We start from the raw sequence: 56,211 nt of genomic DNA on the forward strand, positions 1-56,211 counted from the left end.
ATTCGGCAGCGGCGGGAAGTCGCAGCTCATCACGGGCCCCCGTCACTGCTGGACCTTGACGCTCTGGGACAGCAGCGGCGGTCCGGCGGCCATCGGGGGGACCGGCGGGCCGCTCGGGCCCTGCGCGGTGGGGTGGACGTGGGTGTTGAACAGGGTGACCAGCGCCTCGCCGAGCACCGCCGACATGGTCGCCTGCCCGCCGAGCCCGATCGACCCTCCGGCCAGGGAGATCTTGTCGGAGAGCAGCTGCACGCCGTCCTTGCCGGAGATCTTGACCTTCCCCCCGGCGACCTCCACCCGGGTGCCGTCCTGGTGCAGGACCGTGACCCCCGCCTCGGTGATGGTGATCATGTGTCCCTGGACGCCGCCCGCGGTGAGCTCGCCCTTGTCCGCGTTGAAGTAGAGGTAGGCCCCCTTCGCGTCGGACAGCAGCGCCCCGCCCTTGTCGTCGAACGACAGGAACGACTCGCTCTTGTGGCTGACCAGGACGGTCTCCGTGGTGTCGTCGTGCACGACCTTGACCAGGTGGTCCGGCACGGCGGGCGGGACCGATCCCCGGGGGTACCAGACGCCCGTCCAGAGCGGGGAGGCGACGTCCCCGGCCTCGAACTCCACCCACACCTTCGCGCCCTTCGGCGGCACCAGGAAGTGCCCGTACGGCAGGCACGGCCGCGCCCAGACCGGCGTGCCGCCGGGGAACACCGCCGGGACCGTCACCCGGAGCCGTCCGAGCCCGTCGGGGTCGGCGTTGTCGGCGACCTCCCCGCTGTACTTGCCGTATCGCGGAGTCATGTCTCCCCCTATCTGGTCGCGGTGAACTCGACTTCGTACGAGGCGCCGGGGCGTCCCGGGACGGAGGTGTCCTTCCAGACGTGCGTGGCCCGGCTGACGTACCAGTCGCCCTCCGCCCAGGGGGCGATGCCGTGGATGGTGACCTTCCCCTTGGCGCGCAGCATGACGGTGCCCACCGCCCGGCCGGTGCCGCGCAGTCCGAGCAGCCGGGTCGGGTCGGGCGCGGTCGCCTGCTCGGCGGCGGCGGGGTCGGAGGCCACCGCGACCACCGTGTCCGTCACGGCGGGCGCGGGCGTGACCGCGCCGGCGCCGACGGCGGACTCGTACACCGCGCGGGCCGCCGGGTCGACCCGCCCGATCTCGGCCGCGCGCCCGGAGTCGACGGCGAGCGCGGGAGGCTCCGGCGGCCCGGCGCCCTCGGCCGTGCGGACCTCGCCGGTCAGCGGGTCGTGCACGCTGACACTCGCCTTGCGCGCCGCCCGCGCGGCGACGGTCTCGTAGGTGAAGGCGATGAGCTTCCCCCGGCCCCGGCAGTACGGCAGGACGCCGAGGGGCTTCGCGGCGGCGATCTTCTTGTCGGAGACGAAGTAGAGCTTGGAGGAGCCCTCGTTGTACTCGACGAAGAAGCGCGCGCCGTACCGCTGGGCGAGGGTGAGCAGGAACTCGTAGTCGGTCTGGTCGTGCTGGCGCAGCGGTCTGTCCTCGGGGAAGGAGGGGTCGGGGTCGCAGGCCACCTGCCCGACCGGGATCTCCGGGTGGCGCGCCGCGACCGCGCGCACCACGGAGGCGAGCGTGCCGTGGTAGTCCTCGTGCGGGCGGCGCTCGCGCTGCATGAGCTGGGACAGGTCGCGGGCGACGACCGTGACGAGCTGCGGGCCGCCCTGGGGCGCCTGGGCCCGGGCCTCGGCGACCAGTCCCTCGAAGATCACCGCGTGTTCGGCGTCCCAGCCCAGGTCGATCGTGAGGCGCTGGCCCGGCCGGATCGTGGCCGCCCCGGTCCCGGCCGGGTCGGAGAAGGTGAGCGTGGCCTGATCGATCAGCCGGTCGTGGTCCTCGACCCGGACCTCGCGGGCGGAGGCGGACAGGTTCCTGTCCCCCTGCCAGGTGACGTTGAGGTACGGCGTGCCCATGTCAGAACGCCCGGGTCCGCTCGATCCGGCCGGTGGGCAGGCTCGCGGGGATGACCAGCACCGTGCCGGGGACCAGTTCCGCGGGGAAGACCGCGGGGAACACGGCCGGGTTGGCGTCGGCGAGCTGCCACCACGCCTCGCTGGAGCCCAGGTAGCGGGCGGCCAGCCGGTCGATCGTGTCCCCGGCGGCCACGGTGTGGAGCAGGTCGCCCGGCCCCGGGACGGGGGCCGGGGCGAGCCGCGCGGGGACGGCCGGGCGGCGGGATCCGTCCCGGGCGGGGGCCTCGACCGGGGTCAGCCCGTGGTAGCGGGACGTGGCGGGAACGGGCACGGCGCTGTCAATCCCTTCAGATTTCCGGCTTCAGATGAAATTTCCGACGATGGGGGTGTTGGCCAGGAAGTCGGTGCCGATGCCCTTCCTGCCGTAACTCCGGGCCACGTCCACGTGGCGGGTGACGAACTCCACGATCGGCGCGTGCGAGAACGTCTGCTCCTTCAGGGTCGTCGTCACCTCGGCGCGGAGCGGGTCGCCGTTGTCCTTGAACGCCACCATCTTGATCGTCAGGTCCGTCATGACGCAGGTGGCGGAGAGCCCGGCGTAGTTGAGCGTCAGCTCCGGCGGCCTGGCGAAGCAGGGCACGTTCCCCGAGAAGATCTTGACGGTGTCGAGCAGGTCGTAGGAGGGGTTCACGAACGAGCGCAGCAGCGCGAGGTCCGGGGCGATGCTCCCGCCGTAGTGGTCGTCCCCGTCCAGCGGGCCGGGCACCGAGGCGTCCAGCTTGAACTCCAGCTCGAACGAGCGCAGCTCGCCCTCGATCGCCTCCAGGGGCTTGGTCGCCACCAGCAGCGAGCCGATCTCCTTGATGTCCTTGTACAGCCCCGCCGCCGTCGCCAGCAGGCCCTTGGCCGCGGAGGCCTGGTCGAATCCCCACTGCCCGAACGCGTTGGCCTGCTGGTACTTGTAGCTCTTCTTCTCCGCGAGGATCTCCGGGTTGAACTGGAAACGGAAGATCAGCGGCGGGACGTTCAGGATGTTGGCCAAATAGCCCGTCTTGCGTTCCACGGCTCATCTCCCCGCCAGCGCGCGGGCGCCTCTGTCGTCGAGGCCGCGCCGCCAGTCCTGGTACGCCTCCGGGTCGAAGGCCGCGCCGGAGGGCTCCGCCGGCTCCGGCCGCTCCGGGGCGGCGGGCGCGAGGTCGACGACCAGCTCGCCGATCTCCACCACGACCTCGGCCCCCGCGGGCGTCACCGCCGTGCCGGTGACGACCCGGCCGGGGATCGTGCGCGCCCCGGCCGCCGGGTCGGCGGCGCTCACCGGCGTCCGCTCGAAGTGCACGGTGATCTTCTCCAGCAGCCCGGCCAGGCCGCCGCCGCGCAGCCATCCCTCGTACGCCGCGGCGATCACCTCCAGCCCGGTCGCCGGGCGCTCGCGGGCCACCTCCTCGGCCGCCCGCAGCGAGTCGGCCAGCGCGACGGCGTGTCCCCCGGCCGTGCCCAGCCGGTCGGTCAGCCTCTTGCCGAAGTCGGCGTCGAGGGTGTCGGCCGTCTCCCGCGCGGTGGCGGCCAGCCCCCGCGCCCCGCCGGAGACGGCGCCCAGCGCGGTGCCGGTCTCCCGGCGGAGCGTCTTGCCGAGCTCGGTCACCTGGGCGACCAGCTCGCGGCGCGCGTCCTTCGGCAGGAGCTTCTCGGCCAGGTCGGGGAAGGCCGCGACGGCCACCGGAGGGCTCGTGCCCGCCGGGGGCGCGCTCGGCGGGATGAGGGTGCCGGCCTTCGTCAGCGCCTTGGTCTCGCTCTCGCTGAGCTCGACTTTCTGGATCCTGGCGATCGCGGGCAGGACCAGCGGGAGGACCTGCGCGAGATGCGCGACCAGCCGGAAGACCCGCAGGTTCCCGATGAAGACCAGGAGAGCGCCGACGCCGTCGCGCAGGAAGAGCATGAGCGCGTCGACCGTGTTCTTGATCCCGGTGGAGGCGATCCGGACCGCCGTGAGGGCGGTCTCCAGGGCGGTGCGGATCACGGCGAGCACCGAGGCGAGCACGGTGTCCACCGCGGCGGCCACGATGCCCACCACCGCGACGGCGAGCCGGGCGGCCAGCGAGACCGTGTCGAGCACCGTGGCGAGCACCGCGGCGCGCAGCAGCAGCACGTTGCGCAGGCCGAACCGGAGCAGGTCCACGATGACGAGCTTGATGTCGTCCAGCCGGATCAGCAGCGAGGCGAGCGCCCCGGTGAGGATCGGGACGAGCAGGATCAGCCCGTTGACCGCGTGGGTGAGCGCCTGGATCATCCGCAGGTACAGCTCGGCAGGGCTGCCGGGGGCCGGGGCGGGCGGGCTCTTGTCCGGGGGCGCGCCCCCGGCCTGGGGCGAGGCGGTCAGGTCCACCACGGCCCGCAGTTCCCGCAGGACCTTCAGCAGCGCGTCGAGCTGCTCCAGCACGCCGGGACCGAGGGTGTTCCTCTCGGGGCTCCTCGGAGCGCCGCGCACCCCCAGCCGGTTCACGATCCGCTCGACCGTGTCGGCGATCTGCGCCGTCTTGAACAGCAGGTAGGGCAGGGTCACCCCGCCGACCACACCGCCGAGGAAGCCTCCGGCCAGTCCCCCGGCGAACCGGCCCGCCCCGCCGATCAGCCCGCCCAGCACGTCCCCCGGGCCGCCTCCGCCCGAGGTGAGCTCGTTCAGGTTGACCACGTAGACCTTGAGCGCCCCCTCGAACATGGGGGGCGCGCCGAACACGGCCGCGCCTGCGGCTCCGGCGCCGGCCGCGGCGGGGGCGGTGAGGGCGAGCCCGGCGTAACGGGCCGTGGAGCGCTCCACGTTCTCCAGTGCCATCCGGGTGTACCTGACCTGGGTCAGCAGGAGGCCGAGCTGGGTGATCACCTCATCGTCCACGGCGGCCTCCCCCCGGCGCGTGCCCGCCCAGCCTCCGGAACTCCTTCAGCCCGGACAGGTAGGCCGCGGCGACGTTCTCCCGGAAGCGCTCCGCCACCTCCGCGGCCAGCGCGCCGTCCGGGGCGCGCCCGGCCGCGCGCACGGTCAGGCGCGGCAGCCGCACGGCGCCGAGCCGCCCGTGCCGGGCCAGGATGTGCGGCGAGGTGGGGTGCGTCACCGGCGCCCGATCCGGCGCCCAGAACCGCCGCATCTCCCCGATGTAGACGTCGACGGCCGCACCCGCCAGGGCGAACCCGCCGGAGACCTGCCATCGCTCGAAAGGCGTCAGCGCGCGGGACCGGGCGGACGCCTCCGCGGCCCGGTCGGCCTCCGCGCCGAAGACCTGCTCGGCGAAGCCCGCCGCGCGCCCCGCCGCCCGGCGCAGCGCGGCCGGGTCCCCGGCGAGCTCCGCGGGGGCGGAGGCCGTACGGCCCAGCTCGGCCGCGAGCGCGGAACCGGCGGTGAAGACGCCGCGCACCCCGGCGCGCGCCTCCGCCCCCAGCCGGTCGAACGCGGCGAGCAGTTCCTCGCGCCGCCCGCCGCCGAAGAACGCCGCGTAGACGTCGGGGAACCCGGCCAGCGGACCGGCCGGCAGGACGTCGGGCGGCATGGTGAAGCGGGCCGGGGTGAGCACGACGGCGAACAGCTCGGCGAACGCGCCGACCCTGGCGGCCTGGTCCGTCGCCCCCACCAGCCAGAGCGCCCCCTGCACCGCGCGGAGGAAGACGACCGCCTTGTCCCGGGCGCCCGTGGCCGCCTGCCCGATCACGATGCCGGTCAGCTCGTCCACGGTCAGGCTCGGCGGGTCGGGCACCTGCCCGCCGAGCCCCGGGACGGCGCGCAGGCCCTTCACGATCGGGCCGAAGACGGCCCTGCCGAGGTCGAGCCCCATCACGGCGTCGACGGCCGCCCGGACGAACTCCACCAGCTCGGTGACCCAGCGGCCCCACTGCGTCAGGGACCCGGCGAACGCGGTGACGCCCTCCAGCAGCCGCCCCAGCCACCAGGGCAGGGCGAACCTGAGGATCAGCACGTCGTGGCCGACGACGGCCCCGGCCGCGCGGAGCCACTCCCGGGCGAGGGTCAGCAGGCCCGCGCCCGTGATGAGCCCCTCCAGGGCCGCCGCCCGCAACCCGGCCACGGCCGTCTCGACCTCGCCGAGCTGGAGGAGGATCAGCCGCCTGCCGTACGCGGCGGCCTCGCGCGCCGCCACCTCGAGGACCCGGCCCGCGACGGGCAGCAGGATCAGCAGGTCGAGGACGGACATCGCCGCCGACTCCAGCGTGACCGCCAGGGCGTCCGGGCCCCCGGGCGGTCGCGGCTCGGCGGGCCGGCCGCGGAACTCCAGCAACACGACGAGCTGGGGCCTGAGCCCGCGCAGCCGCTCCCGATCCTCCAGGAGCACCGCGAAGGCCAGGTTGGCCAGGCCGAAGGCGTCCGCCAGCCGCCGGTCGCCGAACATGACGGGCGAGGCGTCCGCGAAGCGGTCGAGGGAGTCGGCGACCGGTGCCGTCACCTCGGCCAGGAGCGCGACCACGCCGGGGACGACCAGCTCCTGGGCGATCATCGCCGGAACCTGGGCGAACGGGTGCGCGGGCGGCGGCCCGGCGACGGCCCCGTCTCCCCCGCCGCCCTTCCCCGGGCCTCCCCCGGGACCGTCCAGGTCCAGGGGGCCGCCCGCGAGATGGACGGCGACCGCTCCCGCCTCGTAGCGCAGGACCGGATAGGCGCCGGTGGCCGCCTCGGCCCGCGCGCTCAGCGCGGCGAGCCGCCTGACCGTCTCGGCCAGCCGGAGCAGGACCGGGACCATCGCCCGGGTCTGCGCGGTCAGCAGCGGGTCGTACCGGGCGGCCACGGCGGCGAAGTCGATCGGCACGGCTCAGCCCCCCGGCACCGGGCAGGGGGCGGCCGACAGCTCGCGGCGGAGCAGCGGGGCCCACTCGCCGAGGGCCTCGCGGTCCGTCCCGCGCAGGCGCAGCGTGCCGATCCTCGGCCGCAGCCGGACCGGCTCCGGCGGCGTCTTGACGGGCAGGGCGGGCCGGGCGGGCCGGGCCTTCCGGTCGGCGGGCAGGGCGGGCCGGATCGTGCGGTCCAGTTCGGAGAGCACTCCCTCCAGGCGGCGCACGTACCCGGCCGCCGCCGGCGAGACGAGCCGCTCGGCGAGGCTGAGGTAGACCGCCGTCTCCAGCAGGCGCTCCCGCGACGGCTCCGGGCCGGCTCCTGTGCCCGCCCCGGCGGCGTCGCGCCTCAGGGCGCCCCATTCGAGCAGGCTCGGCACCCGTCCCGCCCGGCGGACCGCGGCGGCCCGCCCGGGGCCGAGGACCTCCGGCATGATGATGTGCCCGGCGAGCCTGCCGATCGCCGACAGCGGCACCAGCGACGGGAACGGCGGAAGCCTCGGCGGGACGGGCGCGTGGGCGGGAGGCGGATGCACGAGCTTGAAGGCCGTCCACGCGGCCGCGAGCAGACCGGCGAACGGTGAGGGCTTGGCGGGGCCCCGCGACGGCGCCGACGCGAACGCACGCGGCAGGAAGCTGATCGCCGCGCCGAGGGAGGCGGCGAAGGAGCGCAGCCACCGCACCGTGGGATGGTCCGCGGTGAGCTCCCTGACCCGCGGCTCCGCCTGCTTCCACCAGCCGGTGACCAGCCCCGTGCCGCGCTCGGACAGCGGGCCGAGGCCGAGCGTCCCGGCCGCCCGCGACAGCCGCCCGCCCAGGCCCGCCAGCAGCCGGGAGAACCCCCGCAGCACGCCGTGGGCGAGGTCGGCGGCCAGGCCGGTGAGATCCTTCAGGTAGGTCAGGGCCGACAGCGCGGCGTCGGCCGTCGCCCCGCCCAGGGCGCCGGCGATCCCGGCGACGGCCACGACGCCCGCCCGCTGGAGCGCGGCGAGCGGCAGGATCCGGGCGACCAGCACCGCCAGCAGCCCGAACGTCTGCGCCGCCAGGGTCACCGCCCGGTCGGCCAGCTCCAGCCCGGCCTTGAGCAGGGGGTGCCGGACCCGCTCGCGGGGCCCGCTCAGCTGCTCCCACAGGCGCCGGAGCGCGCCGTACAGCAGGGGGATCTCCCCGAGCAGCACGTGCACGGGCCTGCCGGAACCCAGCAGCAGCGCCGGCAGGGCCAGCAGCGTGAGCAGGCCGCCGGCGCCGATCACCCCGAGGGAGAGCGTCACGGGCAGGCCCAGGGTGATCCAGGTCAGGCCGGTGGCGAGCTGGGCCCACCACTCCGGGACGAGCCGGTTGACCAGCAGGGCGAGGGCGAGCCCGGTCGCGGGGGCGGCGAGGACGCCGGCCAGCGTCCCGGACAGACCCGCCAGGGGTTCGTACAGGTTCGGGCCCCCGCCGTTCCCGCCGCCCCTGACGCTCCGGAGCGCCGCGCACAGCTCCGCCCGGTTCACCGGCACGATCCTCAGCGCCACCCCCTCCACGGGCAGGCGCACGCCGAACCAGCGGACCAGCCACTCGCTGCGCCGGCGGTGCCAGACGAGGGCGAGCGTGTCGAAGACGCGCGCCCAGGCGGGCAGGGCCCGCACACCGCGGACGACCACGCCCAGGCGGGCCTGCAGGAGCAGCGCCAGCGGCATACGACTCACCTCGCCTCTTCCATCCGGCTGTTCTCGCGCTCGATCTGTTCGATCAGAAGGCTCACGTAGACCCGTCGCTCCGCGATGTCCAGGTCCATCAGCTCGCCCCACGACCAGTGCAGGTGGTAGGCGAGGAAGAAGATCTCCCGGCGGAGCCCGTCGAGGTCTACGCCGGCGCTAAAAAATTGGACAGGTCGATCGTGGCGGAGAACGTCTTCCCGCAGGACGGGCACTCGATCTCGCGGACCAGGTCGACCCCCGGGGCGGCCTGGGCCATCGCGCGGTCGATCAGCCGCCGGTCGGTCATGGTCAGGTCGGCGAGGATGCGCGAGCCGAGCGCGTCCAGCCGGTGCCGCGGCACGTCCCCCAGGCTCTTGATGCACCTGGCCAGCAGGGCGTTCTTGCCGAGCGAGGGGTTCTCCCGCAGTTGCGGGGCGACCGCCTCCTCGTCGGCCCCGGTGGGCAGCCGCAGCGTCAGCGCCGTGTGCAGCTGTCCCTCCTTGTCCACGTAGCCGTCCTCCAGCTCCACCGTGACCTCGGGCGACCCCTCGGGGGCGGAGCGGACCGGCAGCTCGTCCAGGTCCTCGGTGCGGCTGACCGCCTGGCCGCAGCCGGGGCAGGTGTATCCGGCCTCCAGCGCGGGGCCGAAGGTGATGGAGCGGAGTTTGAGCAGCAGGAAGTTGCGGTCCACCGAGGTCATCCCGGTGAACGGCCCGCGCCCGTCGTGCTCCAGCTCCCCGAGCCGGAGCACGCAGCTGTGCAGCAGCTCGGTGACCAGTTTGCCGCCGTTGCGCTGGTACTTGCGGTCGGCGAGGATCGCCTCCTCCCGGCCGGTCATCTTGCGCAGCACCACCTGGCGGTGGACCGTCCCCTCCTGGTCGACGTAGCCGACCGGCAGGGTCAGTTCGAACTCGCGTCTAGTCGACACGCTCCAGCCCTTCGTGCTCCAGGACGATGGTCTGCTTGAACAGCCCCGTGGAACCGGCCTCCAGGTCGGTGAACTTGGAGGACTTGATCCACGCGTTGTAGAACGCGAAGGTCATGACCTTCGCACCGTTGTGCCGCTTCTCGATCAGCCCGCTCTTGCGGATCGCCGAGCCGCCCTGCACGGTCGCGGCCAGCTTGAAGATCTCCCGGAACCACTGCTGGAACCGCTTGTCCTCCGGGCTGCCGTCCACGTTCCGCTCGATCGTCAGCGGCTCGTACTTGATCTTCGTCGCGGCGATCTTGTAGACGTGGTTGGTGCCGCCGTCGGGCTGCTCGATCGTGTCGATCTCGCCCTCGCTCAGCCCGCTCACCTTCGTGACGCCGGGGCTCACCTGGTCCCCGATGATGAGCACGAACTCGCTGGCCCGGTACGCCTCCCAGAAATCCCCCACCTGGGGCATGGGTCCCTCCTACCCTTCTGAAGCGCTGCCGCCGGAGGGCTGCTGGCCCACGACGATCACGATGGTCTCCGCCGGCTTGGAGGGGTAGAAGTACACCTCCACGGTGAAGTTGCCCTTGTCCACCTGGTCCGGCGGGTTGTTGGTCTCGTCGCAGACGATCGTGAAGACGTCGTCCGGTTCGCCCGCCCCGAACGCGCCCTGCCGCCACAGGCTCATCAGGAACGGCCGGACGGTGCCGAACTTCACGGTGTCCCAGAGCGTGTCGCGGTTGGGCTCCTGCCGCACCCAGCGCAGGCCCTGCCGCAGGCTGCTCTTGACGTAGTTGAACAGCAGCCGCACGTTGACGTACAGCCAGCGGGTGTCGGTGGACAGCGTGCGGGAGGCGTCGACGACGATCCCGGCGCCGCGGATCGCCCGGATCCCGTTGACGCCGCCCTGTTTGACCAGGTCGCTGTGGTCGGCGTCGCTCAGCGGCAGCTCCACGTCGAGCGCGCCGAGCAGGCGGGCCCCGTCGCCGGCCGGGGCCTTGTGGATGCCGCGCTCCGTCTCGACGCGGGCGTAGACGCCCATCACGTGCCCGGTCGGCGGGACCAGGCGCAGCGGGGTCGGGGCCTTGGACAGCGGGTCGCTCACCCGGATCCACGGCCCGTACAGCGCGCCGTACGCCTTGGGCTCCTGAAGGCCCGCGCCGAACTCGATCGCCCTGCTCACCGTGACGCCCTGCGGCACCGCGCCGACGAACACGCAGTCACCGCGCGCCTTGCAGTAGTCGAGCCCTTTCCTGATCACGGTGACGTCGCTGCTGTCGCAGCCCACCAGCTGCACGTCGAAGGCGTCGAAGGCGTGGAAGCCGGTGTGCTGGGCCGAGTCTCCCTGGTAGTCCGTCGTCTGGGCGGCCCGGCTGACGCCTCCCTGCAGGGTCGGGTCGGCGGCGGAGCCCGGCGGCTCCGGCCCGGCCTCGCCCGTCGCCCGCGAGTCGGTGACCGTCACGAACCGGGAGCCGCGCGCCACGTCGTTGAGGACCGGGACCGCGTATCTGGGCGAGGAGCGGTCCAGGGTCAGGCGCTCGAACGACTCCAGCGGCTGCCCGTCCCGGCCGGTGAGGGTGAGGTCGAAGTCGGTGGAGTCGATCCGGGTCTTCGCCTTGTCGTACTGGGCGATGTCGGCGACCGGCGGCTTCCAGACGGCCTTGCCGGTGGCCGGGTCCAGACTGTCGATCGTCACGGTCGCGGACTTCGCCCCGTCGGTGAGGACGACCGTGTCCCCCTTCGACAGCCCGGCCAGGCCGGCGAACTCGCCGTTGGCGTCGTTCAGCGCCTGCCCCTTGAGCTTGGTGCTGAACGACGGCGCGAGGCGGACGGCGATGCGGTTGGCCCACGCCCCGGGATCCCGCTGCCCGCGGTAGCCCGCCTCAAGCTTGAGGGTCTGGCGCTGGCCCGCCGCGAACTGGCAGGCGGCCACCGCGGGGTTCGCCCCGGAGACCCGGTTGACCCACGCGCGCCGGCCGCCGTTGTCGAAGAAGCCGCGGAGCAGGAAGGCCCCCAGGGTCTCGCTGTCCGCCCCGCCGAACACCTCCGCGAACTGGGCGAAGGAGGTGACCCGCACCGGCCGGTTCACCGGCCCGCGCTGGGTCGCCACGTTGAAGGCCGCCACCGACGTGGCGGCGCCGGAGATGGCGGGGGACGCGCTGCCGTCGACCTCGACGACGTTGAGCCCGATGTCGAATGCCACGTTCAGTCTCTCTTTCCGGTCTTTCCGGTTCTTCCGGAGCCGGTACGGCGCCGCGCCCGGCCGGAGGCCGCCCTCGCCCCGCTGTCACCTGTCGGCTCACATATCGGCATGGTGCGCCACTTCCACCTGGACGCTGCGGTGCGGGGGGACGGCCCGGCGCGGGACCGCCCTCGGGCGCGTCACGGCCGGGATGGAGATGAGCAGGCACGTCTGCTCCTCGTGGAGGGCGTGCGAGGCCCCGCCCGATCCGTCCGCGAGCCGCTCCCACGGGGCGGGCCACTCGACCGGCAGCTCCGTGCCGCCGACCGCCAGCGTCGCGCCGGGGGCCAGTTCCGCCAGCACGAACTCCAGCAGCGCCGCGGTGTCCTCCCTGCGGTCGGCCACCGCCTCGATCCGGTAGCCGAGGTCGTAGGGCACGCCCGCCGACCGGATTGCGAACCCGGTCTCGGTGAAGTCGGTTCTGATCTCCCCCGTGGAGACGCGGGTGAGCGCGTGCTCGATCGAGTGGTTGACCAGCAGGAGGTAGGGCCTGCCCTGGTCCGGCTCCGCCCGCAGGACCGCCCTGACCGGTGCGCCGCGCAGGCTCAGCCGGTTGTCGAGCCGGGCGGTCAGCGCCGCGTCGGTGTCGGCCAGCAGCTGGGGCCGGACGGCCGCCGGAGGCGTGAGCCGTACCGAGCCGGGAGCCTCCGGGAAGGTGATCCGGATCACCGAGCAGGCGGACCGGACCGGGGCGGGCAGGTCGTCCAGGCCGAACGGCACCCGCTGGGGCGGGCCCGGCCCGGCGACCGGGACGTAGCGGTGCCAGCGGTTGGCGCCGGAGCCGATCGGCGCCGCCGCCGAGCCCAGCCGCACCTCGCAGAAGAACGGCCGCCCGGCCGTCCCGTCGGCGATCCGGTCCCCCGAGGCCCAGAACTCGATGTCGTCGAAGCCCCGCAGGTCGACCGGGTCGATGGAACGTTCCAGGAAGTGACCGGCGACCGACGCCGCGACCACGGCGGTACGGCCCTGCGGGCCGGTCGGGCCCGGCACGACGGAAATCTCCGTAGACGGAGCGCCATCAGGGCCGAACCCCCGCCAGACGGATAGATCGGCGAAGTCATCAAGAACGAGGCGAGACACCCGTCCACTCTGCGACGGGGCATTCCACCTGTCAACGACCCGTGACCGGCACGTCACACACGGTGTCGGCCGCCGGGCGGGTCACAGCCGGGACATCGGGGCGACCGGCGAATCCGAAGGACGGGAGAACCGGCGCGCGCCTCCCGGCGTGTCGCGCCGCCCCCGGCCGGCGGGTCCGCCGATGCGGCGGACCCGGCAGGACGTGCGGCGCCCGGGATCAGCCCCGGGCGCGATGTCCGATCCGGACGCGGAGTCCGGATGACGTCCGATCCGGACGCGGAACCTGGACCCGGACGCGAGATCCGGGTCCAGGTTCCGCGTCCGGATCCGGGATTCAGACCTGGACGCGGCGCTCGATCGCGTCGGCGATCTCGTTGAGCGCCTGGTCCACCGGGACGCCGTTCTTCTGCTCGCCGTTGCGGAAGCGGAAGGAGATCGCGCCGTTGGCGATGTCCTCGTCGCCCGCCAGGAGCATGAACGGCACCTTGGCCTTCTGCGCGTTGCGGATCTTCTTCTGCATCCGGTCGTCGGAGGCGTCCACCTCGATCCGGATGCCCCGCTCGCGGGCCTTCTTGGCCACGTCCTGCAGGTAGGGCGCGTGGGCCTCGGCGATCGGGATGCAGACGGCCTGCACCGGGGCGAGCCACGGAGGGAAGGCGCCCGCGTAGTGCTCGACCAGCACGCCGAAGAAGCGCTCGATCGAGCCGAACAGCGCGCGGTGGATCATGACGGGCCGCTGCCGCGAGCCGTCGGCCGACTGGTACTCCAGCTCGAAGCGCTGGGGCAGGTTGAAGTCCAGCTGGATCGTGGACATCTGCCACGAGCGGCCGATCGCGTCACGCGCCTGCACCGAGATCTTCGGCCCGTAGAACGCCGCGCCGCCCGGGTCGAGGACGAGCTCCAGCTTCTCCGACTCGGCGACCTCCCGCAGCGTCTGGGTGGCCTCCTCCCAGTCCTCGTCGCTGCCGACGAACTTGACCGGGTCCTTGGTGGACAGCTCCAGGTAGAAGTCGTTCAAGCCGTAGTCGCGCAGCAGGTCGAGCACGAAGCGCAGCAGCGAGGCGAGCTCGTCGCGCATCTGCTCGCGGGTGCAGTAGATGTGCGCGTCGTCCTGGGTCAGGCCGCGCACCCGGGTCAGGCCGTGGATGACGCCGGACTTCTCGTAGCGGTAGACCGTGCCGAACTCGAACATCCGCAGCGGCAGCTCGCGGTAGGACCGCCCGCGCGCCCGGAAGATCAGGTTGTGCATCGGGCAGTTCATCGGCTTGAGGTAGTACTTGGCGCCTTCCAGCTCCATGGGCGGGAACATGCCGTCGGCGTACCAGTCGAGGTGGCCGGAGACCTTGTACAGGTGGTCCTTGGTGATGTGCGGGGTGTTGACGAAGGAGTAGCCCGCCTCCTCGTGCCGGCGCCGCGAGTAGTCCTCCATGAGCTTGCGGATCACGCCGCCCTTGGGGTGGAAGACCGGCAGGCCCGAGCCCAGCTCGTCGGGGAAGGAGAACAGGTCGAGCTCGGCGCCCAGCTTGCGGTGGTCGCGCTTCTCGGCCTCCTCCAGCAGGTGCAGGTATTCGTCCTGCTTCTCGCGCGACTCCCAGGCGGTGCCGTAGATCCGCTGCAGCTGCGGGTTCTTCTCGCTGCCCCGCCAGTAGGCGCCGCCGGAGCGCATCAGCTTGAACGCCGGGATCGACCGGGTGCTCGGCACGTGCGGGCCGCGGCACAGGTCCTTCCAGCACAGCTCGCCGGTCTTGGCGTCGAGGTTGTCGTAGATGGTCAGCTGGCCCGCGCCGACCTCGACGCTCTCCTCGTCGGCCGCGCCGCCCTTGAGCCCGATCAGCTCCAGCTTGTACGGCTCGCCCGCGAGCTCCTCACGGGCCGCCTCGTCGGAGACGGGACGGCGGGAGAACAGCTGCCCCTGCTTGACGATCTCGCGCATGCGCTTCTCGACGCGCTTGAGGTCGTCGGGGGTGAACGGGGCGGCGACGTCGAAGTCGTAGTAGAAGCCGTTCTCGACGGGCGGGCCGATGCCCAGCTTCGCCTCGGGGAAGATCTCCTGGACGGCCTGGGCCATGACGTGCGCGGTGGAGTGGCGGATGACGGCCCGGCCGTCGGCGCTGCCGGCCTCGACCGGCTCGATCACGTCGCCGTCGGACACGGGTGCCGCGAGGTCCCTCAGCTCGCCGCCGGCCCGGGCGGCGACCACGGAGCGGCCGTCTGCGTCGAGGACCTCGCCGTACGTCGTGCCCCCCGGCACCACACGCTCGGCTCCGGCGAGGGTGACACGGAGTTCTGGCACGGCAGACACGGTTGCTCCTTCATCGGGCTTCGTCGGCTTCATCGAGCTTCGAGAGTTTCGTCGAGTGCTCAGGGAACCGATGCTACCGGTGTCCGCCGTACGGAATCTCAGGTACCACCGGCCGGATGATCTGCCGGACGTCATTAGGCTTGGTGCCTGTGAACGAAGCAGCTCAGATCTCCGGCGCGCACGGCGTCGGCATCGCCACCATCACCTCTGACGGGACCGTGCTCGACACCTGGTTCCCCGCTCCCCGGCTGGGCGAGCCCGCCGCGGCCGGCACCCGCCGGCTGACCGCGCAGGAGGCCGGGGCCGCCCTCGGCTCCGCCGCCGCCGCGCTGCTCGGCCCGGACGAGGCCCGGGGCGTGGAAGTGGTCGCCGTGGAGACCGGGATCGCCAAGCTGTCGGAGCCGCCCGCCGACGCGCACGACGCCTACCTCCGCCTCCACCTGCTCTCCGCCCGCCTCGTCGCGCCGCACGGGCAGAACCTCGACGGCCTGTTCGGCCTGCTGAGCAACGTCGTGTGGACCAACCACGGCCCGTGCCCGGTCGAGGGCTTCGAGGAGACCCGGCTGCGCCTGCGCGCCCGCGGCCAGGTGACCGTCTACGGCGTCGACAAGTTCCCCAGGATGATCGACTACGTGGTGCCGTCCGGCGTGCGGATCGCCGACGCCGACCGCGTCCGGCTCGGCGCGCACCTGGCCTCCGGCACGACCGTGATGCACGAGGGCTTCGTCAACTTCAACGCCGGCACGCTGGGCGCGTCCATGGTCGAGGGCCGCATCTCGGCGGGCGTCGTCGTGGGCGACGGCTCCGACGTCGGCGGCGGCGCCTCGATCATGGGCACCCTGTCGGGCGGCGGCAAGCAGGTCATCTCCGTGGGACAGCGCTGCCTGATCGGCGCCAACGGCGGCATCGGCATCTCCCTGGGCGACGACGTCGTGGTGGAGGCCGGCCTCTACGTCACCGCCGGGACCAGGGTCACCCTCCCCGACGGCCAGGTCGTCAAGGCCGCCGCCCTCTCCGGCGCCTCCGGCCTGTTGTTCCGCCGCAACTCCACCACCGGCGCGATCGAGGTCATCCCGCGCGAGGGCACCGGCGTGGAGCTCAACAGCATCCTGCACGCCAACGACTGACGGATGGCCGAGCAGGAGGCGGCGCCGGACTTCCCGGCGGACACACCGGCGGACACACCGGCCGACTCCGGCGCGGGCGCCCGGGTCGCGCGCTGGGTGACCGGGCTGTTCGCCCCGCAGGCGCTGGTCATCGTGCTGCCGCCGGTCATCGGGCTGATGACCGGCGGCCTGCCGGGCGCGGGCTGGGGACTGGTGGCCTCGACGCTGTGCGGCGGGGTCCCGGCCGGAGTGATCATGGCAGGGGTGCGGGCCGGGCGGCTGGACTCCCACCACCTGGTGGACCGCGCGAGCCGGACCAGGCCGCTGCTGGTGGCGATGATCGCGGTGATCGCGGCGCTGGTGCTGCTGGCCGTCCTGGACGCGCCCCGGCTCCTGGTCGCCACGGTGACCGCCATGCTGGCCGCGCTCGCCCTGACGGTCCCGATCACCCTGCGCTGGAAGATCTCCTTCCACGCGGCCGTGTCGGCGGGCACGGTGGTGCTCCTGGCCCACGTGCTGCCCGCCGCGCCGACCCTGACGGCGGGCGCGCTGGTCGTGGGGGTGATCTGCTGGGCGAGGGTACGGCTCGGCCACCACACGCGCGCCCAGGTCGCCGCCGGGGCGGTCAGCGGCGCGGGCTCGGCCTGGGCGACCCTGGCGGCGTTCGGCATCTGAGATCCGCAGGTCCGGGGCGGAGGCCTCGCGGCTTGATCACGATGGTCGGCCGCTTGGTAGCCTCGGCGGATGACGACGATTGCGCAGATCTCGTTGGGCGTCACGGATGACGCGCGGGCCGGGGAGTTCTGGCGTCAGGCGCTCGGATACGTGCGGCGGCCGCCGCGTTTCGAGGGCGATGAGTGGATCGTCCTGGAACCTCCGCCGGGAACGGCCGGGGCCGCGATCGCGATGGACGTGAGCGAGAGCCCCGCCGAGGAGTTCCCCCGGATCCATCTCGATCTCAGCGCGGGCGAGCGCGACCTCGACGAGGAGGTCGACCGGCTGGTGGCGCTGGGGGCGCGGCGCGTCGACTGGCCGTACTATCCGGAGAACCCCCGGCCCGAAGAACCGGAGTACGTCGTTCTCGCCGACCCCGAGGGCAACCGGTTCTGCGTCGAGGGACGGCGGGCCGCGCCGGACCAGGCTCCCGGGTAGGCCGGGACGGGCGGCTCAGGCTCTCAGGTAGGCCAGGACAGCCAGGACCCGGCGGTGGTCGTCCGGGGCCGGGGGCAGGTCGAGCTTGGCGAGGATGCCCGCGATGTGCTTGGCGACGGCGGCCTCGGTCACCACGAGCGCGCGGGCGACCGCCGCGTTGGAGCGGCCCTCCGCGACCAGGGCGAGGACCTCGCGCTCCCGCGGGGTGAGGCGCTGGAGCGGGTCCCGGCGCCGGGCGAGGAGCTGCTTGACCACCTCGGGATCCACCACGGTGCCCCCGGCGGCCACCCGCTCCAGCGCGTCGGCGAACTCCGCCACGTGGCCGATCCGGTCCTTGAGCAGGTAGCCGATGCCCGGCCCCATGATCTCCTCGACGTATGCCTGCTGGACGTACTGGCTGAGGATCAGCACGGGGAGGGCGGGACGCGCCCGGCGCAGGGTGAGGGCCGCGCGCAGGCCCTCGTCGATGAAGCCGGGGGGCATCCGCACGTCGGTCACCACGATGTCCGGCGCGTGCTCCTCGACGGCGGCGACGAGCGCGGGGGCGTCGCCCACGGCGGCGGCCACGGTGTGGCCGAAACGCTCCAGCAGACCGACCAGCCCCTCCCGGAGCAGGACGGAGTCCTCCGCCATGACTACCCGCACGGCACACCTCTCCCGATCACGACCACCTGACGTCCTCCACCGGGATCATGATCGCCCAATCAGCCCTCCGCCGCGACCGCCCCGGCCGGGAGCCATCCGCACGGAATCTCCACCCGCAGCACGGTCGGCCCCCCGGCCGGGCTGGACACCGAAATCCTGCCGTCCACCACCGCGACCCGGTCGGCCAGCCCGGCCAGCCCGGTCCCCCGGCCCGGATCGGCCCCCCCGATCCCGTCGTCGTGGATCTCCATCAGGAACGTCTCCCCCACCATGCGGCCCCGGAGCCGGCAGCGGCTCGCCCGGCTGTGCCTGGCCACGTTGGCGAGCGCCTCGGTGATCACGAAGTAGGCCGCGGCCTCGACCGGGGCGGGCAGCCTGCCGGGCAGCGCGATGTCGACCTCGGCCGGGACGGGCGAGCGGCCGGCCACATCCGAGGCGGCGTCGGGCAGGCCCAGGTCGGTGAGGACCTTCGGGTGCACGCCGCGGATCAGCTCGCGCAGCTCGGCCAGGGCGAGCAGGGCCTGCTCCTGCGCCTCGGCGACCCGCCCGGCCGCCGGGGAACCCGGTTCCAGGTCCAGCCCGGCCATCCCCAGCGTCAGCGTGAGCGCGACCAGCCGCTGCTGCGCGCCGTCGTGCAGGTCCCGCTCGATCCGGCGCCGCTCCAGCTCGAAGGCGTCCACCAGGCGGGCCCGGGAGCGGACGACCTCGACCAGCTCGGCGTCGCGGGGGGCGAGGATCGCCCGGGTCAGCATCGCCCGCGTCCCGGCCCAGGCCGCCATGGGGTAGGCCGCGATCGGCAGGAGCGCGGCCCCGGCCACGGCCGTGCCCAGTCCCAGCCCCAGTGACGCGTCCGGCTGGAACGGCCCCGACAGGAGCATGAGGGGGAACAAGCAGGACAGGCCGAGCACCGCCAGGTCGATCCACCCCAGGACGAGCAGCGCGAGCAGCGTGTACCCGGACTCCCGCCAGGTGGCCTCCTCCCCCAGGCGGGTGCGCAGCCAGGCGCGCGCGCCCGGCCCGGGAGGCGTGCCGCGTGCGTCCGGGACGGGCACGGAATCGATCAGCCGCAGCCGCCACCGCTCGAACCGTCCGGCCACGAGCCCGCCGCACGCGACGGTGAGCAGGCCGAGCGCCAAGGCCACGGGGATGCCGAAGAGGATGGCGACTTCGACCAGGGTGAGCGCGACGATCCCGAACAGCGCGCCGGACAGCAGGTACGCCAGGGACCGCCACGGCCACGAGGAGCGCAGGAAGCCCAGCGGCCGCCGGGTGAGCGCCTCCAGCACGGTCCGGCCGGCCCGGGGCGCCGCCGCAGCGTGATTCATGATCCGACCGTAACCGCCCCGCGGGGAGGGCGCAGTAGTGCCAGGTGTAGTCCCGTTCCTCGCACCACCGCCAATGCGCCCCGGGACCGGCCCGCGGTTGGCTCGTCCCATGACGACTTCTGCTTCCGCGACGCCTCGCACGGTGACGGACGAGCCCGTCCAGCTGTGGTCGGTGCGCAAGGTGTACGGCTCCGCGGCGGGCGGGGTGACCGCGCTGGACGACATGACCGTCTCCTTCCGGGCCGGCACCTTCACCGCCGTGATGGGCCCCTCCGGTTCCGGCAAGTCCACCCTGCTGCACTGCGCGGCCGGGCTGGACCGGCCCACCGACGGCAAAGTGATCATTGACGGGACCGACCTCGGCCCGCTGGGCGAGACCGCGCTGACCCTGCTGCGCCGCAAGCGGATCGGGTTCGTCTTCCAGGCCTTCAACCTCGTGTCCGCGCTCACCGCCGAGCAGAACGTGGCCCTGCCGCTCCGGCTGGCCGGGGTCCGGCCCCGGGGTTCGGAGGTGCGGGCGGCGCTGGCGGAGGTGGGGCTGGCGGACCGGGCCCGGCACCGGCCGGGCGAGCTGTCCGGTGGGGAGCAGCAGCGGGTGGCGATCGCCCGGGCGCTGGTCACCCGGCCGTCGGTGCTCTTCGCCGACGAGCCCACGGGCGCGCTGGACCGGGCGACCTCACGGGACGTGCTCAGGTTGCTGCGCGACCTCGCCGACCGCCAGGGGCAGACGGTGGTCATGGTGACCCACGACCCGGTCGCCGCGTCCTACGCCGACCGGGTGCTCCTGCTGGCCGACGGCCGGGTGGTGGACGAGTTCACCGCCGCCGACGCCGGTCCCGGGAGTCCCGCCTCTGGTTCCGACGCCGGTCCCGGGAGTCCCGGCTCTGGTCCCGGCTCTGGCGGAGCCGGCCGCGCGCCGGCGGGAGCGGGACTGAGCCCCGAGCTGATCGCGGCGCGGATGGCCGCCCTGGAGGCGTCGTGCTGAGGACGGGTATGGCGATGGTGCGGGGCCGGTGGGCCGGTTTCGCCGGGGCGTTCGTCGCCCTCTGCCTGGGCGTGGCGCTCATCGCGACGACCACTCTCATCCAGGTGTCGGCCGCGCCGCAGGTCCCCGGCCGGTACGCGGGGACGGCCGTGCTGGTCCGCACCCCGGTCGTCGCGCAGGTCGAGGGGTTCTTCCTGCAGGACCGCCCCTGGTCCCCGGAGACCGCCGCCGCCCTGGCCGACCGCCTGCGCGGCGTCCCCGGCGTGACGGCCGTCGTCCCCGACCGCCCCTTCTACGCCCAGGCCGTCGTCGGCGGCCGTCCCGTCCCGGGAGACGTGCGGGGGTACGGCTGGTCGAGCACGGCGCTGGCGCCGTACCGGCTGGTGAGCGGGAGGGCTCCGGCCCGGGACGGCGAGGTCGTGCTGGACCGGGCGCTCGGGCTCGCCCCCGGCTCCCCGGTCACCCTGCTCACCGCCGCCGGGCCGGCGCCGTACACCGTCACCGGCGTCCTCGACGCGCCCGGGTTCCACGTGACCGACGCGGCGGCGGCCAGGCTGTCCGGCGGGGTGCGGGTCATCGGCCTGGTCACCGCGCCGGACGCGGACCCGGCGCGGGTGGAGAGCGCGGCCCGCGCGATCGTCGGCGGCTCGGGCGAGGTGCTCTCCGGGGACGCGCGGGCGGCGCTGGAGCCGAAGGCCGACGAGCGGACACGGTGGATCGGCATGCAGATCCTGGCGGCCATGGCGGCCGTCTCCGGGTTCGTGTCGGTGTTCGTGGTGGCGTCCACGTTCGCGTTCGGCGTGATCCAGCGGCGGCGCGAGTTCGGGCTGCTGCGGCTGGTCGGGGCCACGCCCCGGCAGGTGCGGCGGATGGTGTACGGCGAGGCGCTCGCGGTCGGCTCCGCCGCGGCCGCGGCCGGGGTGCTGCTCGGCGCCGCGCTGGCGCCCGCGTTCGGCGGCCTGCTGGTGGAGGCGGGGATCGAGCCGCCGGGCTTCTCGGTCCGGATCGGGGCGTGGCCGCTGGCCGCCTCGTTCGGGGCCGGTCTGGCCGTCGCGCTGCTCGGGGTCTGGTCGGCCTCCCGGCGGGCCGCGCGGGTGCGCCCGATGGAGGCGCTGCGCGAGGCGTCCGCGGACCGGCGGCCGATGACTCCGCCGCGGTGGATCGGCGGGGCGGCGTTCACCGCGATCGGGATCTGCTTCGCCGTCTCCGCGGCCGGAGCCGGGGCGAACGCCGCCACCCGCGCGCTGTACGCCGCGATGGCGCTGATCTTGGCGCTGACCCTGCTGGCCCCGGCGATCGTCCCGCCGGTCGTGCGGGCGCTGTCGTGGCCGCTGACCCGAGGCCGGGGGGCGACCGGCATGCTGGTGCGCGAGGGCATGCTGGCGGCGGTGCGCCGTACCGCGTCCACGACCGCGCCGGTGCTGGTCACCGTGGGCTTCGCCGTACTGGTCACCGGCATGGTCCAGACGACGGCGGGCGCGGTCGCGACGGGCCGGACCACGACGGTTCAGGCGCGGGCGGTGGTCGTGCCCGACGGCGCCCCCGGGCTGTCGGACGCCGCCGTCGCCGCGGTGGACGGGATCGCGCCGCTGCCGACCACGGTGTACGCCGAGGGGATGCCGCCGCTGCAGGCGCTGGGGCTCACCCCCGAGGCGCTGACCCGGTCGGCGGATCTGCTGCGGGTCGTGGAGGGCTCCCTCGTGCCGGGGAAGGACGGCGAGGGGCGGGCGGACACCGTGGCCGGCGGGGAGAACGCGGGCGGGGCAGGCGGGGGCGGGGTGATCGTGGCGCGGTGGCTGGCGGACGAGCGCGGCTGGCGGCCCGGCACGGAACTGCCGCTGACGTTCGAGGACGGCCGTGCCGAGACGCTGCCGGTGACGGCCGTCATCTCCAACGCCCCGGCCGCCGTCCTGCTCTCCCGCGAGACCGTGCGGTCCCACGACCCCTCGGCGCTGACCGAGGAGATCCTCGCCGGCGCCGCCGTGCCCGGCGAGATCCTCGGCGGCCGGGTGCTCACCGCGGACGCCTACGCCAGGAGCGAGCGGGACGAGGACGACCGGCTGGTCTGGATCTTCACGCTGATCCTCGTCGGCATGGCGGTGGGCTACACCGGCCTGGCGATCGCGAACACGATGATGATGTCCACGGTGGACCGGGCCCCCGACTTCCGGGTGCTGCGGATGTCGGGGGCCACTCCCCGGCAGGTGCTCGGGACGGTCGCCGCCGAGTCGGTCATCGTGACCGCGCTCGGCACCGCGCTCGGCGCGGCGGTCGCGCTGCCCGCGCTGCTGGGCATGCGGTCCGCGCTGGCCGCGGAGATCGGCTCGGCCGTGGAGCTGATCGTCCCGTGGCCGGTCGTGCTCGGCGTGGTCGGAGGCTGCCTGGTGCTGGCGCTGGCCGCCGCGGTGATCCCGGCGCTGGCGGCCGTCCGGCGCGCCCGCTGAACGTCCGTGGGCGGGCCGGGGGCGTCGAGCGCGCTCCCGGCCCGCGGCGTCCCGGGCGGGGACGAGGTCTGAGGCGGGGTCTGAGGCGGGGACGGGTCTCAGGCGGGGACGGTGGTGCTCCGCGCCGCGCTCCGCCGCAGGAGAACCCCGGCGGCGGCCGCGGTGAAGAACATCAGCACGCCGTAGACGGCCGCCGGGATGGCGATCTCGGTGCTGCCCAGCAGGCTGACGGCCACGGTGATGGCCAGGGTGCTGTTGTGGATGCCGATCTCCATGCAGGAGGCGATGGCCTGGCGGGGCTCCACCCCGCTCAGGCGCGGCGCCCAATAGCCGATGGTCAGGCTCAGGACGCTGAACGCCAGGGTGATCAGGCCGACCGAGGCGATGTAGCCGCCCAGGTTCGCCGCCTCCTTGACGATCGCCCCGACGATCACGGCCAGCAGGATCAGCGCGGACAGGATCTTGACGGGCTTCTCCGCCCAGCGGGCGAAGGCGGCGAAGCGGGCCCTGACCGCCATGCCGATCGCGACGGGGATCAGCACGATGAGGAAGACCTGGGCGGTCTTGTCGAACTGCAGGCCGACCTGGCCGTTCCCGGCTGCGAAGTGGGAGATGGCCAGATTGGTCACCAGCGGCAGGGTGAAGACGGCGAGGACGGAGTTGATCGCGGTCAGCGTCACGTTGAGCGCGACGTCCCCGCCGAACAGGTGACTGTAGAGGTTGGCGCTGGTGCCGCCGGGCGAGGCGGCCAGCAGCATCATGCCGACGGCGAGGCCCGGCGCCAGCCCGAAGGCGAGGACGAGCCCGAAGCAGATCAGCGGCAGCACGACGATCTGGCAGAGCAGGGCGACGAAGGCGGCCTTGGGGTAGACGACCACGCGGCGGAAATCCGCCACCGTCAACCCCAGGCCGAGCCCGAACATGATGACGGCGAGGGCGGCGGGAAGAAAGACACTGGTCAGAGCGGAATCCACGGGCGATCCTTACCGCTTGAGGGGTTGGCCGACAACAATCCCCGCCCGGGAAGCGCGCTGTCCATAGCGCCGTTCATCCGTTGCCGATCTGATGCGAACCGGCTGGTCATGACACCCTCCGGCGGGATCGCCCGCTCACCTCCCGGCCGGTCATGACACCCTCACGGGATCGTCCGCTCACCTCTCGCCGTCTCGGCGGGGTCCGAAGACGGAGCGGTCGGCCTCGGCGATGGGGACGTCGTTGATGCTCGCCTCGCGGCGGCGCATCAGGCCGTCGGCGGCGAACTCCCACAGCTCGTTGCCGTGGCTGCGCCACCACTGGCCGCTCTCGTCGTGCCATTCGTACTGGAAGCGGACCGCGATGCGGTCGCCGGTGAAGGCCCACAGCTGCTTGCGCAGGGCGTAGTCGCGTTCCTTGGCCCACTTGCGGGTCAGGAACGCGCGGATCTCCTCGCGGCCGGTCAGGAACTCGTCGCGGTTGCGCCAGACCGAGTCGGGGGTGTAGGCCAGCGCGACCCGCTCGGGATCGCGGGTGTTCCAGGCGTCCTCGGCGGCCTGGACCTTCTGCGCGGCGGTCTCGGCGGTGAAGGGCGGAAGCGGGGGACGGACGGTGGACATGCCGGTGCGCTCCTCTGGTCCCGTACGGCCGGCAGCGGCCGAACGTCATTTTCTAACGGTTATATCGCCTTTTATCCGTTAGATCAACAATGATGATCCCCAGCGCCCTGCTCGCGAAGCATCCGCGCACCGGACCCGCGCGAATGAAGAGCACTCACCTTCCCGAGCAGAGGAGACGAACGATGCGCAAGAAGCTGGCCCTGGCGGTCGCGGTCGCCTGCGCGTGCGTGGGAGCCGCGGCCCCCGCGTACGCCCAGCACTCGGCGGCGCCCAAGGTCGTCGGCCTGACCGGCGACGGCACCCTGGTCACCTTCAGAGCCGACGCCCCCGCCCAGACCTCGCGGCTGGGCAGGATCACCGGGCTGACGGGCGATACCAAGGTCGTCGGCATCGACTTCCGCGTCCAGGACCGGAAGCTGTACGCCGTGGGCGACAAGGGCGGCGTCTACACCGTCGGCGGTGACGCGAAGGCCAAGAAGGTCTCACAGCTCACCGTGGCGCTCAACGGCGCGGACTTCGGCGTCGACTTCAACCCCGCCGCCAACCGCCTCCGGGTGATCAGCGACACCGGGCAGAACCTGCGGCACAACATCGACGACCCGGCGGGCGCGCCCGCCGCGGGGACGACGGCGACCGACGGAACCCTCACCAACCCGCCGGTCCCGCCCGCCACGACCGGCGCGACCGCGACCGGGGTCTCGGGCGCGGGATACACCAACAACGACCTCAACCCCGCCACCGCGACCACGCTGTTCGACCTGGACACCACCGCCGACCAGGTGTCGGTCCAGTCCCCGGCGAACGCCGGCAACCTCGCGCCCACGGGCAAGCTCGGCGTGGACGCGACCGGCGGCGCCGGGTTCGACGTCTTCAGCACCCTGCGCGACGGCGTCACCGTCTCCAACACCGCCTACGCCACGCTGAAGGTCGGCAACGGCTACCGCTTCCACTCCGTCGACCTCCTGACCGGCGCGGCCGTCCAGATCGGCGCCTTCCCCAGGAACCGCCAGGTCGTGGACATCGCCGTCCAGCTCGCCGGCTGACCGTCACCGTACGGTTCGGCAGCCGACCAGAGCACTTCTCGCCCCCGCCCGGATCCCAGGCAGCACCCCCGGATCCGGGCGGAGGCGACCCGCGCCGGCGGCCGGGGCCGTTCATCCTGGCCATGGGACGCGGCGGGGTGTACAGCTCGTTCATGACGTCCAAGCCGTTCGCCTCCTCCGCCGACCTGACCGACAAGCAGCAGACCCTGGAGGTGCTCGCCGACGGGGTCTACGCCCTGACCGCCGAGGGCGACCCGAACGTCGGCGCGGTCGAGGGCGAGGACTTCCTCGTGTGCTTCGAGGCCCTCGCCACCCCGGTCGCCGCCCGCGCGTGGCTGGACCGGCTGCGCGAGCACACCGGCAAGCCGGTCCGCCATCTCGTCCTGTCGCACTACCACGCGGTGCGCACGCTGGGAGCCTCCGCCTTCGGCGCCGATGTGATCATCGCGCACGACGACACCCGGAAGCTGATCGCCGAGCGCGGCGAGCAGGACTGGGCGTCCGAGCTGGCCCGGATGCCCCGGCTGTTCAAGGAGCCTGACTCGATCCCCGGCCTGACCTGGCCGACCGTCACCTTCTCCGACCGGCTCACCATCGACCTGGGCGGGGACCGCGGCGAGCTGGTCCTGGCCCACTGCGGGCGGGGTCACACCGAGGGCGACCTCGTCGCCTGGCTGCCCCGGCACAAGATCCTGTTCGCCGGGGACCTGGTCGAGTCCCAGGCCGCGCTCTACACCGGCGACGCCTTCCACCGGGAGTGGGCCACCACCACCCTCGACCGGGTGGCCGCGCTGGAGGCCGAGGCGCTCGTCGGCGGGCGCGGAGCGGTCGCCCACGGCCGGGAGGCGGTGCGGGCCGCCCTCGGGCAGACCCGCGCCTTCCTGGGAACCATGCTGGAGGAGACCGGCCGGGTGCGCGCCGCGGGCGGCACGCTCAAGGAGGCGTTCGCGGCGGTGCACGCCGCCCTGGAGCCCCGCTACGGCCGCTGGCCGATCTTCGAGCACTGCCTGCCGTTCGACGTCGCGCGCCTGTGGGATGAGCTGTCCGGCGTCGAGCGCCCGGTGATCTGGACCGCCGAAAGGGACCGAGAGGTATGGAACGCGCTCCAGTCGTGATCGCCGGAGCCGGGCCGGTCGGCCTGACGCTGGCCCTGCTGCTGGCCCGCCACCGGGTGCCGAGCGTGGTGCTGGAGGCCCGGCCGCACCGGGACGCGGAGGGGTCGAGGGCGATCTGCTTCCAGCGCGACGTGCTGGACGTCCTCGACCGGGTCGGCTGCGCCGAGCAGATGGTGGCCGAGGGCGTCACCTGGACGACCGGCCGCACCTACTACCGCGAGCGGGAGCTGTTCGCCGTCACCTTCCCCGACCCGGGCCGGAGCCTCCTCCCTCCGTGGGTCAACATCTCCCAGGCCCGGGTGGAGGAGCTGCTGCTGGCCGGGGTGCGGGCCGAGCCGCTGGTCGAGCTCCGTTCCGGGCACGCGGTCACCGGCTACCGGCAGGACGGCGACGGGGTCGAGGCGGACACCGGCGCGACGGGTCGCGTACGGGGCGCCCACCTGGTCGGCGCGGACGGCGCGCGCAGCACCGTCCGGCGGCTGGCCGGGATCGGCTTCCCCGGCCGCTCCTTCGACGACCTGTTCCTCATCTGCGACATCAAGGCCGACCTGCCCTTCCCCGACGAGCGCCGCTTCCACTTCGACCCGCCCTGGAACCCCGGCCGGCAGGTGCTGGTCCATCCGTGCCCGGACTCCGTCTGGCGCATCGACTGGCAGGTGCCGCCCGCGTTCGACCCGGCCGCCGCCGACATCGACGCCATGGTGCGCCGGATCACCGGCGACCGGCCGTACGAGATCGTCTGGCGGTCGCTCTACCGCTTCCACGAACGCGTCGCCTCCCGGTTCCGGGACGGCCGGGTCTTCCTGGCCGGGGACGCCGCGCACCTGTACGCGCCCTTCGGAGCCCGCGGCCTGAACTCCGGCATCCAGGACGCCGAGAACCTGGCCTGGAAGCTCGCCCTGGGCGGCGAGGGCCTGCTGGACAGCTACCCGACGGAGCGGCGGGCCGCCGCCCTGGAGAACCTGAGGGTCACCGGGAACACGATGGCCTTCCTGGTGCCGCAGGACGAGGCCCGGCGGCGGGCCCGGCGCTCGGCGCTCACCCGGGCGCTGACCGACCCCGCAGCCCGCGCCGAGATCGACTCCGGCAAGCTGGCCGAGCCGTACTGGTACACCGACTCGCCGCTGACCACCCCCGGCGGGCCCGTGCCGACCGAGCCGGGCGCGGCGCGCCCGCCGCTGCCCGGGGTCGTCTGCCCGGACGGGCCGGTGGTCGTGGCGGGCCGGGCCACACGGCTGCGGCGGCTGTTCGGCGCCGGCTTCGTCGTGCTCACCGCGCGCGCCGACCGCGTCGAGGCGGCCCGCTCGGCCTGCGCCGGCGAGCTGCCCGTCGCGGTGTACGGCCTGGCCGACATCGACGCCGAAGGCGTGGTGACCCGCGCGCTGCGCGCCCGTGACGACAGCGTGCACCTGGTCCGGCCGGACGGCCACCTGGCCGCGGTGCTGCCCGCCTTCTCCGGTACGGCCCTGCGCCACGCCCTCGACCGCGCCGCGGGCGACGCACCCCGGTCACCGTGATTTCCCCGGATCGTCCGCCTTGTGAATTACGAGGACCTAGTCTGCATGAAAATTCATTGCACCGTATAACCTTGAGGAGAGATCTCGGAGAGGAGCGTCCGTGGAAGGACCCGGATTAAGCATGGCGGCGAGGGGGTTCACCGCTCTCGGCGTCAAGCTCAACGAGGCCAGGACGGCCCTCGAACGCCGCCGCGAAGACCTGACCGGCCTCGTCACGTTGAACCTCTGCGACTTTCTCTGGCACCGGCCGGTCAAAGCCCAGCTCGAGACGCTCGTCACGGCCAGAGTCGCCGACCTGGCGGGCTGGCTCGGAGACCACCGCGGCGTCGTCGTCGCCGAGGTGTGTGACACGCTGGAGAAGGCCGACCTGTCGGATCCCGCGGTGTTCAAGCATGATGCGGACCCCGAGCGCTTCGCGGCGGCCGTCCTGGCGGAACATCCCGCCGGCGGCGATCTCGATCCCCGGTCCCGGCACGGCTATGAGATCGTGCTCCACCATGTCGTCGCCGAATGCATCCGGGCGGCCCTGCAGACGCCCGAGTTCTCCGGCAGGGCGCTGACGGAGATCCTGTCCCGCGTTCCCGCCGCGCCGGAGGCGGATGAGGACGCGCACTTCACCAAGCGCTATCTCGAGTACGTCGAGAACAACGACGTGGTGCGGAACAGCGAGCCCGAGATCCGGCTGAGCGCGGTCTACATCCAGCCGTCGGTCGCCATGCGGCAGCCCGCCGCGCCGAGGGGCACCATCCCCGCGCTGGAAGAACCCGCCACCAAGAGCGCCCGCCTCCCGCTCCGGCAGGTGCTCGACGCCAACCGCAGAATCCTGCTCCGCGGTGAGGCGGGGATCGGCAAGAGCACCGCGCTGGACTGGCTCACCCTCAACGGGCCGGACGGGCAGGTGCCGTTTCTGGTGAGACTGTCCAGCTGCGATCCCGGGAAATTACCCACTCCCGAGCAGCTCGCCGCGGCGATGGTCCCCGGCATCGCCGATTTCCAGCCGCGTGGATGGGCCTTCCGCCGGCTCCGCTCCGGCCGGTCCATCCTGCTCGTCGACGGCGTGGACGAGGTTCCCTCCGCCTACCACGAACAGGTGCGCATCTGGCTGCGAGGCCTGCTGGCGGAATGCTTCCTGACCCGCGTCGTAGTGACGACACGCCCTTACGCCGTTTCGGCGGGATGGCTCGACGGGCTGGACTTCGTCACCGCGGATCTGCAGCCCTTGACCCGGCCGGAGGCCGCCGACCTGGCAAGGCGCTGGCATGCCGCCCCATTGAGGCACCGGCATGAGGAGCGATCGGCGGATCCCCCGGTGGCCGCTTCATGGCTGGAGCGGGACGAGCATCTCGCGGAACTCGTCACCACCCCGCTCCTGGTCACCACGCTATGCGAGCTGACCAGGCTGGACAGCGGTCCGGCTCCGGTCTGCCGGGCCGACCTCTACGAGAGGATGACGCGTGCCCTTCTCCGGGACCGGCGGGCCGGGCTGCCGGAAGAGGTGAGCGAGGATCTGCTGGAGAGCGCGCTGGAGGAACTCGCGGACCGTCTCGTGAGCACCGGCCGTTCATCCCTCGACAGGCGCGCGGCGCTGGACAGGGTGAGCCGCGCGCTGCCGGGCACGTCCCGCTCCGAGCAGGTCCTCGATTTCCTCACGCAGCGGTGCGGGCTGTTGCACGAGCCGGATTCCGGCCGGTTCGGTTTCAGGCACGGCAGCCTGAAGGAGTACTTCGCCGCCCGCGGCATCGTCCGGACCGGCGACATGAGCCTGCTCTCCCGGAACGCCCATCTCGACGGATGGCGGGAGATCATCCTCATGGCCGCGCAGATCGCCCCCAGGGCCGAGCGGGAAGTCCTGCTCAACGGGTTGCTCCGCCGCTGCGGAAGAGACAGGTCGGCCACTCTGGTGAAGAGCATCGTGCTGATGTGCTCGCCGTGGGCCTCCGACCTGTCACCCGAGGTCCGGGCGGGGATCGAGCGGATCGTGGGCGAGCTGGTCCCGCCGCGGACCACGCACGCCGCGGGCATCCTCGCCAAAGCGGGCACGGCGGTGATCGACCGGCTCCCGCCCTGGGACAGGACGCTGCCGGCGAAGACCGCCAAGGCCGTCGTGCGGACGCTCGGGAAGGTCAACAGCCCGCAGTCGCTGCTCAGGCTCGCCACGTACGCCGAGGACGAGCGCGCGCTCGTGCAGGCGGAGCTCAACTACGTCTGGAAGGGCTACGACGCGGACGCGTTCGCCGAACGGGTGCTGACGCGCCGCCCGCACGACAGGCTTCCCGCCCTCGTCGTACGGACTCCCGAGCAGTTCGCCGCGCTCACCCGGCTCACCGGCCTGCCGCGGCTCAACGTCAAAGAGTTCGCCCTGACGGAGCTGACCCCGCTCCTGGGGCACCGCGACTCCCTGACGCATCTCGGGCTGGACCCCCGGGCCGGCTGCCCCGACCTCCTCCATGACGTGAAGCGGGTCGAGCGGCTGAACTCCCTGTCGGTGAAGGTCGCCTCGTTCGACTCCGATCTGACCTTCCTCCACGGGCTGGACGGACTCCGCTCGCTCGTGCTCAGAGAGCTAGCCCCGATCCGGGACTACACCCCGCTGCCGGAGCTGCGGGCCCTGACCCGGATCTTCCTCTACGACGCCACCGGCCTGGACAGCTGGGATCACCTGCCCCACGCACCGCGACTCCGGCAACTGGGGCTGACCGGCTCCCCGCTGACCGGCGACGCGGCGGGCGTGGCCGCCCGGTTCCCGAAGCTGGAGGTTCTCATCCTCGCCGAGCACCCTGATCTGGCCGACGTCTCCCCGCTGGCCGCCTGCCACCGGTTGCGCATCCTCGACCTGTGCGGGACCGGAGTGGAGGACCTCCGGCCGATCGCGGGCCTGCGGCGGCTGGAGGAACTGCACCTCGATCAGTGCGAGCAGCTGACCGACCTCACGCCGCTGGCCGGGCTCACCGGCCTCAAGACACTGTGGATCATGGAGCTGCCGCAGATCGTCGACCTCACCCCGCTGGCTTCCAACCCTCGCCTCACGGTCTACATCTCGCCTGGGCAGCGGGTCTCCGGCAGGCACCTGCTACCCAACCGGGTCAAAACGCCGCGGGGCCGACTGCCGATCAGATGAGGGGACATCCCTCCGTCCACCGGAGGGCCCACGCCCACGATCCACGGCGGTCTCCCGCCCCACACGGGACAACTTCTCGGGATTGCGCACGTGGTAGACCCCGGTGGCATAGCCGTGCTCCACGCGTACCGTCACCCACGAGTTCGTCGGCCGGCTCCTGGACTGGCGGCAGGGCGACGTCGCCTGCATCCCGGCCTGCCCACCCAGCTCGTGGCCTGCCGCACCGTGGCCGAGGAACTGGTCGACCTCGCCGGCGACCCCGGCGCGCCCGCCCCCGGAACACCGAACCCCGAGATCGCCGGACCCGCCTTCCAGGAGTGGCTCGACAGCCACCCCTGAGCCGGCCGTACGGCCACCCGGGTACGGCCGGCCACTTCACCGGTGGTCGCTCAGGACGGCGTGGTGGTCGGCGTCGGCCGGGCCGTCGGGGTCGGCGTGCACCGTGGCCGCCCGCAGCCGTGGCAGCTCGTGGATCAGCCGGTGCTCGGCCTGCACCGCCACCGTGTGCGCCGCCACCACCGACAGCGCCGGATCGACCACGATGTCGACCTCGGCCCGCAGCGCGTGACCGACCCAGCGCAGCCGTACCGACCCGACCCGGCGTACCCCGGACGTCGCCGAGAGGACCTGCTCGGCCCGGTCCACCAGCACCGGATCGACGGCGTCCATCAGCCGGTGGTAGATCTCCCGGGCCGCGTCCCGCAGCACGAAGCAGATCGCCACCGTGATCAGCAGGCCGATGATCGGGTCGGCGATCGGGAAGCCGAGCGCGGCGCCGCCGGCGCCCAGCAGCACGGCCAGGGAGGTGAAGCCGTCGGTGCGGGCGTGCAGCCCGTCGGCCACCAGGGCGGCCGAGCCGATCTGACGGCCGACCGTGATCCGGTAGCGGGCCACCCACTCATTGCCGAGGAAGCCGACCAGTCCCGCCGCCGCCACCCAGCCCAGCGCCCGCACGTCCTGCGGGTCGATCAGCCGCTTGACCGCCTCGTGTCCGGCCAGACCGGCGGAGGCCGCGATGATGAGCACGATGGCGATCCCGGCCAGGTCCTCGGCCCGGCCGTAGCCGTAGGTGAAGCGGCGGGTGGCCGCGCGCCGCCCGACCCAGAACGCGATGCCCAGCGGCACGGCGGTCAGCGCGTCGGCGACGTTGTGCAGCGTGTCGCCCAGCAGCGCCACCGACCCGGAGGCGACCACGATCACCGCCTGGACGAGCGCGGTGACCATCAGTATCGCGAAGGAGATCAGCAACACCCGCAGGCCGCGGCTGCTGGACTCCAGCGCCACGTCGGTCTTGTCGGCGCTGTCATGACTGTGCGGGGTGAGCAGATGGCCCGCCCGCGCCAGCGCTGCCCGCCACCGGCTGCCTCCTGTCGCACTGTGGCCATGACCGTGCCCATGCCTATGACCGTGCCCATGACCGTGGCCGGACGGCTTCGGGGCGGGTGAGGATTCCACCGGGTGCTGATCGGACATGGCTTCCTCGCTTGCGGACGACGACCTGTTCGCGGAGTATATGTAGTCATGTACGCACGCGACAACGAATCAGGTGCGCATCCGTTGCAGGAGCAACCCACCGGCGCCCAGGTGGAGGCGGCCACGGCGGCTTTCCGCATGCTCGGCGACGCCACCCGGCTGCGCCTGATGTGGCTGCTGGCCCACGGCGAATACGACGTCTCCTCGCTGTCGCGGGCCCTGGCGGTGACGCGTCCGTCGGTCTCCCAGCACCTGGCGAAGCTCCGCCTGGCCGGGCTGGTGCACACCCGCCGCGACGGCCGCCGGGTGCTGTACCGGGCTCGCGACGCCCATGTGCGCGCCCTCATCTCCGAGGCCCTCTTCCACGCCGACCACGAGGTCTCCGGCATCCCACGCCACGACGACTGAAGCGACGGGGGCGCACTCCTCACGCCGGATCCGGCACGGCCACGGTGATCGCCTCCCTCAGCGGCCACCGCAGGGCCCGCGGTCGCGTCCTGCGGCGAGCCGGAATTGTCGGTGGCCGCTGAGAGGGTCGCCGCCATGACCGAGCTCACCTCCGCGATCACCGATTACTGGGACGCCGCGGCACCGGCATTCGACGACGAACCCGATCACGGCCTGCGCGCCGAGCGCACGCGCGCCGCGTGGGAGCGCCTGTTGCGCGCATGGGCGCCGTCTCACCCGGCGGACATCCTGGACCTCGGCTGCGGCACCGGCTCATTGTCCGTGCTGCTGGCCGCGGCCGGGCACCGGGTGACCGGCGTCGATCTCGCGCCGCAGATGGTCCGGCACGCTCAGGCCAAGCTGGCCGCCGCCGGTCTCACCGGCCGCTTCCTGGTCGGCGACGCCGCCGCTCCGCCCACCGGCGCGGAGCGCTTCGACATGCTGCTGTGCCGGCACGTGGTGTGGACCCTGCCCGACCCTCAGGCGGCGCTGCGGGAATGGGTCGGCCGGATTCGCCCGGGAGGCCGGCTGGTGCTGGTCGAGGGCCGGTGGGGCGAGACCGGGCAGACAGAGCCGCTGCCCTACGTGGCGGGAGCCGGATCGCTGCCCTGGAGCGGCGGCGTCACCGCCGATGACGTGGCCGCGGCCGTGCGGCCGCTGGTCGCCGACCTGCGCGTCGAGTCGCTCAGCGGCGATGCCGACCTGTGGGGCCGCCCGGTGGGCGATGAACGCTATGCGCTCATCGCCCGCCTTTAGCGGCTGCTCGCACCCGGGCGGGCTCGGACAGCGGCCCGATGTTCGGATCCGACGATCCGGGCGTAGATCGACGACATCGCAGCTGCGCCTGCCGCTTGCCCGGAAGCAGAGCCGTGGTTACTGTAACCATGGTTTCGTTCTAAGGGTTTCCGGGAGGGGCGATGGGTGGCACCGTACTGTTCGTCTGCCCGCACGGCGCGGGCAAGAGCCGGATCGCCGCCGCCTGGTTCGCCGGAGCGGCCGCACCGGACTGGGACGCGACCACCGCGGGGCTGGACCCGCAGGAGCAGGTGAGCGTGCACGCCCCTCGCCTGCTCACGGGCAGTGCGGTGGAGGAACTGCTGGACCTCCGGCTGCCCCGCCCGCTGTCCGCGGTCGCCGATCCCACCGTGGTGGTGGCGATCGACTGCCCGCCCGGCAGCGTTCCCGGCGCGGTGGAATGGCGTCTGCGGCACACCGGATTCGACGAGCGCCTCAGCGCCGAGCTGCGCGAGCGCGCCGAGCGCCTGGCGCGGGAGCTGGGATCGTGACCGCCGCGGCCGGCCAGTGGGTGCTGCTGTCGTATCGGATCCCGCGCCAGCCCTCCACGCTGCGCATCACCATCTGGCGCAAGCTGGACCGGCTCGGCGTGGCCCGTCTGGGCGACGGCCTGGTGGCGCTGCCGGCCGACGCCCGTACCCGCGAGCAGCTGGACTGGATCGCCCAGGAGATCGGCGAGATGGGCGGGGCCGGCACGCTGTGGCTGGCCAGCCCGGGCAGCCTCGCCCAGGAACAGGTCATCGCCGAGGACATGCGCCGGGCGCGGGCGGCGGAGTATCGCGCGCTCATCGACCAGGCGCAGAGCGCGATGCGGGCCCGGCCGGGAGAACGCTCCCGCATCGCCAAACGGCTCCAGGCCGAGCTGCGGCGGATCGGCCGCCGCGACTTCTTCCCTCCGGCGGAGCGCGATGCCGCCCGCCGAGCCGTCGACGACCTGAAGACCCTCGTCGCGCAGGACGCATCGTGAAGTGGGCGACCCGGGCCGGGGTGCACATCGACCGCGCCGCGTGCGCCTGGCTGATCCGCCGCCGTATCGACGCCGATGCCGAGTTCGCGTTCGTCGACGATCCATCCCGGGTGCCGGCCGACGCCATCCCCTTCGACATGCGCGGGGTGGAGCTGGGCCACCACGGCGGCGACTGCAGCTTCGAGACCGTCTTGCGCCGGTATGAGCTGACCGATCCGGTGCTGTGGAAGATCGCTGAGATCGTGCACGAGGCCGACCTGGACGACGAACGCTATGACGCCCCCGAGGCACCCGGCCTGGACGTCATCGTGCGGGGATTGTCGATGACGTGTGATGACGAGCGTGTCGTGGAACTGACCGGCCCGCTGTTCGACGGACTGTACGAGTACCACCGGCGGGCGTTCCTGCTCGGCCGCCCACCCGCCTGAGCCGGAGCATCCGATGAGCACGCCGCACTCACCCTCCCCTGCGCCGGCCGCTGGGGCCGCGGGCGATGTGATCCCCTTCCGCCAGGCTGTGCGGGCCTGGTTCCTGATCTCCCTGCAGACCTTCGGCGGCCCGGCCGGACAGATCGCCGTCATGCAGCGCACCCTGGTGGAGGAGAAACGCTGGATCGGCCAGCGGCGCTTCAACCACGCCCTGTCGTACTGCATGCTGCTGCCCGGCCCCGAGGCCCAGCAGCTGGCGATCTATGTGGGCTGGCTGCTGAACGGCACCCGCGGCGGGCTGGTCGCGGGGACCTTGTTCGTGCTGCCCGGCATGCTCGCCCTGCTGGTCCTGTCGGCCGTCTACGTCCTCTGGCGCGACACCACCCTGGCAGCCGCCCTGTTCGCCGGGATCGCCCCGGCGGTGCTGGCCATCGTCGCCCAGGCCGTCATCCGGGTGGCCAGGCGCTCGCTGACCCACCCGGTGTTCATCGCCGTGGCGGTGGCCGCCTTCGCCGCCCTCGCGCTGTTCGGCGTGCCGTTCCCCATCGTGATCGCCGCGGCCGCTCTGATCGGCTGGAGCGTGCACAAGCTGGCTCCGCGGGCGTTCACCGCCGGGGGCGGGCACGGCGGCGGCGACGACGGGCCCGCGCCGCTGATCTCCGACGACGCCCTGCACCACGCCCGGCCGTCCTGGCGTTCGGCAGGGAAGATCCTGGCCGTCGGGCTGGTCGCCTGGTGGCTGCCGGTGGCCGCGGTCGCCGTACTCACCGGGACCGGCAGCGTCTTCACCACCCAGGGCCTGTTCTTCTCCGGCACCGCGCTGGTCACCTTCGGCGGCGCCTACGCGGTGCTGGCCTTCGTCGCCCAGCGGGCGGTGGAGACCTACGCCTGGCTGAGCCCCGGCGAGATGGTGCGCGGCCTGGCCCTGGCCGAGACCACGCCCGGGCCGCTCATCATGGTGGTGCAGTTCGTCGCCTTCCTGGGCGCCTACCGCTCCCCCGGCGCCCTGGACCCCTGGGCCGGGGCGCTGCTCGGCGCCTTGTTGACCACTTGGGTCACCTTCGTGCCGTGCTTCCTGTTCATCTTCCTGGGCGCGCCGCACGTGGAGCGGCTGCGCCACAACACCGCCGTCAGCGCCGCCCTGACCGGCATCACCGCCGCCGTCGTAGGGGTGATCGCCAACCTGGCCTTCTACTTCGCCGGACACACCCTGTTCGCGCGGGCCTTCACCTCGACCTGGGGACCCTTCACCGTCCAGCTCCCCGAGGCCGGCACGGTCAGCCCGGTCGCCCTGGCGATCACAGCGGCCGCGTTGATCATGACGTTCGCGCTGAAGTGGTCGATGCTGCGCACCCTCGGCCTCTGCGCGCTCCTGGGCCTGGGTACGGCGCTGCTTCCCTGGGCCTGAGCCGTCGAGTTCCCTGGGCCCGAGCCGTCAAGTCGCCTACGACTGAGGATCAGGCGGTGGACCTCGCCGCCCCGCGCTCTCCGGCGGGAGCGGCGGCCCAGCCGGTCCGTCAACTCGGAGGACGGATCCCCGCGAGGATGACCGCGACGAGCCGGCGGACCGCGTCCTCGGACGGCAGGTCCACGGCCGCGGCCAGGGCATGCAGGCAGTAGATCGCGAGCTCGTCGGGCGCGACGTCGTCACGCAGCTCACCGGCCCGCGCCCCCTCGGCCAGCAGATCCCGGAGGAAGTCACCGAGGTGCCGGCGGGCCCGGATGACATGCTCGCCCTGGTGCAGGAGCGCGGCGGCATCGGTGCCGTGGTGGCGGTGCTGGATGAACGCGTAGGCCTCGAGCACGGCTTCGAGCCGTTCGCCGGCGCTTCCCGCCCGATCCCGGAGTTCGGCGAGCCGGTCGAGGTGGCCGGCGATCTGCCTCTCGTGCCAGGCGATCAGGATCGCCTCCACATCCGGGAAATATTTGTACAGCGTCGCGCGCCCGATCCCGGTCTCCTCGGCGATCCGCGACATCGTCACCGCTCGCAGGCCGTGCCGCGCCACCAGTGCCGCGGTGGTGTCCAGCGTCGCCTCGCGCACCGCGTGCCGGTGCGCCTCGATCGTCTCGTTCCACAGCTTCGGCACCACCTCAGTATACAAAGCGACGAATTCGATACATGATGACTTGACAGAGACACTTTGTCTCGAAAAACTGCCGGAAGAGGGAAGCCCAAGCGGATGCCGCAAAGGAGAAACCCGTGACCGACCCACATACGGGCCCCGACGCAGGGAGTGACGCCAGGGCGGGATCCGGCCGCGGATCGACACCCCGCTGGGTCAAGGTGTCCGGCATCATCGCGGTGCTCCTGCTCCTGCTGGCCCTCACCGTCATGCTCGCCAGCGGCGGCGATCACGGTCCCGGCCGTCATCTGCCGGGCGGCGGCGCCGACCCCCGGACGCATCTCCCCCACGCCACGGACCACGGCGCACACCGGCCATGACCGTGTCACGGACCATGCCGCCGCGCCTGCGCAAGCTCGCGCTCACCGCGCACGTCACCTCCTCGGTCGGCTGGCTCGGCGCGGTCGCGGCCTTCCTGGTCCTCGCCCTCGCCGGGCTGAGCGGGCAGGACGTTCAGACGATGCGCACCGCATCCGTCACCCGCTGATCTCATCGTTACCGCGAAAGCGGGATTGACCGTCCTCGCGTCGTCGCCGCCCGACGGAGCGACCGCCGATCCGCAGCCCGCCGTCGCGCAGGCCGAGGCGGAGCCGGACTCGAATCTCCACTTGATAAGTAAACCCCTAGGGGGTATTTTCGTCGCGGATCGAGGGTACCCCCCGAGGGTATACAGGAAGGAAAACCCATGTGCACGGCATGTTTCCTGCAGCACCACGGACCCCGCCTCGGCGCAGGCGCAGACCGGCGAAGGCACCGTGCGGCGGTGGAGCGGGCCGGCTACGCCCTGGCCGGTTCCGCAGCCACCTCATAGAGGTCCACCGGCGCCCGGCGGATCGCACCCCGTAAAAACAGGCGGTGGGCGTGCACTGGCATGCACGCCCACCCGTGGGGCCGGTCCGAATCGACATCCAACCCAACCCCCTACGACGCATCCTGCCATCTTTCGGCACGGAGGCGAGAAACCAGGAGAACGGCATGAACGCCGTCAGTCCTCGCAGGTGGCAGGCACTCATCGTGCTGGCCGCCGCGCAGTTCATGGTCATCATGGACACCTCCATCATCGGCGTCGCGTTACCCGACATGCAGCGCGACCTGGGCTTCACCCCCGGCGGCCTGCAGTGGGTGTTCAACGCCTACGTCGTCGCCTTCGGCGGCCTGCTGCTGCTCGGCGGGCGGCTGTCGGACCTGTTCGGCGCCCGCAAGGTCTTCAGCGCCGGCTGGGTCGTCCTGATCGCCGGATCCGTCGTCGCCGCGGCGGCGGGCACCGCCTGGGCCGAGGTCCTCGGCCGCGGGATCCAGGGCGTCGGCGGCGCGCTCATCGCCCCGGCCTCGATGACGCTGCTCATGATGCTGTTCGGCCACGACCGGCGTGAGCTGGGCAAGGCCATGGCCCTGTACGGCGCCGCCGCCCCGGCGGGCGGCACCGCCGGAGTCTTCCTCGGCGGCGTCATCACCGAATATCTGAGCTGGCCGTGGGTCTTCATCATCTACATCCCGATCGGCCTGCTCACCCTGGCCGCCGTCCCCGCCCTGCTCCCGGCCGTCTCAGGCCGGCGCGGTTCCATCGACCTGCTCGGTGCCGCAGCGGTCACCGCGGGCATCGCGCTGGCCGTGTCCGCCATCGTGCGCGCCCCCGAGCAGGGCTGGAGCTCGGCCGCCACGCTCGCGCAGCTGGCCGGAGCCGTCGCGCTGCTGGCGGCCTTCCTGCTCATCCAGCGCACCGTCCGCGAACCGCTGATGCCGCTCGCGATCTGGCGCACTCCGGGCCTGGCCACCGCCAACCTGGCCATGGCGCTGCTGGGGGCGGCGTGGATCCCGATGTGGTACTTCCTCAACCTCTACCTGCAGCAGGTCCTCGGCTACGGGGCCTTCCCGAGTGGCGCGGCGCTGCTGCCGATGACCGTCGCCATCATGATCTTCATGATCGGCATCACCGCCCGGCTGCTCGGCCGCTTCGGCGCCAAGCCGCTCATCGTGCTGGGGCTCCTGGTGCTCGCGGCCGGGATGGCGGGCCTGTCGCTAGCGCGCCCGGACGGGATCTTCGCCGCCGACGTGCTGCCCGCCTCGCTGGTGGCGGCGGTCGGCATGTCGCTGGCCTACATCCCGGCCATGATGTCGGCCATGTCCGGGGCGCGCCCCGAGGACAGCGGCCTGGCCTCGGGCATCGTCAACACCACCTACCAGGTCGGCTCGGCACTCGGCCTGGCGGCCATGACCGCGCTGGCCACCTCGCAGGGCGCCGACCGGCTCGGTGACCTGCCCCGGCTCACCGGCGGCTTCCAGGCCGCCTTCGTCGGAGCCGGAATCGTGGCGGCGGCCGGCGCCGTCCTGACCCTGCTGCTCATGCGCGGTTCCAAGCCGGCGACCGCCGAGACGGACGCGCAGCGGGAAGCCGCACGGGTCTGATCAGAGCGACCGCGGCGGGCCTGCGGTCTTCCGCCGCGAGAACCCGGGAGCGTCCTCGCCGCCGGCCGCTCCCGCCGGCGCCGTCATCACGAGAGCGTGCCGCCCGGAGGAAGTCTCCGGGCAGCACGCTTTCCTGCGCTCTGACCGAGGTGCCGGACAGCTGTCAACGATGATCCATCGGAGGTTTTCCCGGAAGGGAGCCAGGCCCGCCGGAGCTGCAGCAGTCACACCCCACCCCATTTCCCTCGGGAGGAGTCAAAGCGAGAAGCCCTCAATTCCCGGCCTCTCGCCCGACAGGTCGCCAGTATTTCTACTATTTTCGATAGCAGATGGGAGGGCCGAGCGGGCTGCCTTCCCGGGACACTGCCACGCCGGAGCAAGGAGCCATACGTGGGACAGCGGCTAGGTGGAACATCTTTCTGGTCTGGGCGGCGAGCGCTGGTGACCGGGGCCGGCGGATTCATCGGCTCCCACCTGACACGACGACTGCACCTGCTCGGAGCCGATGTGCACGCCGTCAGCCGCCACCCTCGCGACTCCGGGTACGGGGAGAAGTGGCATCCGGTCGACCTCTGCGACGCCGGCGCGACCGCGGCGCTCGTCGAGACCGTCCGGCCCGAAGTGGTGTTCCACCTGGCCGGCGAGGTGAACGGAGCCAGGGATCCCGGCATCGTGGCGCCTACTCTGCACAACAACCTGGGGAGCACCGTGAACGTGCTCGCCGCGGTCACGGAGATCCCCGGTGCCCGGGTCCTCCTGACCGGTTCCTCGGAGGAGCCGCGGCCGGGCAACGGCCACGCGGCTCCGTCGTCGCCGTATGCGATGGCCAAGTGGGCCGCCACCGGATACGCGGAGCTCTTTCACAGGCTGTGGGATGCGCCTGTGACCGTCCTGCGGCCCACCATGGTGTACGGCCCCGCACAACGAGACGCCTCCAAGGTGATCCCCCATGTGACGCTGTCGCTGTTGGCGGGCCGGTCCCCCGGCCTCACCAGCGGGACCAAGCTCGCCGACTGGATCTATGTCGACGATGTCGTCGACGCTTTCCTCACCGCGGCGGTGGCCGATGACACGATCGGCCGTGTCCTCGACATCGGAACCGGCACGAAGACTTCCGTCAGACAGGTGGTCGAACTGCTCTTCCAGATCGTCGGCAGTCCGCTGCGTCCCCGATTCGGGGTCATCGCCGACCGTCCGGGGGACATCCCCCAGGCGGCCGACATCGCTCTCGCGGCCGACCTGCTCGGCTGGCGGCCCGCCGTCGACCTGAAGGACGGCCTTCAGCGAACAGTGGCCTGGTACGCGGAGCACATGTCGTACGAGCCGCTGTAGACACTTCTCATGGCCTGCTCACTGAACGCAGGCCCTCGAGACAGCGAGAAGCGGGCGGATCTCGCGAAGCCGGCAGCGCCGGATCATCGGACCGGCGGACGCACACGGGACCACCGGAAGGGGTCGTTCCCGCAGGGGAGGCCGGAGTACCTACGATCATGAGTCGTAGACTGGTCATGTCGGCGACCCGGCTCAGGCGCGAGGAGGGATGATGGACGGCTTCGTCCGGCGGTCCGCCACGCGTACGGCCCGCTGGATCCTGCTCGTCGCGCTGGCCCTGGGCGTCGCAGGCATGCATACCTTCGGTCACCTCAGCCACGAGCGCGGGCACGGCGGCATGACCGTCCCCGCCGTGCCCGCGCCGGCCTCCGGGCACAGCGGGACGACCACCTCCGCCGCGCATGCGCCGGCCTCCGGGCACGGCGGCGCGCACGGGCACTCCTCTGCGGTGATCGACGGCACACGGTGGGCTCCGGCCCTCGACGGCATGCCGGTCGGCTTCGACCCGACCTCGGTCTGCCTGGCCGTACTCGCCGCGCTTGTCCTCGTCGTGGGCGCCGTCCTGTCGCGGGTACGGCGGGCCCGCGAAGACCCGGCCTCCGGCGCCCGGCCCATCCTTTCCGTGGTCCGGCCTCCGCCCCGGCGGACCGCTGTGCGCCTGGCGCGTCTTTCCGTGCTGCGCATATAGGCCGACCTCTCCGGCGGGCGGCTGCCGCCCGCAGACGGCCGGCACACGCATGACGACGAAACGGAAAGAGACCAGACGACATGTCCACCAACCGATCCATCGTCCGCAGGCTCGCCCTGACCGCCACGGTCGGGGTCGCCTCTCTCGGGCTGCTCGCCGCCTGCGGCGGCCAGGAGCGCCCGGCAGGCGACCAGGAGCACTCGACGGCCACCCACGGCACCACGAGCAGCAGCGCTCCCGCGGCCACCGCGAGCGCGCAGCCGTCGGCCGCCTTCAACGACGCCGACGTCGCCTTCGCCCAGATGATGATCCCGCACCATGAGCAGGCCGTGGAGATGGCCGAGCTCGCCGGGACCCGGGCCGCCGACCCGGAGGTCAAGGGACTGGCGGCGAAAATCGAGGCCGCCCAGGCCCCGGAGATCGCCACCATGACCGGCTGGCTGACCGCCTGGGGCGAGGCCACCGCACCCGGAGGGGGCCACGGCGGCCACGGCATGCCGGGCATGATGACCGAGGAGGACATGGCCAAGCTCCAGCGGGCCGAGGGGGCGACCTTCGACCGCCTGTTCGCCGAGCTGATGATCGCCCATCACAAGGGCGCGATCGAAATGGCCGAGACCGAGCAGACGCAGGGCGCCAACCCCGAGGCCGTACAGCTGGCCAAGAACATCGAGGCCGCCCAGCAGGCCGAGGTCGAGCAGATGGAGAAACTCCTCGAGCGGCTCTGAGCCGTGTCATGGCCGGTGACGTCCGAGTCCGGCACGCGATCCGGGTGTCACCGGCCCGGCCGGTCGCAGGAACGACCGGCCGGGGTTTCCCCGCCGTGAGCGCGACCGGTCAGAAGATGGAAAGCGTGTGGCAGTGGTGGGCCAGCAGCGAGCTCACCCCGGGGATCGCCGCGACGGCCGCGGGCCCCGCAAGCAGCAGGGCCACCATTGCCAGCCCGGCCAGCCGCTCCCTGCGGCCGAGGGGGACGGCGGGGGCCAGCATGCGCTTGACGCGCATGAGCGCCGTCTCGCCGCCCGCGCCCAGCATGAAGGCGGGGGTCCGGCCGGTGGCCAGCCGTACCAGCGCGGCGGCGAGGTGGATGCGCGGATGGTGACGGGCCGCCACATCGTCGGCGAGCAGCTCGACCAGACGCGCCACCTCGTCTCTGGCGCGGGCGAACAGCGGCAGACGGGGGAAGGCGACGGAGAACGCCTCGACGGCGGCCAGCACGAGGTGGTGACGACCGCGCAGATGGGCCCGCTCGTGGGCGAGCACGGCGGCCACCTGCTCGGGGGCCAGCGACTCCAGGGCAGCGGTCGTGATGACCGTCTTTCCCTGCCGGCCGGGCAGACAGTAGGCCGCGGCCTCGTCGTGCTCCAGCACCACCGCGCCCAGCCCGCCGTCATGGCGGCCGAGGACGGCCAGCAGGTCGGCGTGCCGGCGCCGTTCGCGCCGGGCCCGCACCAGCACGGCCGCGCCGCAGTGGGTCACCCTGGCCACGACCAGGACGGCCCCGAGCAGAGCGGCGCGGGCACCCGGGGAGAGGGCGAGGTCTCCGTCGGAGAGCAGGGCGGCACACGCCTCGAAGAACGCCGCCAGCCCGTGCCCCACCACGGAGGCCGGGATCGCGGCGGCGAACGCCGCCAGAGCCACGGACGCCACCGCAGACACGCAGGCGGCCAGCCATATGGAGATCGCCAGACGCGGAGCACGCTCAGCCCATGTGCCGCGGCCGAGCAGCCGGGGCAACCGGCCCACGGCGGCGATGGCGTACAGCACCAGAACGGTGGCGACGATCATCCACGCTCCCCGAGCGGGTAGACCCTGAGCGCGGCCTCCAGCGCCTGCGCCTCCTCCGGCGTCAGGCGCTCCAGGAAGTGCACCAGCGTGGCCGCCCGGTTGCCGCCGGAGGTCAGCGTGGCGCGCATCAGCTCGGCGGTGTAGGCCTCCTTGCTGGCCACCGTCTCGTAGACGTAGGCCCGGCCGACCTGCTTGCGGCGGAGCAGGCCCTTGGTGTGCAGCTTGTCCATCACCGTCATGACGGTGGTGTAGGCGATCTCCCGGTCACGGCGGAGGTCGTCGAGCACATCCCGGACCGATGCGGGTTTCCGGTACGACCACAGGCGGTCCATGATCGCGGATTCCAGGTCTCCCAGACCACGCATCGCGCGACCCTCCCCTCCGCCTGCGGACAGTTCAATGCTACCGGCCGTCGTAGATCTCTGGCATGTACGCGTTTCCAGAGGGCCGACAGCATCGGCGATCGCCCGGCCGTCCCGACGCCTCGTGAGAGAACGATTGCCATATACCCATAGGGGGTATAATTTGAGGGCGTCCGAACCACTGAACGAGGAGAGCGCGATGTCCGAACCGGCGCACCGCATGGACCACACCCGGCATGAGGAGCGCCAGGGATCAGGCAGCCGCATGAACCCCGGGAGCCATGAACGGCACGGGGAGCACCCCGGCCATGAAGGGCAGGGAAAGCGCGGGCGCCGCTGAACGCCCACGCAGACCATGGGAACCCTCACGAACCGGCCCGACCGCCGGGTGCGCCGCACCCGCAAAGCCGTACAGGACGCGCTGGTCGACCTGATCCTGGAGAAGGGATATCAGGCCGTCACCGTCACCGACGTCATCGTCCGCGCCGACATCGGCCGCTCGACCTTCTACTCCCATTTCACCGGGACGCAGGACGTCCTGTTCAGCACCATCGAGGAACTCGTCGAGACACTGGGCGGCGGAGACGGCGAACGCCCGGACACGCCGGGACGGGCCTTCGCCTTCAGCCTGCCCCTGCTGGAGCATGTCGATGAGCAGCGCCACCTGGCCCGCGCCCTGCTGGGCCCCCGCGGCGACGCGGCGGTTCGCGACCGCGTCCAGCAGATCCTGACCTCCGCCATCCGTGCCGGACTGCTCTGCGCCCTGCCCGGCGACCAGGTCCCGCCGGACGACCTGGACCTGGTCGCGACCTGCGCCGCCGGCGCCTTCATCGCCCTGCTCACCCGCTGGACCCACGACGGCACCGCCGAGACGCCCGCACAATTGAACGCCGCCTTCCAGGCCCTGTTAGAGCCCGTGGTCACCCGGATGCCGCGCGACGCCCGGGCACCGGAGGACGAACCCCGCTGTCAGCCCCGGACGGCCGCGCCGCGGACCACGGTTTCCGAACAGACGGCCCTCGACTGTCCGGTAGCGGACAGCACCGCTCGATCTGGCGATTGACCCCCGCTCCCACCAGGCGTTACTTCCTTTCCGAACCCTCTCGTCCGACAGGGGAAGCCGCCCTCCGAGGAGCCTGATCATGTCCTTGTACGTCCCGCCGCAGCCCGAGCCCGTCGCAGTCGGCAGCCGTACCGTCATCCCCCTGGTCGACGCCGCCGGGCATGTCCTGCCACCCGAGCGGTTGTTCCCCGACCTGCCCGACGCAGAGCTGACCCGCCTCCTCACCGCGGAGGGAACGAGCGAACCGATGGCCGTCACCGGCTTCGCCATCCTCGGCGCGGACACCACGATCCTGGTCGACACCTGCCTCGGCGGCGGCAAACAGGGCAGAAAGGGCCCTTTCCCCGGGTTCACCTCCCGGTGGATGGACACCCTCGCCGAGGCCGGGATCGCACCGGACGCCGTCGATGTCGTCGTCAACACCCACCTGCATCACGACCACGTCGGCTGGAACACCACCGACGAGCTGAAGCCGACCTTCCCGAACGCGCGCTACCTGCTGGCCGAGGCCGAGTACGAGCATCTCGGCACGGGTCGCCTCCGGCACGCCGACCGGGTCAGGGAATGCGTCACGCCCGTGGCGGAGGCCGGTCTGCTGCACCTGATCTCCGGGGTTCATGAGATCGACGACGGCGTACGGCTGCTGCCCGCCCCCGGGCACACTCCCGGCCACCTCGTCGCGGAGATCACCGACAGCGGCCGAACCGCGATCATCGCGGGGGACCTGATCCACCACCCCCTGCAACTGCTCCGCCCGGACGTCTCCTCATCCTTGTGCGAGGATCCCGCCCTGGCGGCGGAATCCCGCCACCGCGTGCTCAACGACCTCGCCGACCGTACCGGTGTCCTCCTCGCCGCCCACCTGACCCGGTCAGGAACGATCCACAGAGACGGCGCCGGTTTCAGCTTGCGAGATCTGCCGTGACGAGGTCGAGCACCTCCCGGGGGGACGACGCCGGGTCCAGGCCCGACAGGGCGGTGATCGCCTTGCGCAGGTCCTCGATCCGGGTCCGGACCAGCGAAACGGTGGTCTCGTCGTCGGCCAGGCGGTTGTCGCCATTGATTTCCGACACGGGCTGCCGAGGTTCTCAGACGGGCAGGGCCAGGGTGAAGGTGGAGCCCTCACCTGGGGTGCTGGTGGCGGTGATGGTGCCGCCGTGCGCCTCGGCGATCGTTTTCACCAGCCACAATCCCAGGCCGACGCCTTGGATGGCGTTGTCACGTGCGTAACGGGTGCGGTAGAAGCGTTCGAACACGCGCGGCAGGTCCTCGGCCTCGATGCCGACACCGTGGTCGGTGACGGCGATGGCCACCCGCCCTTCGGCCGGTGCGGCGCGCACGGTGATCGGCGTGTTGATGGGTGAGTACTTGACCGCGTTCGACAGCAGCGCACTGATCGCCCGCACCAGCAGGTCGTGATCGGCGGTGACGTTCTGCACCCCGGCGTCGGTCTCCACTTCGATGCGGTGGTTGCTGCTGCGGGCCTGGGCTCTGGTGGCGTGCACCGCGCTCTCGACGGCCTGGCGCACCGGCACCGGGGCGGCGTTGACGGCCAGCTCATCGGTGGCCAGGGCACTGACCGCCAGCAGGTCCTCGACCAGGTTCTGCAGCCGGGCCGCGTTACGCGTCATCGCCTCCAGCATGCGCCGCTGGACGGGGTCGGTGTCGTCGAGCAGCTCCAGGTATCCGCTCAACGTGGTCAGCGGGGTGCGCAGCTCGTGGGAGACGGTGGCGATGAAGGCGTCTTTGGCCGCGTCCAGTTCCTTGAGGCGGGCGACGGTTTGCTGCTCGGTCTCATAGGCTCGGCGCAGCGCCTGCTCGGCGCGGCGGCGCTCGGTGATGTCGTGGATGAACGCGTGAAAGGCCCACGTGTTCGCCTCTCGGGTGGCCCACACCACGATCTCGATGGGGAACTCGCTGCCGTCGGGCCGGGCGCCGGCCAGCTCCAGTCGGCGGCCCAGCACCTTGGACTGCCCCGTGCTCAGGAACCGGGCCCGGCCGGACTCATCGGCCCTGCGGTAGCGTTCCGGCACGATCGCCTCGTGCACCAGCCGGCCCAGCACCTGCTCTCGCGTGCGGCCGAACATGCGCGCGGCCGCGGCGTTCCACTCGGTGACATGCCCGGCCGCGTCGGTGGAGACGAAGCCCTCCACCGAGGCGTCGACGATCTGTTGCAGCCGGTCGCGGCCGGCCTGGGCGGTGTCACGGATCTTGCGGCGGTCGGCCACCCGGCCCAGCTGGTAGCCGATGGCCGTCATCACCCGCAGCAGCGGCTCATCCCGCGGGATCACCTCCTCGGAGAAGAACTGCAGCACCGCCACCACGCCGTCGACCGCGATGACCGGAAAAGCGAAGGCCGCCCGCACGCCCGGATCGCGGCCGCCCAGCAGGCGCACCGCCAGCGCATCGGTGGTCAGATCGTGTGACCACACGGGCTCGCCGGTGGCCACGACCCGGCCGATGACACCGGTGCCGGGAGCGAACCGGGTGGTGGCGGCGATCTCGGCCAGTACCGGGAAGTCCTCGATCGGCCCGATCCAGATGCCGGCCGAGACGAAGACCTCACCGTCGTCGGCGGGCACTCCCAGGTGTCCCAGCGGCCAGCCGGTCACCTCGCACACCGTCGACAGCGTCGCGCGCGCGGCTTCTTCCAGGTCGTCGGTGGCGCTGGCCACCGCGGTGATGTCATCGATCAGCGCGACCAGTGCCATCTCCCGCTGCGTGCTCACTGGCGCTTTGCCCCCTTCCTGGTTGACCGATGCCGCAGCCGACGCGGCCGTCCACCCCAATCTATCGCTTCGCACCCGATCGGTTACTTAAAGTGACCGCAGGTGTGGGGTGATCGATGGCCTACGCGAGCGGACAGAGACCGGCCCGGCGGCATCGAGGCCGACGTCGTGGAAAGCCGTAGAGGAGGGTGCGCCGGATCCGGTGAGGTGCAGCAGGCGGGCCACCGTACACGGCTACCGCCGTAGCCCTGCCGAGCCATTGCCGATACCCCCTGCTACAGGGCGGGTACGAACAGCGAAGGGGTGGAGGGTCAGGCGACCGGATCGGCGTCGGCATGCGGTTCATGCCGCCCGGCCGACGGGTGCAGCGGAGGGACCGGAGCGGGTCGGCGGTGCAGGTGCAGCACCGAGCCGTGGCCGGTCTGTTCCACGGTGACCTCGTCACACAGGTGCTGGATCACCCACAGGCCGAAACCGCGGGCGCCGCTCGGGTCGCTGCGGGCGGCGGCCAGATGCGCGGCGCTGAGGCCACCACCGGTATCGGAGATGCTCACAGTGATGCCCTCGGAGTGGGTGCGGGCGATCACCAGGCCCTCCCGGCCGCCGTGGTCGAGCACGTTGGTGACGGCTTCGTTGACCGCCAGCACCAGGTCGTTCAGCCGCTCGCCGGACAGCCCGCCGCGTCGGCCGCAGTGGTTGACCAGGTCGCGGATGGCGCTCAGGTCGGCGCTGACGGGGCAGCGCAGCTCGAACGGCGCACTCGTCATGATCGTTTTCTCGCTTGGGGTCGGCAACAGGCACGCGCACTGCAGATTTCCCGAGCGCAGATCGACAAACCCGCACCGGCCTGCGCCCGGCCGTCCATTGCCGAGGCTGACTCGGCTCTACGGTGGGCGGGTCTTCCGAACGCAGGCGATGGGTGTCCTGGAATGGCGGAGGCGACGCCGAGCGTTTTGCCCGCGAGGCCCGCGCCGCCGCCCAGGTGGTGCACCCTAACGTGGTCACGGTGCTGGACGTCGGATATGAGGCGGGCCGCCGGTTTTTGGTGATGGAGTGGCTGACCGGGCGCAACCTGGCCGCCGGAGTGGCGCACCGCGACATCAAACCCGCCAACCTGTATCTGACCGCGGACGGCATCCTCAAGGTCGTCGACTTCGGCCTGGCCCGGCTGGCCGCCTCCGCTGATTCCGCCCGGCCGTCTTCGCGCCCCGGCTCCGTTCCGCCCCGGCCCACCGGAGCCGATCCGCGCACCTGGCTGACCGGACTGGAACAGGCCCTTAACGCGCAGCTGGAGAGCGGCGGCATCGAAGCCGACCTGGCCGGCAAAATCCGCGACAAGGCCGCCCAAGCGGTGGAGAAACTGGCCGAGGGCAAAGCCGGCGAGGCCCGCGACAAGCTGCGGGAACTGACCCGCGACCTGGCCGAGGCCCGCCGGGAGGGCAAGCTCGCCGACGGCCCGCTGAGCGACTTTCTGGCCCGCTCCGGCCGGGAGCTGATCGCCGTGCTCGGGTGGCGATCAACCGGACCCGCCGTCGACAGGAACCACGGCGTCGTCGCCTCGGCGGAGGATCCCGGCATCGGGCGGACGCTGTCGCCCGGCTGGGCTGAGGCGAGCTCGTGGGGGTCGGCGGGGCGCGCGTGGCGATAAAGGACACGACGCTGCACGTCGTCCTGGAGGTTCTGCCGACCGGCCGAGTCGACCAGGACCTGGCTGGCGAGCAGGACGCCGGAGCGGTCGGTGCCCGACAGCCATACGCCGGGGCCGTCCGCGCCTTGGGCAACGCCCACGTCGATCAGATCGAGCGTGTGCGCCACCGTGTCGTCCGCGCTCAGGAACCGGATCTCCAGGTCGGGCCGGTCGTGTCGGGCGCGGCGGTGATCGGCCGGAGCGGAGCTGCACCAGCGCTTGACCTGGTGGATGTCGTAGCCGTCGGGATTGAAGACCCGTACGTCGGCGCCCCGGTCGCCCCGGGAGGGCGTGATCCGGTTGCCGTGCGGATGCTTGGGCAGCAGCGCCGCGACGAACTCCTCAACCTTCTCCCCGGGCTCGCGTTCCCGGTTCACCGTTGTCACGCACCACGTCCAAGCGAGACGGCCCGACATTTCTCCTGCGGTCAGCCAGGGGCTTGAGCGGCGGCGATGACGCCGTGCACGGCCTGGTCGATGCGTCCGGCGGCGGCCCCGGGATCGGGCTGGCCGGCGTCCAACCAGGCGATGACGGCCTCCAGGGTGAGGGTGGGGATCAGATTCGCCGCCCAGTCCAGCCATGGGCCTGCCGGGATGAGGCGGGCGAGATTGCGGTGGGCGACCTCGCGGGAGGCTGCGGTGATCGAGTCGATCAGCTCGCGGAAGTCGGGCTCGCGAGCGGCGTAGCGGAACAGCAGCCGAAACCCGTCGGGGTCGGCGGACGCGGCGCGCAGCAACGCCGGGATGGCGCTCTCGTCGAAGTCGTCGGCGCCGGTGGCCTCGACCAGGCGAACACAGGCGCGATCCAGCACTGCGCGGTACAGGTCGGCCTTGGAGTCGAAGTGGCGGTACAGCATCGCCCGGGTGAGCTCGGCCTCGGCGGCGATGTCGTCCAGGCCGGTGGCGGCGTATCCGGCGCGGGCGAAGGCGCGGGTAGCCGCATCCAGGATCTGCTCGCGTCGCTCCGCCCGTCGCAGCCGCCGTACCGGCTGTGCCGGGACGCCCCCCGGGGTATCGGCGTTTCCGGGATTGCTCATCCAGCCTCCACTTGTAGAAGACAAAGTATACATATAGCTTAATAGACACCTGAGTCTACAAAATGACTTCTACTTCGCGGAGGAGCCATGTCGCCCACCGCCCCCGCCCACCTGCCGTTCGAGCAGGATCACCCCCTGCGGCCCGCGCGACTGCTGCGCGACCTGCAGGCCCGCGGCCCCATCCACGCCATCCGCACCGCGCTCGGCCACCCGGCCTGGCTGGTGACCGGATACGAGGAGGTGCGCCGTCTGCTGGACGACGACCGTCTCGGCCGCTCCCACCGCGAACCCGAGAGCGCCTCCCGCACGGGAGAGTCGGCGCTGTTCGGCGGCCCGCTGGGTGACTTCGACACCGAGCAGGCCGACCATCGGCGGATGCGCGCGCTGCTGCAGCCGCACTTCTCCCCCCGGCGCATGCGCGCGCTGCGCGGCCGCGTCGAGACGCTCACCACCGGCCTGCTGGACGAACTGGCCGCCACCGGGCCGCCCGCCGACCTGCATGCCGCCCTGGCCCTGCCGCTGCCGATCGCGGTGATCTGCGAGCTGCTCGGCGTGCCGTACGACGACCGCGCCCAGTTCCGGGCCTGGACCCAGGCCGCCGGTGACCTCACCGACCGTGCCCGCTCCGAGCAGGGCCTGGCCGAGCTGTTCACCTACGGCCGGAAACTCATGGCACGCAAACGGGCCGAGGGCGATCCGGACGCCGATGTCATCTCCCGGCTGGCCGCCACACCCGGGGTCAGCGACGACGAGGCCGCCGCCATGGGCATGTTCCTGCTGTTCGCCGGACACGAGACCACCGTCGCCGCGATCGACGAGGGCGCGCTGTGGTTGTTGGCCAACCCGCAGCAGTGGCAGGCCCTGATGGAGGACCCGTCCCGAATCGACGCGGCGGTGGAGGAGATCCTGCGCGCCCCGGGCCAGGGCGGCGGCGGCATCCCCCGCTACGCCCGCGCCGACCTGGAGATCGCCGGAGTACCGGTACGCGCCGGCGATCTGGTGCTGCTGGACACAGGCGCGGCCAACCACGACGCGGCCGTCTTCACCGACCCCGACCGCTTCGACATCGACCGCCCCGCCGTACCGCATCTGAGCTTCGGCCACGGCGCCCGCTACTGCATCGGCGCACCCCTGGCCCGCATCGAGCTGCGGGTGGCCTTCTCCCGGCTCATCGCCCGCTTCCCCACCCTGACGCTGGAGTGCGCGCCGGAAGAGCTGACCTTCAACGCCAACGTGCTGACCGGCGGCCTGACCGCGCTACCGGTCAGCTGGTGACCACCATGGACACCACGAAGACGACGAACCGGCGGCGGCCGGTCTTCGGCCGGATGTATCCGGCGATGGCCCGCGCCATGGACGAGGGCGGCATGGCCGAGCGCCGCAGCGCGCTGCTGGCGGGTCTGAGGGGTCAGGTGATCGAGGTCGGCGCCGGGCACGGCGTCAACTTCGCGCATTATCCGGCCGAGGTGGCCCATCTGCTGGCGATCGAACCGGAACCGCGGCTGCGGGAGCAGGCCCGGATCGCCGCCGCCGATGCCGTGATCACCGTCGAGGTGACCCCCGGGCTGGCCGACCGGCTTCCAGTGGCCGATCACAGCGTGGACGCCGTGGTGTTCTGCCTGGTGCTGTGCTCGCTGCCCGACGTCGCAGCGGCGCTGGCCGAGGCGCGGCGGGCGCTCAAGCCGGATGGACGGGTACGCTTCCTGGAGCATGTCCGCGCCGACACGCCGGCCCTGGCCCGGGTGCAGCGGGTGCTGGACGCCACGATCTGGCCGCTTCTGGCCGGCGGCTGCCACAGCGGCCGCGATGCCCTGGCCGAGATCGAGCGGGCCGGTTTCATCCTGGGAGAGGTTGAGCGCTTCCTGTTCCCCCAGGTGCGCACCCCGTTCTCCTTCCATGTCCTGGGCACCGCCACGTTCGGCGGGTGACCTGGTTACCGCGCTCTGACCATCCGGGCCGGGGGCGTTGTAGTCCAGATAGATCGGCCCGCCGACCAGGCCGGGATCGCTCATCGTCTTTTCTCCGGGTGGGTCTCGGCCATGCGTGCCGCCACCACCAGGCCGGAGGCCGCGGTCAAGGCGGCGACCGTCCAGACGGCCGCCTCCAGGCCCCACAGGTCGGCGATGATCCCGGCCAGCAGCGCGCCCACGGCGAAGCCGCCGTCGCGCCACAGCCGGTAGACGCCGACCGCACGGGCCCGCCAGGCCGGATGGGCGACATCGCCGATGACGGCCAGCAGCGTGGGATACACCAGTGCGGTCCCGATCCCCAGAAGCACCTGCGCCAGCGCCCAGACGGCGAAGGTCTCCCCCAGCGCCACGAGCGCGATGGCGGCGGCCTGGGCGAGCATCCCGGCGACGATCAGGCGCTTGCGGCCCACGTGGTCCGACCACCAGCCGGTGGCCGTCTGCCCCAGCCCCCACACGGCCGGATACAGCGCGCCCAGCATCCCGATCTCCGCCACGCTCAAACCGCGGGAAGCGAAGATGAGGGGGAAGATTCCCCAGGCCAGGGCGTCGTTGAGGTTGTTGACCATCCCGGCTTGACTGGCCGCCGACAACGAGCGATCACTGATGCTGGTGCGCCAGGCGATCTGCCGGGTGGACAGCTCGGCATGGTGGGAGCTGCCGGCCGGGTGGGCGGCGGCCTCGGCCCGGGCGTGCTCGCGGGTCTCGCGCACGATCAGCGTCGACAGACCGAGACCGAGGGCGGCGTAGGCGGCGCCGAGCAGGAACGGCGCCGGGCGCAGCCCGAACTGCCCGGCCAGATATCCGGCGGCCAGCGCGGTGGCGGCCACCGCCAGATAGCCGGCGGCCTCGTTGAAGCCCATGGCCAGGCCGCGCCGGGCGGGCCCGGCCAGGTCGATCTTCATGATGATGGTGGTGGACCAGGTCAGCCCCTGGGAGAGACCCAGCAGCACGTTGGCGGCGATGATCCAGGCCCAGGACGGGCCCCAGGCCAGCATCGCCGGAATCGGCAGCGCGATCAGCCACCCGGCCACCAGGACGGGCTTGCGGCCGAAAGCGTCCGACCAGGCTCCGGCGAAGAAGTTCGTGATCGCCTTGGTGGCGCCGAAGGCCAGGATGTAGGTCAGCGCCGCGGTGTGGGCCGACAGGCCGAAGACGGTCTCGGCCAGCAGCGGCAGCGTGATGCGTTCCTGGCCGAGCATGCCGCCGACCAGGGCGTTGACCGCCACCAGCAGGATGAACTGGGGAAGGTTGGCGGCCAGGCCCAGCCGGATGCCCGACTCGGTGCCGGCGGTGCCCCCGGTGGTGTTCCTGCCGTTGCCACCAGTACTGCCGGTGTCGTCGGTGTCTCCGGGAGCGGGGGTGGGAGCGCTCACGTCTGGCCCTCGGCCAGCGTCCGGCCGGTGGCCTTGGCCCAGTCCTCGGGCCCGCCCCTCAGCACCCGCACGCTCCTGTGACCGATGCGCGCCAGCAGGCTGGCGGCGGTCATGGCGCGCTCGCCGTGCCCGCACATCACCGCCACCGGCCCGTCCGGCGCCGCGTCGGCACGGCCGGGCAGTGCGCCGAGCTCGATGTGCGCGGCACCGGGGAGGTGCCCGGCGGCGTACTCGGCGTCCTGGCGCACGTCCAGCACCTGCACCCCGTCCAGACGGTCGGCGCCGACCAGATCGATGCGCTGCGTCGGACCGTCCCAGGCGGCCATGCCGCCGGCCAGCTCGCCCGCGCACGCTTCATAGCCGATCTTCGCGGCCTGCCAGCCGATCTCCGCGACGTCCTGGCCGGGATCGCGGACGATGACGTACGGCGCGGCCGGATCGAGCAGCCAGCCCAGCCAGGAGGCGAACTGCCCGCGCAGCGGGATGGACAGCGCCCCGGGGATGTGGGCGGCGGCGAAGGCGCGCACCGGCCGCACGTCGACGATGACCGCCCCCTCGGCCCGCAGCCGCCGGACCGCCTCAGCCTCCAGCTCCGTGAGCGCGGGGGCACCGGTCATGACGGGCGCGCCGCGCCGGTTGGCCTCGGGCAGGGTCAGGAAATACGGCGGGAAGCTGCCCAGGCTGCCCAGCAGCGCGGCGACGAAGGCGTCCCCATCCGGAACCTGCAGCAGTGGGTTGGCGGCCTTTTCGGCGCCGATGGTGGAGGTGCGCTGCGCGCCGGGCGGGGCCGAGCAGAACGAGCCCGCCCCGTGGGTGGGCCACAACGCGGTCTCCTCCGGCAGCTCCGCCAGGCGTCGCAGCGAGCGGTACTGGGCCCGGGCCAGCGCCTCGGTGTGCTCGGCTCCGGACAGGTCGGTACGGGCGGCCGAGCCGACGATCAAAGATCCGCCGGAGAAGACCCCCAGCGGACGGGGGCCGTCCAGCAGTACGAAGGCCAGGTGCTCGCCGGTGTGACCCGGGGTGGCCAGGGCCCGCAGTGTCAGGCCGCCCAGGCCGACCTCGTCGCCGTCGGTCAGACCGGTGTGGTCGAAGGCGCGCATCCCGGCGGCCGAGGCCAGCACTCGGGCGCCGTCGTCGGCGGCCAGCTGCCGGGCGCCGGACAGGAAGTCGGCGTGCAGGTGGGTGTCGGCGGCGAAGGCCACCGTCAGACCGTGCGAGGCGGCGGCGGTGCGCAGGGCGCGCAGGTCCCGGCTCGCGTCCACGGCCAGCGCCCGGCCGTCACCGAGATCGACCAGGTAGGAGCTGTTGCCCAGCCCTTCGTCCACGATCGGGATGATCACGTTGTGTCCTCCGCTCTTACCTTCTACACTATTCCATGGACTTATGGAGGAATGTCAATGGGTGACGTGATTGCCAAGACAGCACTGTTCGAGGGCTTCGCGCAGGTGGCCAAAGCACTGGCCAACGGCAAGCGACTGGAGCTGGTGGATCTGCTGGCCCAGGGTGAGCGCTCGGTTGAAGCCCTCGCGACCGCGGGCGGGCTCGGGCTGACCACCGCTTCCAACCATCTGCAGGTGCTGCGCCAGGCCGGCCTGGTGACCACCCGCAAGCAGGGCACCAAGGTCTTCTACCGGCTGGCCGGCACCGATGTGGCCGCCCTGTGGGCGCACCTGCGAGCCGTCGCCGCCGCGCATCTGGCCGAGGTCGAGCGGGCCCGCGCCGCCTACCTGGGGCCCGATGACGCCGAACAGGTCACCAGGGAGGAACTACTGGCTCGCATCCGGACCGGAGACGTCACCGTGATCGACGTGCGCCCGGCCGCCGAGTACGCCGCCGGGCACATCCCCGGCGCCGTCTCGATCCCGCTGGAGCAGCTCGCCGGCCGCCTGGCCGATCTGCCGGCCGATGGGCGGATCGTGGCCTACTGCCGGGGCGCCTACTGCGTGATGGCCCACGAGGCGGTGCGGGAGCTGACCGCCCGCGGCCGCAACGCGGCGCGCCTGGCCGACGGCATGCTGGAGTGGCGCCTGGCCGACCTGCCCGTGGCCGTATGAGCGCATCCGCCGCCCGCGAGCCGACGGTCCTGGACGGCGGTGATCGACGCTGCGTGCAACTGCTGATCGAGCTGCGCCGCCTGACCGAAGCACTCGCTCCCGGGACCGTGGTGCATCTGATCGCGACCGATCCGGCCGCACCGATCGACCTGCCCGCCTGGTGTCACCTGACCCGCCATGCCTATCTCGGCGCACTGCCCGGCACTGCGCGCCCGACCTACGCGTTGCGCGTGCAGGCCGCCGTCCGGGAGACGCGGGCCGATTCGCCGTGGCGCCTCAGCGACCGGTGAGAAGCGCGGCCGGGCCCCGGCGATCCGCCGGTCAGGTCCAGGTGAGCCGCTCTTCCAGCAGGGCCTGCTGGGCAGGATTGGCCGTCAGCTCCAGCGCTCGCGCATCGGCCCGGTGCGCCTCGGCATGGCGGCCCAGATCCCGCAGCAGCTCGGCGCGGGTGGCGTGCAGCAACGGATAGCGCTCCAG

General features: G+C 72.6%; 56 protein-coding genes (1 of these 56 only partly in view). 29 read left to right on the top strand and 27 right to left on the bottom strand.

The genetic code is table 11. From position 1 onward, the window contains the following. Window positions 1-42 precede the first annotated feature (42 nt). The 12 genes from Plo01_RS27920 to thrS all read right to left on the bottom strand — a co-directional run bounded on the left by Plo01_RS27920 (window position 43) and on the right by thrS (window position 14,971). Window positions 43-792, bottom strand: a complete 750-nt coding sequence (locus Plo01_RS27920; RefSeq protein ID WP_203893686.1) for a phage baseplate assembly protein V — start codon at window positions 790-792, stop codon at window positions 43-45. A gap of 8 nt (window positions 793-800) precedes the next feature. Beyond that, a complete protein-coding gene (locus Plo01_RS27925) occupies window positions 801-1,922 on the bottom strand; it encodes a phage late control D family protein (RefSeq protein ID WP_203893687.1) in 1,122 nt (373 codons plus the stop codon). A gap of 1 nt (window position 1,923) precedes the next feature. Further along, the gene (locus Plo01_RS27930) at window positions 1,924-2,253 is read right to left on the bottom strand and encodes a LysM peptidoglycan-binding domain-containing protein (protein ID WP_203893688.1); all 330 of its coding nucleotides are present in this window, start codon (window positions 2,251-2,253) and stop codon (window positions 1,924-1,926) included. 30 nt (window positions 2,254-2,283) lie between these two features. Continuing rightward, a complete protein-coding gene (locus Plo01_RS27935) occupies window positions 2,284-2,985 on the bottom strand; it encodes a CIS tube protein (RefSeq protein WP_203893689.1) in 702 nt (233 codons plus the stop codon). A 3-nt stretch (window positions 2,986-2,988) separates the two neighbouring features. After that, on the bottom strand, window positions 2,989-4,812 hold the full coding sequence (locus Plo01_RS27940) for a hypothetical protein (RefSeq protein WP_203893690.1): 1,824 nt from the start codon (window positions 4,810-4,812) through the stop codon (window positions 2,989-2,991). Next, window positions 4,802-6,727 carry a hypothetical protein gene (locus Plo01_RS27945; RefSeq protein ID WP_203893691.1) on the bottom strand — a complete coding sequence of 642 codons (1,926 nt, stop codon included), beginning with the start codon at window positions 6,725-6,727 and terminating at the stop codon, window positions 4,802-4,804. The genes Plo01_RS27940 and Plo01_RS27945 overlap by 11 nt, the downstream gene beginning before the upstream one ends. Window positions 6,728-6,730: 3 nt before the next feature. Next, the gene (locus Plo01_RS27950) at window positions 6,731-8,440 is read right to left on the bottom strand and encodes a hypothetical protein (RefSeq protein WP_203893692.1); all 1,710 of its coding nucleotides are present in this window, start codon (window positions 8,438-8,440) and stop codon (window positions 6,731-6,733) included. Between the two features lie 157 nt (window positions 8,441-8,597). Further along, window positions 8,598-9,359 (bottom strand): T4 family baseplate hub assembly chaperone, encoded by a 762-nt coding sequence (locus tag Plo01_RS27955; protein WP_203893693.1) that lies wholly within the window; start codon window positions 9,357-9,359, stop codon window positions 8,598-8,600. Beyond that, window positions 9,349-9,819, bottom strand: coding sequence for a phage tail protein (locus tag Plo01_RS27960; protein ID WP_203893694.1), 471 nt, complete (start codon window positions 9,817-9,819; stop codon window positions 9,349-9,351). Before Plo01_RS27960 ends, Plo01_RS27955 begins: the two co-directional genes overlap by 11 nt. A 9-nt stretch (window positions 9,820-9,828) precedes the next feature. Continuing rightward, on the bottom strand, window positions 9,829-11,550 hold the full coding sequence (locus Plo01_RS27965; protein WP_203893695.1) for a phage tail sheath C-terminal domain-containing protein: 1,722 nt from the start codon (window positions 11,548-11,550) through the stop codon (window positions 9,829-9,831). A 96-nt stretch (window positions 11,551-11,646) separates the two neighbouring features. Then, window positions 11,647-12,579 (bottom strand): hypothetical protein, encoded by a 933-nt coding sequence (locus Plo01_RS27970; protein ID WP_203893696.1) that lies wholly within the window; start codon window positions 12,577-12,579, stop codon window positions 11,647-11,649. Window positions 12,580-13,003: 424 nt separating this feature from the next. Further along, on the bottom strand, window positions 13,004-14,971 hold the full coding sequence (gene thrS / locus Plo01_RS27975) for a threonine--tRNA ligase (protein ID WP_203893697.1): 1,968 nt from the start codon (window positions 14,969-14,971) through the stop codon (window positions 13,004-13,006). Window positions 14,972-15,120: 149 nt separating this feature from the next. Between thrS and dapD the strand changes: the two genes are divergently transcribed. The 3 genes from dapD (at window position 15,121) to Plo01_RS27990 (ending at window position 17,229) form a co-directional block, all read left to right on the top strand. Continuing rightward, window positions 15,121-16,098 (top strand): 2,3,4,5-tetrahydropyridine-2,6-dicarboxylate N-succinyltransferase, encoded by a 978-nt coding sequence (gene dapD, locus Plo01_RS27980; RefSeq protein ID WP_275415429.1) that lies wholly within the window; start codon window positions 15,121-15,123, stop codon window positions 16,096-16,098. 3 nt (window positions 16,099-16,101) lie between these two features. Next, window positions 16,102-16,752 (top strand): hypothetical protein, encoded by a 651-nt coding sequence (locus Plo01_RS27985; RefSeq protein WP_239317209.1) that lies wholly within the window; start codon window positions 16,102-16,104, stop codon window positions 16,750-16,752. Between the two features lie 69 nt (window positions 16,753-16,821). Beyond that, window positions 16,822-17,229 (top strand): VOC family protein, encoded by a 408-nt coding sequence (locus Plo01_RS27990; RefSeq protein ID WP_203893699.1) that lies wholly within the window; start codon window positions 16,822-16,824, stop codon window positions 17,227-17,229. Between the two features lie 15 nt (window positions 17,230-17,244). Here Plo01_RS27990 and Plo01_RS27995 read toward each other — a convergent pair whose 3' ends face one another. Further along, a complete protein-coding gene (locus tag Plo01_RS27995) occupies window positions 17,245-17,862 on the bottom strand; it encodes a response regulator (RefSeq protein ID WP_203893791.1) in 618 nt (205 codons plus the stop codon). A 71-nt stretch (window positions 17,863-17,933) separates the two neighbouring features. Beyond that, window positions 17,934-19,199: a sensor histidine kinase gene (locus Plo01_RS28000; protein WP_203893700.1), complete on the bottom strand. Its 1,266-nt coding sequence runs from the start codon at window positions 19,197-19,199 to the stop codon at window positions 17,934-17,936. 109 nt (window positions 19,200-19,308) lie between these two features. Between Plo01_RS28000 and Plo01_RS28005 the strand changes: the two genes are divergently transcribed. Together Plo01_RS28005 and Plo01_RS28010 are read left to right on the top strand one after the other, a co-directional pair. Next, window positions 19,309-20,184: an ABC transporter ATP-binding protein gene (locus tag Plo01_RS28005; protein WP_203893701.1), complete on the top strand. Its 876-nt coding sequence runs from the start codon at window positions 19,309-19,311 to the stop codon at window positions 20,182-20,184. Further along, window positions 20,178-22,628, top strand: coding sequence for an ABC transporter permease (locus tag Plo01_RS28010; RefSeq protein WP_203893702.1), 2,451 nt, complete (start codon window positions 20,178-20,180; stop codon window positions 22,626-22,628). Before Plo01_RS28005 ends, Plo01_RS28010 begins: the two co-directional genes overlap by 7 nt. 98 nt (window positions 22,629-22,726) lie before the next feature. On the opposite strand, the gene Plo01_RS28015 is transcribed toward Plo01_RS28010, so the two are convergent. Both Plo01_RS28015 and Plo01_RS28020 read right to left on the bottom strand, forming a co-directional pair. Beyond that, a complete protein-coding gene (locus Plo01_RS28015) occupies window positions 22,727-23,602 on the bottom strand; it encodes a bile acid:sodium symporter family protein (protein WP_203893703.1) in 876 nt (291 codons plus the stop codon). A 177-nt stretch (window positions 23,603-23,779) separates the two neighbouring features. Further along, window positions 23,780-24,220 carry a nuclear transport factor 2 family protein gene (locus tag Plo01_RS28020; RefSeq protein WP_203893704.1) on the bottom strand — a complete coding sequence of 147 codons (441 nt, stop codon included), beginning with the start codon at window positions 24,218-24,220 and terminating at the stop codon, window positions 23,780-23,782. A gap of 182 nt (window positions 24,221-24,402) precedes the next feature. On the opposite strand from Plo01_RS28020, the gene Plo01_RS28025 reads away from it, so the two are divergent. From Plo01_RS28025 to Plo01_RS28040, 4 genes are all read left to right on the top strand, one after another. Beyond that, complete coding sequence (locus tag Plo01_RS28025) at window positions 24,403-25,263, top strand: DUF4394 domain-containing protein (RefSeq protein WP_203893705.1); 861 nt, start codon at window positions 24,403-24,405, stop codon at window positions 25,261-25,263. A 152-nt stretch (window positions 25,264-25,415) separates the two neighbouring features. Further along, the gene (locus Plo01_RS28030) at window positions 25,416-26,378 is read left to right on the top strand and encodes an MBL fold metallo-hydrolase (protein WP_203893706.1); all 963 of its coding nucleotides are present in this window, start codon (window positions 25,416-25,418) and stop codon (window positions 26,376-26,378) included. After that, window positions 26,357-27,895, top strand: coding sequence for an FAD-dependent monooxygenase (locus tag Plo01_RS28035; RefSeq protein ID WP_203893707.1), 1,539 nt, complete (start codon window positions 26,357-26,359; stop codon window positions 27,893-27,895). Before Plo01_RS28030 ends, Plo01_RS28035 begins: the two co-directional genes overlap by 22 nt. 121 nt (window positions 27,896-28,016) lie before the next feature. Beyond that, window positions 28,017-31,013, top strand: coding sequence for an NACHT domain-containing protein (locus Plo01_RS28040; RefSeq protein ID WP_203893708.1), 2,997 nt, complete (start codon window positions 28,017-28,019; stop codon window positions 31,011-31,013). Between the two features lie 375 nt (window positions 31,014-31,388). On the opposite strand, the gene Plo01_RS28045 is transcribed toward Plo01_RS28040, so the two are convergent. Next, entirely contained in the window at window positions 31,389-32,486 is a 1,098-nt protein-coding gene (locus Plo01_RS28045) for a cation diffusion facilitator family transporter (RefSeq protein WP_203893709.1), read from the bottom strand. Window positions 32,487-32,570: 84 nt separating this feature from the next. Between Plo01_RS28045 and Plo01_RS28050 the strand changes: the two genes are divergently transcribed. The 6 genes from Plo01_RS28050 (at window position 32,571) to chrA (ending at window position 36,531) form a co-directional block, all read left to right on the top strand. After that, a complete protein-coding gene (locus Plo01_RS28050) occupies window positions 32,571-32,894 on the top strand; it encodes an ArsR/SmtB family transcription factor (RefSeq protein ID WP_239317211.1) in 324 nt (107 codons plus the stop codon). Window positions 32,895-33,029: 135 nt separating this feature from the next. Next, window positions 33,030-33,689 (top strand): class I SAM-dependent methyltransferase, encoded by a 660-nt coding sequence (locus Plo01_RS28055; protein ID WP_203893711.1) that lies wholly within the window; start codon window positions 33,030-33,032, stop codon window positions 33,687-33,689. A 161-nt stretch (window positions 33,690-33,850) separates the two neighbouring features. Next, complete coding sequence (locus Plo01_RS28060) at window positions 33,851-34,219, top strand: hypothetical protein (protein ID WP_203893712.1); 369 nt, start codon at window positions 33,851-33,853, stop codon at window positions 34,217-34,219. Then, entirely contained in the window at window positions 34,216-34,695 is a 480-nt protein-coding gene (locus tag Plo01_RS28065) for a Chromate resistance protein ChrB (protein ID WP_203893713.1), read from the top strand. Before Plo01_RS28060 ends, Plo01_RS28065 begins: the two co-directional genes overlap by 4 nt. Next, the gene (locus Plo01_RS28070; RefSeq protein ID WP_203893714.1) at window positions 34,692-35,123 is read left to right on the top strand and encodes a chromate resistance protein ChrB domain-containing protein; all 432 of its coding nucleotides are present in this window, start codon (window positions 34,692-34,694) and stop codon (window positions 35,121-35,123) included. Before Plo01_RS28065 ends, Plo01_RS28070 begins: the two co-directional genes overlap by 4 nt. 13 nt (window positions 35,124-35,136) lie before the next feature. After that, on the top strand, window positions 35,137-36,531 hold the full coding sequence (gene chrA, locus Plo01_RS28075) for a chromate efflux transporter (protein WP_203893715.1): 1,395 nt from the start codon (window positions 35,137-35,139) through the stop codon (window positions 36,529-36,531). Window positions 36,532-36,640: 109 nt separating this feature from the next. On the opposite strand, the gene Plo01_RS28080 is transcribed toward chrA, so the two are convergent. Next, the gene (locus Plo01_RS28080; RefSeq protein WP_203893716.1) at window positions 36,641-37,210 is read right to left on the bottom strand and encodes a TetR/AcrR family transcriptional regulator; all 570 of its coding nucleotides are present in this window, start codon (window positions 37,208-37,210) and stop codon (window positions 36,641-36,643) included. A gap of 113 nt (window positions 37,211-37,323) precedes the next feature. Between Plo01_RS28080 and Plo01_RS28085 the strand changes: the two genes are divergently transcribed. From Plo01_RS28085 to Plo01_RS28110, 6 genes are all read left to right on the top strand, one after another. Beyond that, window positions 37,324-37,566 carry a hypothetical protein gene (locus tag Plo01_RS28085; RefSeq protein WP_203893717.1) on the top strand — a complete coding sequence of 81 codons (243 nt, stop codon included), beginning with the start codon at window positions 37,324-37,326 and terminating at the stop codon, window positions 37,564-37,566. Further along, the gene (locus Plo01_RS28090; RefSeq protein WP_203893718.1) at window positions 37,563-37,733 is read left to right on the top strand and encodes a hypothetical protein; all 171 of its coding nucleotides are present in this window, start codon (window positions 37,563-37,565) and stop codon (window positions 37,731-37,733) included. The genes Plo01_RS28085 and Plo01_RS28090 overlap by 4 nt, the downstream gene beginning before the upstream one ends. A gap of 488 nt (window positions 37,734-38,221) precedes the next feature. Continuing rightward, a complete protein-coding gene (locus Plo01_RS28095) occupies window positions 38,222-39,652 on the top strand; it encodes an MFS transporter (RefSeq protein WP_203893719.1) in 1,431 nt (476 codons plus the stop codon). Window positions 39,653-40,093: 441 nt separating this feature from the next. Further along, complete coding sequence (locus tag Plo01_RS28100) at window positions 40,094-40,984, top strand: NAD-dependent epimerase/dehydratase family protein (RefSeq protein ID WP_203893720.1); 891 nt, start codon at window positions 40,094-40,096, stop codon at window positions 40,982-40,984. Between the two features lie 211 nt (window positions 40,985-41,195). After that, window positions 41,196-41,672, top strand: a complete 477-nt coding sequence (locus Plo01_RS28105) for a hypothetical protein (RefSeq protein ID WP_203893721.1) — start codon at window positions 41,196-41,198, stop codon at window positions 41,670-41,672. A gap of 80 nt (window positions 41,673-41,752) precedes the next feature. Next, a complete protein-coding gene (locus Plo01_RS28110; protein WP_203893722.1) occupies window positions 41,753-42,400 on the top strand; it encodes a DUF305 domain-containing protein in 648 nt (215 codons plus the stop codon). Between the two features lie 109 nt (window positions 42,401-42,509). Here the strand turns inward: Plo01_RS28110 and Plo01_RS28115 are convergent, their stop codons facing one another. Continuing rightward, entirely contained in the window at window positions 42,510-43,460 is a 951-nt protein-coding gene (locus Plo01_RS28115; RefSeq protein WP_203893723.1) for a M56 family metallopeptidase, read from the bottom strand. Further along, window positions 43,457-43,825, bottom strand: coding sequence for a BlaI/MecI/CopY family transcriptional regulator (locus Plo01_RS28120; protein WP_203893724.1), 369 nt, complete (start codon window positions 43,823-43,825; stop codon window positions 43,457-43,459). Before Plo01_RS28120 ends, Plo01_RS28115 begins: the two co-directional genes overlap by 4 nt. Window positions 43,826-44,177: 352 nt before the next feature. Here Plo01_RS28120 and Plo01_RS28125 point away from each other — a divergent pair, with 352 nt between their 5' ends. Beyond that, on the top strand, window positions 44,178-44,885 hold the full coding sequence (locus Plo01_RS28125; RefSeq protein WP_203893725.1) for a TetR/AcrR family transcriptional regulator: 708 nt from the start codon (window positions 44,178-44,180) through the stop codon (window positions 44,883-44,885). A 79-nt stretch (window positions 44,886-44,964) separates the two neighbouring features. Next, window positions 44,965-45,810 carry an MBL fold metallo-hydrolase gene (locus Plo01_RS28130; protein ID WP_203893726.1) on the top strand — a complete coding sequence of 282 codons (846 nt, stop codon included), beginning with the start codon at window positions 44,965-44,967 and terminating at the stop codon, window positions 45,808-45,810. On the opposite strand, the gene Plo01_RS28135 is transcribed toward Plo01_RS28130, so the two are convergent. The 3 genes from Plo01_RS28135 to Plo01_RS28145 form a co-directional block, all read right to left on the bottom strand. Beyond that, window positions 45,788-45,958, bottom strand: a complete 171-nt coding sequence (locus tag Plo01_RS28135) for a hypothetical protein (protein ID WP_203893727.1) — start codon at window positions 45,956-45,958, stop codon at window positions 45,788-45,790. The two genes, Plo01_RS28130 and Plo01_RS28135, sit on opposite strands and share 23 nt — an antisense overlap. Window positions 45,959-45,973: 15 nt before the next feature. Then, complete coding sequence (locus tag Plo01_RS28140; RefSeq protein WP_203893728.1) at window positions 45,974-47,614, bottom strand: ATP-binding protein; 1,641 nt, start codon at window positions 47,612-47,614, stop codon at window positions 45,974-45,976. Window positions 47,615-47,925: 311 nt separating this feature from the next. Then, window positions 47,926-48,381, bottom strand: coding sequence for an ATP-binding protein (locus Plo01_RS28145; RefSeq protein WP_203893729.1), 456 nt, complete (start codon window positions 48,379-48,381; stop codon window positions 47,926-47,928). Between the two features lie 152 nt (window positions 48,382-48,533). Between Plo01_RS28145 and Plo01_RS28150 the strand changes: the two genes are divergently transcribed. After that, a complete protein-coding gene (locus tag Plo01_RS28150) occupies window positions 48,534-49,262 on the top strand; it encodes a protein kinase family protein (protein ID WP_203893730.1) in 729 nt (242 codons plus the stop codon). Beyond that, window positions 49,253-49,744 (top strand): hypothetical protein, encoded by a 492-nt coding sequence (locus tag Plo01_RS28155; protein WP_203893731.1) that lies wholly within the window; start codon window positions 49,253-49,255, stop codon window positions 49,742-49,744. Before Plo01_RS28150 ends, Plo01_RS28155 begins: the two co-directional genes overlap by 10 nt. Here Plo01_RS28155 and Plo01_RS28160 read toward each other — a convergent pair. Further along, window positions 49,729-50,337, bottom strand: coding sequence for a TetR/AcrR family transcriptional regulator (locus Plo01_RS28160; RefSeq protein ID WP_203893732.1), 609 nt, complete (start codon window positions 50,335-50,337; stop codon window positions 49,729-49,731). The genes Plo01_RS28155 and Plo01_RS28160 overlap by 16 nt on opposite strands. Window positions 50,338-50,424: 87 nt before the next feature. Between Plo01_RS28160 and Plo01_RS28165 the strand changes: the two genes are divergently transcribed. Beyond that, window positions 50,425-51,612 carry a cytochrome P450 gene (locus tag Plo01_RS28165; RefSeq protein ID WP_203893733.1) on the top strand — a complete coding sequence of 396 codons (1,188 nt, stop codon included), beginning with the start codon at window positions 50,425-50,427 and terminating at the stop codon, window positions 51,610-51,612. Window positions 51,613-51,617: 5 nt separating this feature from the next. Next, on the top strand, window positions 51,618-52,265 hold the full coding sequence (locus Plo01_RS28170) for a class I SAM-dependent methyltransferase (RefSeq protein WP_239317230.1): 648 nt from the start codon (window positions 51,618-51,620) through the stop codon (window positions 52,263-52,265). Window positions 52,266-52,345: 80 nt separating this feature from the next. Here Plo01_RS28170 and Plo01_RS28175 read toward each other — a convergent pair whose 3' ends face one another. Continuing rightward, entirely contained in the window at window positions 52,346-53,680 is a 1,335-nt protein-coding gene (locus Plo01_RS28175) for an MFS transporter (RefSeq protein ID WP_239317214.1), read from the bottom strand. Next, window positions 53,677-55,020, bottom strand: coding sequence for an MBL fold metallo-hydrolase (locus tag Plo01_RS28180; RefSeq protein WP_203893734.1), 1,344 nt, complete (start codon window positions 55,018-55,020; stop codon window positions 53,677-53,679). The genes Plo01_RS28175 and Plo01_RS28180 overlap by 4 nt, the downstream gene beginning before the upstream one ends. 57 nt (window positions 55,021-55,077) lie before the next feature. Here Plo01_RS28180 and Plo01_RS28185 point away from each other — a divergent pair, with 57 nt between their 5' ends. Next, entirely contained in the window at window positions 55,078-55,734 is a 657-nt protein-coding gene (locus Plo01_RS28185; RefSeq protein WP_203893735.1) for an ArsR/SmtB family transcription factor, read from the top strand. Next, entirely contained in the window at window positions 55,731-56,024 is a 294-nt protein-coding gene (locus tag Plo01_RS28190) for a sulfurtransferase TusA family protein (protein ID WP_203893736.1), read from the top strand. Before Plo01_RS28185 ends, Plo01_RS28190 begins: the two co-directional genes overlap by 4 nt. 31 nt (window positions 56,025-56,055) lie before the next feature. Here Plo01_RS28190 and Plo01_RS28195 read toward each other — a convergent pair whose 3' ends face one another. Then, window positions 56,056-56,211 carry the 3' portion of an RNA polymerase sigma factor gene (locus Plo01_RS28195; protein WP_239317216.1) on the bottom strand. It continues 1,065 nt past the right edge of the window, so 156 of the gene's 1,221 nt are visible here — the last part of the coding sequence; its start codon lies off the right edge, out of view — the gene reads right to left on this strand; it ends in the stop codon at window positions 56,056-56,058.

The organism is Planobispora longispora (assembly GCF_016863135.1).
Lineage (GTDB): Bacteria > Actinomycetota > Actinomycetes > Streptosporangiales > Streptosporangiaceae > Planobispora > Planobispora longispora.

Excerpts from the sequence above, each read along its gene's own strand:
- Plo01_RS28165 (WP_203893733.1), top strand. The coding sequence starts at position 50,425 with ATGTCGCCCACCGCCCCCGCCCACCTGCCGTTCGAGCAGGATCACCCC.
- Plo01_RS27925 (WP_203893687.1), bottom strand. The coding sequence starts at position 1,922 with ATGGGCACGCCGTACCTCAACGTCACCTGGCAGGGGGACAGGAACCTG.
- Plo01_RS27990 (WP_203893699.1), top strand. The coding sequence starts at position 16,822 with ATGACGACGATTGCGCAGATCTCGTTGGGCGTCACGGATGACGCGCGG.
- Plo01_RS28025 (WP_203893705.1), top strand. The coding sequence starts at position 24,403 with ATGCGCAAGAAGCTGGCCCTGGCGGTCGCGGTCGCCTGCGCGTGCGTG.
- Plo01_RS28035 (WP_203893707.1), top strand. The coding sequence starts at position 26,357 with ATGGAACGCGCTCCAGTCGTGATCGCCGGAGCCGGGCCGGTCGGCCTG.
- chrA (WP_203893715.1), top strand. The coding sequence starts at position 35,137 with ATGAGCACGCCGCACTCACCCTCCCCTGCGCCGGCCGCTGGGGCCGCG.
- Plo01_RS27960 (WP_203893694.1), bottom strand. The coding sequence starts at position 9,819 with ATGCCCCAGGTGGGGGATTTCTGGGAGGCGTACCGGGCCAGCGAGTTC.
- Plo01_RS28105 (WP_203893721.1), top strand. The coding sequence starts at position 41,196 with ATGGACGGCTTCGTCCGGCGGTCCGCCACGCGTACGGCCCGCTGGATC.
- Plo01_RS28045 (WP_203893709.1), bottom strand. The coding sequence starts at position 32,486 with ATGTCCGATCAGCACCCGGTGGAATCCTCACCCGCCCCGAAGCCGTCC.
- Plo01_RS28190 (WP_203893736.1), top strand. The coding sequence starts at position 55,731 with ATGAGCGCATCCGCCGCCCGCGAGCCGACGGTCCTGGACGGCGGTGAT.
- Plo01_RS28145 (WP_203893729.1), bottom strand. The coding sequence starts at position 48,381 with ATGACGAGTGCGCCGTTCGAGCTGCGCTGCCCCGTCAGCGCCGACCTG.
- Plo01_RS28060 (WP_203893712.1), top strand. The coding sequence starts at position 33,851 with ATGGGTGGCACCGTACTGTTCGTCTGCCCGCACGGCGCGGGCAAGAGC.
- Plo01_RS27995 (WP_203893791.1), bottom strand. The coding sequence starts at position 17,862 with ATGGCGGAGGACTCCGTCCTGCTCCGGGAGGGGCTGGTCGGTCTGCTG.
- Plo01_RS28160 (WP_203893732.1), bottom strand. The coding sequence starts at position 50,337 with ATGAGCAATCCCGGAAACGCCGATACCCCGGGGGGCGTCCCGGCACAG.
- Plo01_RS28110 (WP_203893722.1), top strand. The coding sequence starts at position 41,753 with ATGTCCACCAACCGATCCATCGTCCGCAGGCTCGCCCTGACCGCCACG.
- Plo01_RS28090 (WP_203893718.1), top strand. The coding sequence starts at position 37,563 with ATGACCGTGTCACGGACCATGCCGCCGCGCCTGCGCAAGCTCGCGCTC.
- Plo01_RS28005 (WP_203893701.1), top strand. The coding sequence starts at position 19,309 with ATGACGACTTCTGCTTCCGCGACGCCTCGCACGGTGACGGACGAGCCC.
- Plo01_RS28095 (WP_203893719.1), top strand. The coding sequence starts at position 38,222 with ATGAACGCCGTCAGTCCTCGCAGGTGGCAGGCACTCATCGTGCTGGCC.
- Plo01_RS28115 (WP_203893723.1), bottom strand. The coding sequence starts at position 43,460 with ATGATCGTCGCCACCGTTCTGGTGCTGTACGCCATCGCCGCCGTGGGC.
- Plo01_RS28000 (WP_203893700.1), bottom strand. The coding sequence starts at position 19,199 with ATGAATCACGCTGCGGCGGCGCCCCGGGCCGGCCGGACCGTGCTGGAG.
- Plo01_RS27920 (WP_203893686.1), bottom strand. The coding sequence starts at position 792 with ATGACTCCGCGATACGGCAAGTACAGCGGGGAGGTCGCCGACAACGCC.
- Plo01_RS28125 (WP_203893725.1), top strand. The coding sequence starts at position 44,178 with ATGGGAACCCTCACGAACCGGCCCGACCGCCGGGTGCGCCGCACCCGC.
- Plo01_RS28130 (WP_203893726.1), top strand. The coding sequence starts at position 44,965 with ATGTCCTTGTACGTCCCGCCGCAGCCCGAGCCCGTCGCAGTCGGCAGC.
- Plo01_RS28185 (WP_203893735.1), top strand. The coding sequence starts at position 55,078 with ATGGGTGACGTGATTGCCAAGACAGCACTGTTCGAGGGCTTCGCGCAG.
- Plo01_RS28170 (WP_239317230.1), top strand. The coding sequence starts at position 51,618 with ATGGACACCACGAAGACGACGAACCGGCGGCGGCCGGTCTTCGGCCGG.
- Plo01_RS28040 (WP_203893708.1), top strand. The coding sequence starts at position 28,017 with ATGGCGGCGAGGGGGTTCACCGCTCTCGGCGTCAAGCTCAACGAGGCC.
- Plo01_RS27985 (WP_239317209.1), top strand. The coding sequence starts at position 16,102 with ATGGCCGAGCAGGAGGCGGCGCCGGACTTCCCGGCGGACACACCGGCG.
- Plo01_RS28020 (WP_203893704.1), bottom strand. The coding sequence starts at position 24,220 with ATGTCCACCGTCCGTCCCCCGCTTCCGCCCTTCACCGCCGAGACCGCC.
- Plo01_RS28120 (WP_203893724.1), bottom strand. The coding sequence starts at position 43,825 with ATGCGTGGTCTGGGAGACCTGGAATCCGCGATCATGGACCGCCTGTGG.
- Plo01_RS28030 (WP_203893706.1), top strand. The coding sequence starts at position 25,416 with ATGACGTCCAAGCCGTTCGCCTCCTCCGCCGACCTGACCGACAAGCAG.
- Plo01_RS28055 (WP_203893711.1), top strand. The coding sequence starts at position 33,030 with ATGACCGAGCTCACCTCCGCGATCACCGATTACTGGGACGCCGCGGCA.